44 protein-coding genes, 1 pseudogene and 1 riboswitch (1 of these 46 running past the window's edge) are annotated in these 54,518 nt (G+C 71.8%); of the genes and pseudogenes, 11 read left to right on the top strand and 34 right to left on the bottom strand.

Annotated elements, in window-relative coordinates; genetic code table 11:
* Both ACH4NX_RS18890 and ACH4NX_RS18885 read right to left on the bottom strand, forming a co-directional pair.
* A partial coding sequence (locus tag ACH4NX_RS18890) for a type I polyketide synthase (protein WP_398128098.1) occupies window positions 1-1,667 on the bottom strand: 1,667 nt, incomplete at its 3' end.
* Between the two features lie 41 nt (window positions 1,668-1,708).
* Window positions 1,709-6,580, bottom strand: a complete 4,872-nt coding sequence (locus ACH4NX_RS18885; RefSeq protein WP_398128097.1) for a type I polyketide synthase — start codon at window positions 6,578-6,580, stop codon at window positions 1,709-1,711.
* Window positions 6,581-6,920: 340 nt separating this feature from the next.
* Between ACH4NX_RS18885 and ACH4NX_RS18880 the strand changes: the two genes are divergently transcribed.
* Window positions 6,921-7,685, top strand: coding sequence for a thioesterase II family protein (locus ACH4NX_RS18880; protein ID WP_398128096.1), 765 nt, complete (start codon window positions 6,921-6,923; stop codon window positions 7,683-7,685).
* A 1,007-nt stretch (window positions 7,686-8,692) separates the two neighbouring features.
* Here the strand turns inward: ACH4NX_RS18880 and ACH4NX_RS18875 are convergent.
* Window positions 8,693-9,886 carry an MBL fold metallo-hydrolase gene (locus ACH4NX_RS18875; protein WP_398128095.1) on the bottom strand — a complete coding sequence of 398 codons (1,194 nt, stop codon included), beginning with the start codon at window positions 9,884-9,886 and terminating at the stop codon, window positions 8,693-8,695.
* Between the two features lie 168 nt (window positions 9,887-10,054).
* Between ACH4NX_RS18875 and ACH4NX_RS18870 the strand changes: the two genes are divergently transcribed.
* The gene (locus tag ACH4NX_RS18870) at window positions 10,055-10,639 is read left to right on the top strand and encodes a carboxymuconolactone decarboxylase family protein (protein ID WP_398128094.1); all 585 of its coding nucleotides are present in this window, start codon (window positions 10,055-10,057) and stop codon (window positions 10,637-10,639) included.
* 60 nt (window positions 10,640-10,699) lie between these two features.
* Window positions 10,700-11,416, top strand: coding sequence for a TetR/AcrR family transcriptional regulator (locus ACH4NX_RS18865; RefSeq protein ID WP_351395414.1), 717 nt, complete (start codon window positions 10,700-10,702; stop codon window positions 11,414-11,416).
* On the opposite strand, the gene ACH4NX_RS18860 is transcribed toward ACH4NX_RS18865, so the two are convergent.
* Window positions 11,388-12,173 (bottom strand): SGNH/GDSL hydrolase family protein, encoded by a 786-nt coding sequence (locus ACH4NX_RS18860; protein WP_398128103.1) that lies wholly within the window; start codon window positions 12,171-12,173, stop codon window positions 11,388-11,390. The two genes, ACH4NX_RS18865 and ACH4NX_RS18860, sit on opposite strands and share 29 nt — an antisense overlap.
* A gap of 221 nt (window positions 12,174-12,394) precedes the next feature.
* The gene (locus ACH4NX_RS18855) at window positions 12,395-13,357 is read right to left on the bottom strand and encodes a LysM peptidoglycan-binding domain-containing M23 family metallopeptidase (RefSeq protein ID WP_351395417.1); all 963 of its coding nucleotides are present in this window, start codon (window positions 13,355-13,357) and stop codon (window positions 12,395-12,397) included.
* A 4-nt stretch (window positions 13,358-13,361) separates the two neighbouring features.
* A riboswitch (cyclic di-AMP (ydaO/yuaA leader) is annotated at window positions 13,362-13,519 on the bottom strand.
* A 423-nt stretch (window positions 13,520-13,942) separates the two neighbouring features.
* Here ACH4NX_RS18855 and ACH4NX_RS18850 point away from each other — a divergent pair.
* Window positions 13,943-14,740: a tyrosine-protein phosphatase gene (locus ACH4NX_RS18850; RefSeq protein WP_351395420.1), complete on the top strand. Its 798-nt coding sequence runs from the start codon at window positions 13,943-13,945 to the stop codon at window positions 14,738-14,740.
* A 57-nt stretch (window positions 14,741-14,797) separates the two neighbouring features.
* Here the strand turns inward: ACH4NX_RS18850 and ACH4NX_RS18845 are convergent, their stop codons facing one another.
* The 20 genes from ACH4NX_RS18845 to ACH4NX_RS18750 form a co-directional block, all read right to left on the bottom strand.
* Window positions 14,798-14,920 (bottom strand): DUF6126 family protein, encoded by a 123-nt coding sequence (locus ACH4NX_RS18845; protein ID WP_351395423.1) that lies wholly within the window; start codon window positions 14,918-14,920, stop codon window positions 14,798-14,800.
* A complete protein-coding gene (locus tag ACH4NX_RS18840; protein ID WP_398128093.1) occupies window positions 14,917-15,576 on the bottom strand; it encodes a helix-turn-helix domain-containing protein in 660 nt (219 codons plus the stop codon). The genes ACH4NX_RS18845 and ACH4NX_RS18840 overlap by 4 nt, the downstream gene beginning before the upstream one ends.
* An 86-nt stretch (window positions 15,577-15,662) precedes the next feature.
* On the bottom strand, window positions 15,663-17,048 hold the full coding sequence (locus ACH4NX_RS18835) for an aspartate aminotransferase family protein (RefSeq protein ID WP_398128092.1): 1,386 nt from the start codon (window positions 17,046-17,048) through the stop codon (window positions 15,663-15,665).
* The gene (dxs, locus tag ACH4NX_RS18830; protein WP_398128091.1) at window positions 17,045-18,991 is read right to left on the bottom strand and encodes a 1-deoxy-D-xylulose-5-phosphate synthase; all 1,947 of its coding nucleotides are present in this window, start codon (window positions 18,989-18,991) and stop codon (window positions 17,045-17,047) included. Before dxs ends, ACH4NX_RS18835 begins: the two co-directional genes overlap by 4 nt.
* Window positions 18,992-19,018: 27 nt before the next feature.
* Window positions 19,019-20,173, bottom strand: coding sequence for a flavodoxin-dependent (E)-4-hydroxy-3-methylbut-2-enyl-diphosphate synthase (ispG, locus tag ACH4NX_RS18825; RefSeq protein WP_398128090.1), 1,155 nt, complete (start codon window positions 20,171-20,173; stop codon window positions 19,019-19,021).
* 4 nt (window positions 20,174-20,177) lie between these two features.
* Window positions 20,178-21,200 (bottom strand): adenosyl-hopene transferase HpnH, encoded by a 1,023-nt coding sequence (hpnH, locus tag ACH4NX_RS18820; RefSeq protein WP_351395438.1) that lies wholly within the window; start codon window positions 21,198-21,200, stop codon window positions 20,178-20,180.
* A 6-nt stretch (window positions 21,201-21,206) separates the two neighbouring features.
* On the bottom strand, window positions 21,207-21,848 hold the full coding sequence (locus tag ACH4NX_RS18815; protein WP_351395441.1) for a 1-hydroxy-2-methyl-2-butenyl 4-diphosphate reductase: 642 nt from the start codon (window positions 21,846-21,848) through the stop codon (window positions 21,207-21,209).
* Window positions 21,848-23,923 (bottom strand): squalene--hopene cyclase, encoded by a 2,076-nt coding sequence (gene shc, locus ACH4NX_RS18810; protein WP_351395444.1) that lies wholly within the window; start codon window positions 23,921-23,923, stop codon window positions 21,848-21,850. Before shc ends, ACH4NX_RS18815 begins: the two co-directional genes overlap by 1 nt.
* Window positions 23,924-24,039: 116 nt before the next feature.
* Window positions 24,040-25,104, bottom strand: a complete 1,065-nt coding sequence (locus tag ACH4NX_RS18805; RefSeq protein ID WP_351395735.1) for a polyprenyl synthetase family protein — start codon at window positions 25,102-25,104, stop codon at window positions 24,040-24,042.
* Window positions 25,105-25,172: 68 nt separating this feature from the next.
* Window positions 25,173-26,609, bottom strand: coding sequence for a hydroxysqualene dehydroxylase HpnE (hpnE, locus tag ACH4NX_RS18800; protein WP_351395447.1), 1,437 nt, complete (start codon window positions 26,607-26,609; stop codon window positions 25,173-25,175).
* The gene (locus ACH4NX_RS18795) at window positions 26,606-26,764 is read right to left on the bottom strand and encodes a DUF6380 family protein (protein ID WP_398128089.1); all 159 of its coding nucleotides are present in this window, start codon (window positions 26,762-26,764) and stop codon (window positions 26,606-26,608) included. Before ACH4NX_RS18795 ends, hpnE begins: the two co-directional genes overlap by 4 nt.
* Window positions 26,764-27,714 (bottom strand): presqualene diphosphate synthase HpnD, encoded by a 951-nt coding sequence (hpnD, locus tag ACH4NX_RS18790; protein ID WP_398128088.1) that lies wholly within the window; start codon window positions 27,712-27,714, stop codon window positions 26,764-26,766. Before hpnD ends, ACH4NX_RS18795 begins: the two co-directional genes overlap by 1 nt.
* Window positions 27,711-28,613 carry a squalene synthase HpnC gene (gene hpnC, locus ACH4NX_RS18785; protein ID WP_398128087.1) on the bottom strand — a complete coding sequence of 301 codons (903 nt, stop codon included), beginning with the start codon at window positions 28,611-28,613 and terminating at the stop codon, window positions 27,711-27,713. The genes hpnD and hpnC overlap by 4 nt, the downstream gene beginning before the upstream one ends.
* A gap of 358 nt (window positions 28,614-28,971) precedes the next feature.
* Window positions 28,972-29,751, bottom strand: coding sequence for an ABC transporter ATP-binding protein (locus ACH4NX_RS18780; RefSeq protein ID WP_351395459.1), 780 nt, complete (start codon window positions 29,749-29,751; stop codon window positions 28,972-28,974).
* Window positions 29,744-30,673 carry an ABC transporter permease gene (locus tag ACH4NX_RS18775; RefSeq protein WP_351395461.1) on the bottom strand — a complete coding sequence of 310 codons (930 nt, stop codon included), beginning with the start codon at window positions 30,671-30,673 and terminating at the stop codon, window positions 29,744-29,746. The genes ACH4NX_RS18780 and ACH4NX_RS18775 overlap by 8 nt, the downstream gene beginning before the upstream one ends.
* A gap of 96 nt (window positions 30,674-30,769) precedes the next feature.
* Window positions 30,770-31,642 carry a glycosyltransferase gene (locus ACH4NX_RS18770; protein WP_351395464.1) on the bottom strand — a complete coding sequence of 291 codons (873 nt, stop codon included), beginning with the start codon at window positions 31,640-31,642 and terminating at the stop codon, window positions 30,770-30,772.
* A gap of 8 nt (window positions 31,643-31,650) precedes the next feature.
* Window positions 31,651-32,430 (bottom strand): CDP-alcohol phosphatidyltransferase family protein, encoded by a 780-nt coding sequence (locus ACH4NX_RS18765; protein ID WP_351395467.1) that lies wholly within the window; start codon window positions 32,428-32,430, stop codon window positions 31,651-31,653.
* A complete protein-coding gene (locus ACH4NX_RS18760; protein WP_351395470.1) occupies window positions 32,408-33,469 on the bottom strand; it encodes an iron-containing alcohol dehydrogenase family protein in 1,062 nt (353 codons plus the stop codon). Before ACH4NX_RS18760 ends, ACH4NX_RS18765 begins: the two co-directional genes overlap by 23 nt.
* Window positions 33,457-34,209: a phosphocholine cytidylyltransferase family protein gene (locus ACH4NX_RS18755; RefSeq protein ID WP_351395473.1), complete on the bottom strand. Its 753-nt coding sequence runs from the start codon at window positions 34,207-34,209 to the stop codon at window positions 33,457-33,459. Before ACH4NX_RS18755 ends, ACH4NX_RS18760 begins: the two co-directional genes overlap by 13 nt.
* Window positions 34,206-36,074, bottom strand: a complete 1,869-nt coding sequence (locus tag ACH4NX_RS18750; protein ID WP_351395476.1) for a DUF5941 domain-containing protein — start codon at window positions 36,072-36,074, stop codon at window positions 34,206-34,208. The genes ACH4NX_RS18755 and ACH4NX_RS18750 overlap by 4 nt, the downstream gene beginning before the upstream one ends.
* A 502-nt stretch (window positions 36,075-36,576) precedes the next feature.
* Between ACH4NX_RS18750 and ACH4NX_RS18745 the strand changes: the two genes are divergently transcribed.
* Complete coding sequence (locus ACH4NX_RS18745; protein WP_398128086.1) at window positions 36,577-37,515, top strand: cation diffusion facilitator family transporter; 939 nt, start codon at window positions 36,577-36,579, stop codon at window positions 37,513-37,515.
* Window positions 37,516-37,771: 256 nt separating this feature from the next.
* Complete coding sequence (gene idi, locus ACH4NX_RS18740) at window positions 37,772-38,365, top strand: isopentenyl-diphosphate Delta-isomerase (RefSeq protein ID WP_351395482.1); 594 nt, start codon at window positions 37,772-37,774, stop codon at window positions 38,363-38,365.
* Window positions 38,366-38,412: 47 nt separating this feature from the next.
* Here the strand turns inward: idi and ACH4NX_RS18735 are convergent, their stop codons facing one another.
* Entirely contained in the window at window positions 38,413-38,865 is a 453-nt protein-coding gene (locus tag ACH4NX_RS18735; protein WP_351395738.1) for an ATP-binding protein, read from the bottom strand.
* Between the two features lie 205 nt (window positions 38,866-39,070).
* Here ACH4NX_RS18735 and ACH4NX_RS18730 point away from each other — a divergent pair, with 205 nt between their 5' ends.
* Window positions 39,071-39,850, top strand: a complete 780-nt coding sequence (locus ACH4NX_RS18730; RefSeq protein WP_398128085.1) for an enoyl-CoA hydratase/isomerase family protein — start codon at window positions 39,071-39,073, stop codon at window positions 39,848-39,850.
* On the opposite strand, the gene ACH4NX_RS18725 is transcribed toward ACH4NX_RS18730, so the two are convergent.
* The gene (locus ACH4NX_RS18725) at window positions 39,837-40,472 is read right to left on the bottom strand and encodes a DJ-1/PfpI family protein (RefSeq protein WP_351395488.1); all 636 of its coding nucleotides are present in this window, start codon (window positions 40,470-40,472) and stop codon (window positions 39,837-39,839) included. The genes ACH4NX_RS18730 and ACH4NX_RS18725 overlap by 14 nt on opposite strands.
* Window positions 40,473-40,513: 41 nt before the next feature.
* Window positions 40,514-41,473 (bottom strand): GlxA family transcriptional regulator, encoded by a 960-nt coding sequence (locus tag ACH4NX_RS18720; protein ID WP_398128084.1) that lies wholly within the window; start codon window positions 41,471-41,473, stop codon window positions 40,514-40,516.
* Between the two features lie 166 nt (window positions 41,474-41,639).
* Between ACH4NX_RS18720 and ACH4NX_RS18715 the strand changes: the two genes are divergently transcribed.
* The 3 genes from ACH4NX_RS18715 to ACH4NX_RS18705 all read left to right on the top strand — a co-directional run bounded on the left by ACH4NX_RS18715 (window position 41,640) and on the right by ACH4NX_RS18705 (window position 45,232).
* Window positions 41,640-42,509, top strand: coding sequence for a hypothetical protein (locus ACH4NX_RS18715; RefSeq protein ID WP_351395494.1), 870 nt, complete (start codon window positions 41,640-41,642; stop codon window positions 42,507-42,509).
* A 94-nt stretch (window positions 42,510-42,603) separates the two neighbouring features.
* Window positions 42,604-42,735 (top strand): LPFR motif small protein, encoded by a 132-nt coding sequence (locus tag ACH4NX_RS18710; RefSeq protein WP_257027966.1) that lies wholly within the window; start codon window positions 42,604-42,606, stop codon window positions 42,733-42,735.
* A gap of 115 nt (window positions 42,736-42,850) precedes the next feature.
* Window positions 42,851-45,232: a Tex family protein gene (locus tag ACH4NX_RS18705; RefSeq protein WP_398128083.1), complete on the top strand. Its 2,382-nt coding sequence runs from the start codon at window positions 42,851-42,853 to the stop codon at window positions 45,230-45,232.
* Between the two features lie 134 nt (window positions 45,233-45,366).
* Here the strand turns inward: ACH4NX_RS18705 and ACH4NX_RS18700 are convergent, their stop codons facing one another.
* Both ACH4NX_RS18700 and ACH4NX_RS18695 read right to left on the bottom strand, forming a co-directional pair.
* On the bottom strand, window positions 45,367-47,010 hold the full coding sequence (locus tag ACH4NX_RS18700) for an ABC-F family ATP-binding cassette domain-containing protein (protein WP_398128082.1): 1,644 nt from the start codon (window positions 47,008-47,010) through the stop codon (window positions 45,367-45,369).
* Window positions 47,011-47,049: 39 nt separating this feature from the next.
* On the bottom strand, window positions 47,050-48,081 hold the full coding sequence (locus ACH4NX_RS18695) for an oxidoreductase (protein WP_398128081.1): 1,032 nt from the start codon (window positions 48,079-48,081) through the stop codon (window positions 47,050-47,052).
* 66 nt (window positions 48,082-48,147) lie between these two features.
* Here ACH4NX_RS18695 and ACH4NX_RS18690 point away from each other — a divergent pair, with 66 nt between their 5' ends.
* Window positions 48,148-49,101, top strand: a complete 954-nt coding sequence (locus tag ACH4NX_RS18690) for an FAD-dependent oxidoreductase (protein ID WP_398128080.1) — start codon at window positions 48,148-48,150, stop codon at window positions 49,099-49,101.
* A 162-nt stretch (window positions 49,102-49,263) separates the two neighbouring features.
* On the opposite strand, the gene ACH4NX_RS18685 is transcribed toward ACH4NX_RS18690, so the two are convergent.
* The 4 genes and pseudogenes from ACH4NX_RS18685 to ACH4NX_RS18670 form a co-directional block, all read right to left on the bottom strand.
* Window positions 49,264-50,994 carry a BCCT family transporter gene (locus ACH4NX_RS18685; protein ID WP_398128079.1) on the bottom strand — a complete coding sequence of 577 codons (1,731 nt, stop codon included), beginning with the start codon at window positions 50,992-50,994 and terminating at the stop codon, window positions 49,264-49,266.
* Between the two features lie 80 nt (window positions 50,995-51,074).
* A pseudogene (locus ACH4NX_RS18680) lies at window positions 51,075-52,352 on the bottom strand (M14 family zinc carboxypeptidase).
* Window positions 52,349-54,310, bottom strand: a complete 1,962-nt coding sequence (locus ACH4NX_RS18675; RefSeq protein ID WP_398128078.1) for a Xaa-Pro dipeptidyl-peptidase — start codon at window positions 54,308-54,310, stop codon at window positions 52,349-52,351. Before ACH4NX_RS18675 ends, ACH4NX_RS18680 begins: the two are co-directional and overlap by 4 nt.
* 186 nt (window positions 54,311-54,496) lie before the next feature.
* Window positions 54,497-54,518: the final stretch of a macro domain-containing protein gene (locus ACH4NX_RS18670; RefSeq protein ID WP_398128077.1), read on the bottom strand. 458 nt of this gene lie beyond the right edge of the window; only the last 22 of its 480 coding nucleotides appear in the window; its start codon lies off the right edge, out of view; it ends in the stop codon at window positions 54,497-54,499.

Here is a 54,518-nt window from a genome sequence, read left to right as displayed (position 1 = left end):
GCCTCCGCGAACACCGGAAACACCTCATACAACTCCCGGCCCATCCCCACACGCTGACTGCCCTGCCCAGCGAACAAGAACGCCAACTTGCCCTCCGCGACAGAACCGACCACGGTCTCCGACCCGACCACCACCGCCCGATGCTCGAAAGCCGCCCGACCCACGACAGCGGAAAACGCCACATCCAACTCGTCCCCCTCCACGGAGGCGAGCTGATCGATCCGAACCCGCAACGCCTCACGCGACCTGGCCGACACCACCATGGGCACAGCCGGCAACTCACGCCGCCGCACAGGCACCACCTCCACCAAGGGCGCCTCCTCCACGATCACATGAGCATTCGTCCCGCTGGCCCCGAACGAGGACACGGCGGCGCGGCGCGGCCCTTCGCCCCCCGGCCAGGAACGGGCCTCGGTGAGCAGTCGGACGTTCCCCGCCTCCCAGTCCACCTGCGGAGTCGGCTCGTCCACATGCAGCGTCTTCGGCATCACACCGTGCCGCATCGCCTGGACCATCTTGATGATGCCCGCGACACCCGCGGCCGCCTGCGTGTGGCCGATGTTCGACTTCACCGATCCCAGCCACAACGGGCGGTCCTCGGGGCGGTCCCGGCCGTACGTGGCCAGCAGCGCCTGCGCCTCGATCGGGTCACCCAGCGTCGTTCCCGTGCCGTGGGCCTCCACGACGTCCACGTCGGATGCCGACAGGCCGGCGTTCGCCAGTGCCTGGTGGATCACACGGCGCTGGGACGGTCCGTTCGGAGCGGTGATGCCGTTGCTCGCGCCGTCCTGGTTGGTGGCCGTGCCCCGCACCACCGCCAGCACACGGTGGCCATTGCGCCGGGCTTCCGACAGGCGTTCCAGCACCAGTACGCCCACACCCTCGCCCCAGCCGGTGCCGTCGGCCGCCGCGGCGAACGCCTTGCACCGCCCGTCCACCGACAGGCCCCGCTGCCTGCTGAACTCCACGAACGTGACCGGTGACGACATGACTGTCACCCCGCCGGCGAGTGCGAGGGAGCATTCGCCCGACCGCAGCGCCTTGACTGCCAGGTCCAGTGCGACGAGCGAGGACGAGCAGGCGGTGTCGACCGTCACCGCGGGCCCCTCAAGGCCCAGGGTGTAGGCAACCCGGCCGGAGACCAGCGCTCCGGTCACCGTGCTGCTCGGATAGTCGTGGTAGACGAGTCCGGCGTACACGCCCGTCGCGCTGCCCTTCAGAGTCGCCGGGTCGATACCCGCACGCTCCACCGCCTCCCAGGAGGTCTCCAACAGCAGCCGCTGCTGCGGATCCATCACCGACGCCTCGATCGGGCTGATGCCGAAGAACTCCGGATCGAAGTCACCCGCGTCGTCCAGGAAGCTGCCCCGCCTGACGTAGCTGGTGTTCTCGCCGGCCCCGTCCGGGTCGTACAGCCCGTCCAGGTCCCAGCCCCGGTCGGTGGGGAACTCACCCACCGTGTCGCGGCCTTCGGCGACCAGGTCCCACAGGCCCTCCGGAGAGGTCGCGCCGCCAGGGAAACGGCATGCGATCCCCACGATCGCGATCGGCTCCCGCTCCCGGTCCTCCACCTCGCGCAGACGGCGCCGAGTCTGCTGCAACTCACCGGTGGCAAGCCGCAGATACTCGCGAAGCCGGTCGTCGTTGGAGTCCTTCGACATCGTCATCAACCCATCCGTGTAAGTCCACAAACAGAGGCGAGGGCCCGTCAGGACAGTCCCAGTTCCTTGTTCAGCACCTCGAACAGCTCGTCGTCCGAGTCGGGCACCAGGTCGGCGACCGGCTCGCCCGCCCCACTCCGGGCGTCCCTGGCCCGCCGCGACACTGCCTCGAGCCGGGCGGTGACCTTGGCGTGGGCCTCGTCGTCCGACGCGAGTTCGGCCACGGCGGTCTCCAGCCGGTTCAGTTCGGCCAGCAGCGGTGCCGCCGGATCGGTCTCGCCCGGCCGCAGCCCCTCGTACAGGAGCTCGGCGACAGCGAGACAGGTCGGGTGGTCGTAGGCCAGGGTCGGGGGCAGTGACAGCCCGCTGTCCGCGTTGAGGGCGTTGCGCAGTTCCACCGCTCCCAGCGAGGTGAGGCCGAGCTCGTTCAGCGCGCGGTGCGGTTCCACCTCGTCGGCACCGCCGTGTCCGAGGACTTGGGCGACGTGGCCGCGTACCAGCTCCAGCAGGAACTTCTTGCGTTCCGCCTCGTCCAGTCCGGCCAGCCGCTCCCACGACGCCCTGCCTGACGAGGGCCTGCGGGCCTGAATGCGTACCAGCCCGCCGAACACGGCGGAAAGCGTTCCTGTCTCCGCCTGCCCACGCATCGTCGCCAGGTCGAACCGGACCGGAAGCATCACCGGAGGTCGCCCGGGCAGCAGCGCGGCGTCCAGCAGCGCCAGTCCGTCGTCCGGGGACAGCGGCGGCATTCCCGAGCGACGCAACCGCTGCAGCTCGGCGTCGTCCAGCCGGTCGGCCATGCCGCCGACCTCGGTCCAGGGCCCCCAGCCCAGGGTCAGCGCGGGCAGCCCCCGCGCGGCGCGATGCCGGGCGAGGGCGTCCAGCCAGGCGTTCGCCGCGGCGTAGTTGCCCTGTCCGGCGCCGCCGAGTGTGCCCGCCACGGACGAGAAGACCACGAACGCCGAGAGACCGTGGTCGCGGGTGAGTTCGTGCAGATGCCAGGCGGCGTCCACCTTCGGCCGCATGACCGCGTCCAGCCGCTCGGGCGTCAGTGCCCCGATCAGCGCGTCGTCCAGCACACCGGCCGAGTGCACGACGGCCGCCAGTGGGCGGTCGCGCAACAGCGCCGCCAGGGCGTCCCGGTCGGTGACGTCGCAGGCGGCCACCTCCACCTCGGCTCCCGACCCGGTCAGTTCCGCCACCAGTTCGACGGCGCCCGGGGTGTCCATGCCGCGTCGGCTGGTCAGCAGGAGGCTCTTCACGCCGTGCACGGCGGCAAGGTGGCGAGCGGTCAGGGCACCGAGTCCGTTCAGTCCGCCGGTGACGAGGACGGTGCCGTGCGAGCCCCACTGCGCGGTTCCGCCTCCCTCCGCCGGGACGCGGGCCAGCCGTGCGACACGGATCTCGCCGTCGCGGACGGCGATCTCGGGCTCGTCGAGGCGCAGCGCCTCCTCGGGCAGTTCCGCGTCGGCGTCCAGATCCACCAGGACGAACCGGCCGGGGTGCTCCGATTCAGCCGCACGCACCAGGCCCCACACGGCCGCGTGCCCGAGGTCGCTGCCGTCGACCGCGCCGCGCGTGACGACCACAAGCCTGGAGGACGCGGACTGCTCGTCGGTCAACCACTGCTGGACGACCGAGAGCACCCGGCCGGCGAGCGCACGGAAGCCCTCCGGCGTGGCCTCGTCCGGGGGCGGGGGCTCGTAGAGCACATGGGTACCCGTCCGGGCGACGGCGGGTGCCGGGGCGGTGACCCATTCGAGGTGGAAGAGCGACTCACGGCCGCCGGTGTGCGACCGCACCTCGTCCGTGGAGATCGCGCGTGTCTCGACCGACTCCACCGACAGGACCGGGCGTCCTTCCCCGTCGAGGTGTACCGACGCTCCGCGCCACGCGTGGGCCAGTGTCCGCCCGCCGTCGGAGGAGAGGCCGGCGGCCCGGGTGGCGGCATCGAGCACCGCGGCGTACGTCTCGTCGTCGCGCGGCCAGGGGGCTTCGTCCGTCTCGGCGGCCAGCGTGCCGGTGGCGTGCTTCACCCAGGGCGCGTGGTCGTCGCGGCGCGCGTACACGCCGATGCCCCCTGTCTCGTCGGCCAGCACGCGCAGCGTCACGATGTCCTCCGTGTCCGCCATGACCAGCGGCGCGTGGACGTCGAGTTCCTCGACCCGGCCGCGTCCCGTCTGCCCGGCGGCGAACAGGGCCAGTTCCAGGAACACCTCTCCGGCCACCACCACCGCGCCGAGGGCGTCGTGGCCCGCGAGCCAGGGCTGGGAGGCCATGGACAGCCGTCCGGTGAAGACCACTCCGCCGTCGTCCGGCAGAGTGACTCCCGCGCCCAACAGCGGATGCTCGACGGACTCCAGTCCGGCGGAGACGAGGCTCCTCTGCGTCGTGCGCCAGTAGCGCTTGTGCTGGAAGGGATAGGTCGGCAGGTCGACCCGCCGTGCTCCGCGTCCGTCGAACACGGCGTTCCAGTCGACCGTGACTCCGGCGGTGAACAGCCTTCCGACTCCGGTGAACAGGCTTTCCGTACTGGGCCGGTCTCGGCGCAGCGTTGCCGCCAGCGTGCCGTCGACGGTCTGCCCCGCCATCGCCGTCAGCACACTGTCCGGCCCGATCTCCAGGAACCGCGTGACCCCTTGGTCCTGGAGGCTTCGGACGTCGTCGGCGAACCGCACGGTGTCCCGCACGTGCCGAACCCAGTGCTCCGCCGATCCCACATCCTTGGTCAGGTGGATGGCCGGCTCGTGGTACGTGACGCTCTCGGCGACCTTCCGGAAGTCCTCCAGCATCGGGTCCATCATGGGCGAGTGGAACGCGTGCGAGACCTTGAGCCGACTCGTCCTGCGCCCGGTGAACAGTTCGACGACCGCGGACACCGCCTCCTCCGCGCCCGAGATGACCACGGAGTCGGGCGTGTTGACGGCCGCGATACCCACGCGTTCGTCGAGGTGCGGTGCGACCTCCTCCTCCGCCGCCTGTACCGCCACCATCGCCCCGCCCGGCGGCAGTTCCTGCATCAGCCGTCCCCGCGCCGTGACCAGCCGTGCCGCGTCCTCCAGGCTGAGCACGCCGCCGACGTGCGCGGCCGCCAGTTCTCCGATGGAGTGCCCTGCCAGCAGGTCCGGCCTGATGCCCCACGACTCCACGAGCCGGAACAGGGCCACCTCGAGAGCGAAGACCGCGGGCTGGGTGAACTCCGTGCGGGCGAGTGCCTCCTCGTCGTGCCACATCACCTCACGCACGTCGAGCAGGGCACAGACCTCGTCGAAGGCGTCCGCGAACACCGGGAACGTCTCGTACAGTTCCCTGCCCATCCCGGCCCATTGACTGCCCTGGCCGGTGAACAGAAAGGCCAGCTTGCCCTCGGTGACCGAACCGATCACGGTCTCGGACCCGACCAGTACCGCGCGGTGTTCGAACGCGGCACGGCCCGTCGCCGCCGAGTACGCCACGTCCAGCGCGTCCTCGTCGACGGAGGACATCCGGTCGAGCTGGGCCTGCAGCGCCGCGGGCGTCCTGGCGGACACCACCAGCGGAACGGCCGGCAGCTCCCGGCGTTCCACCGGTTCGTCCTCGACCACTGGCGCCTCCTCGACGATGACGTGGGCGTTGGTGCCGCTGATCCCGAAGGACGACACACCCGCACGACGCGGACGCTCACCGCGCGGCCACTCCCGCGCCTCGGTCAGCAGCCGGACATCGCCCGCATGCCAGTCCACCTGGGGCGTCGGCTCGTCCACGTGCAGCGTCCTGGGCATCGTGTCGTGCCGCATCGCCTGCACCATCTTGATGATTCCCGCCACGCCGGCCGCAGCCTGCGTGTGACCCATGTTCGACTTGATCGACCCCAGCCACAACGACTCCGCACGGCCCTGCCCGTACGTCGCCAGCAGTGCCTGCGCCTCGATCGGGTCACCCAGCGTCGTTCCCGTGCCGTGTGCCTCGACCACGTCCACCTCGGCCGCCGAAAGGCCCGCGTTGGTCAGGGCCTGACGGATCACCCGCTGCTGGGCGGGACCGTTGGGAGCGGTGAGTCCGTTGCTCGCACCGTCCTGATTGACCGCCGTGCCACGCACCACCGCCAGGACGGGGTGACCGTTGCGACGCGCGTCGGACAGCCTCTCCAGCATCAGTACTCCGACGCCTTCGGAGCAGCCGATCCCATTGGCGGACGCGCCGAAGGACTTGCAGCGGCCGTCCGTCGCCATGCCGCGTTGTTCGCTGAAGTAGACGAACATCTCCGGGGTCGACATCACTGTCACCCCGCCGGCGAGCGCGAGCGCGCAGTCTCCCGAACGCAGCGACTGGATCGCCATGTGCACGGCGACCAACGACGAGGAGCAGGCGGTGTCCAGGGTCACCGCGGGGCCCTCCAGGCCCAGAGTGTAGGCGACACGACCCGATACGAGGCTTCCGCCGTTACTGCCTCCCGCGTAGTCGTGATACATGACCCCGGCGAACACGCCGGTCGGGCTGCCCTTCAGCGTGGTCGGGTCGATCCCCGCACGCTCCACCACCTCCCACGACACCTCGAGCAGCAACCGCTGCTGGGCGTCGAGTTCGATGGCCTCCCGCGGGCTGATCCCGAAGAGCTCGGCGTCGAAGTCGCCCGCGTCGTAGAGGAATCCACCCTCGCGTGCCGTTGTCTTCCCGGGTTTGCCGGGTTCCGGGTCGTAGATGTCCTCGACATCCCAGCCGCGGTCGGCCGGGAACTCCGACACCGCGTCGACGCCCCCGTCGACCAGGCTCCACAGGCCCTCGGGCGAGGTCACGCCGCCCGGATATCGGCACGCCATCGCGACGACGGCGATGGGTTCCCGGTCACGGTGCTCGATCTCCGCGATGCGTCTGCGGGCCGCGCGCAAGTCCGTGGTCGCGCGCTTGAGGTAGTCAAGAAGCTTTTCCTGGTCACCCACGAAGCCACCCCGGGTCGAAAGGCGTCGATCACCTCGACGCGCGCTTGCCGGGAACGCTACGGAGGGTGATGAGGGACCCCAACCCCTGATCGCCCCTAACGTGTACGGCCGATTCACCCGACCCGACCCCCGGTTTCCACACCGTGCCGACCACCCGCTCGCCGGCATCGCGACTCTCTCGGCGGACTCCGTCGATCGTTCGGCGGTGCGGGTGCGATGGACCCCCGGAGGGCCGACACATAGGGGCGGTTAAGGGCTTGCCTCAGTGTCCGCAGGCACGTGAACGTTGGACACAGGCCTGAGGCGGAGGCTTCAGTCGGACCGATCCAAGGATTGATTGATGTCTGTCACTTCCCCTTACAGCGCCTCGAACTGGCTTCGCGATTTCCACCCGGCGGACCGGGCGGTCCCGAGGATGATCTGCTTCCCGCACGCGGGCGGTGCGGCGAGCTACTACTTCCCCGTCTCGCGGGCGCTCTCCGGGAAGGCCGAAGTCCTCGCCATCCAGTATCCGGGGCGCCAGGACCGTCACACGGAACGGCCCCTCACCGACATCCACGCCCTCGCCGCGCGCGTCTTCGGCGAGCTCCCGCAGGACGGTCTCGACCGGACCTGGCTCTTCGGTCACAGCATGGGGGCCGCGATCGCCTTCGAGGTGGCCAGGCTGATGGAGGGGGAACTGGGCCGGTCCCCCGCCGGGATCATCGTCTCCGGCCGGCGCGCACCGTCCCGGTTCCGCGGCGAGACGGTCCACCGCCAGGACGACGAAGCACTCATCGCCTCCGTCAAGGCGCTCAGCGGCACCGACCCGGCCGTCTTCGCCGATGCCGAGACACGACGCCTGGTCCTGCCGACCCTACGCGCCGACTACCAGGCCATCGAGACCTACCGGCCGGCCGGTACTCCGCGCATCGCGTGCCCGATCCACGCCTTCGTGGGAGACGCCGACCCCTTGACCACGGTGGAAGAGGCCGACGACTGGCGCGCCCACACCGAAGGCACGTTCGCTCTGCGCGTCTTCCAGGGCAACCACTTCTATCTGACGCCGCGCGCCGGCGAGGTCATCGCCGAGATCTCCCGGTTGATCCTGCCCACCGGGATGTGAGCGCACGTCCGGCAGCTCCGTGAGGGGAGGCCCGCCCGCCGCGACCGTGCGACAGGACCACCAGGGGCTCTTCGGCAGGAGCACCGGCCGGCAGCCGCCCACCCCGGGCGTGGAAGGCGATCCGCCCGGAGCGCGGGGGTCGCCCGGCAGGAACACGGCCGTGCACCCCCTCAGGTCCTCCCACCACAACGGGTCGAACGCGACGGTTCCTGGAACGGGCGACACCCGCTCCGGCTCCGGCTCCGGAGTGACGGGCGGATCCACAGACTGCCGTCGCGGGGAAGGGACACGCCCTCCGGTCAGGTGGGGATCATCGATCTCCCGACCGTCCACATCGAAGTACCGAGCGCTCGCTCCCGGCCTTCGTCGTTCATGGTCACCACGCGGCAGACCGTGGCCATCGTCCGGTTCCTCTGCCGACGTCCCCCGGCCGCACCTGCCGCCGGTTCTCCTCCGGATCGCCCCAGCCGCGAGTCCACCGACCGGATCGCCTCAACGCCACCGGAGCGGACAACCTCGTAGTGAAGCTCTGCGCGCTCGTGGACGCCGCGTCGTGTGGCGCGGCCCACCGGCCGGGACTCGATCGGCGGTACGAGGCACTTGAGGAGACAGCGCGCCCTCCTCAGGCGCCTGCCGGACGTGAAGGTTGAAGCTCGACGACGCGGACTCCCGCGTCGGCAACGGCACGAAGTGCTGCTCCACTGGTGGCTCGCGCTCACAGTGGCGGCCGTCGGCCGCGTCCAGGACGCGTGCGCCTTCCTCAGGTGCGAGGACCGACACGCGCCGCACCCGGGCTCCGCCACCGACACCGGCCGAGCAGTGCGGCCGAGCGCTGCATGGCAACCCGAGCCGGACCTTCCAGGGATGGCAACGTTCGAATCACCGAGCTGGAGCTTGACGCTTCTCCCCAGTCGTCCCGTCCAAGACCCGGACGGCACCGTCACGCGCTTCAGCCAGGAGACGCTCCGGCATCCGGACCATCACCCCGAGCTCGTCTCCGACCGACGTCACCGCTCACCGGCACGGTCGAGATCAACCTTGCTCGTCTCGACCACACCCTCAGCGATCCGCGGACGCCGCCAGGAGCGCGCGACCGGACCGGACACCGCCCGCCACCACGCCTCCCCCGGCAGCTCCCCCGCCGGCTCGAACGGCTCGCCCGGCCGCGGGAACGCCACCGCCTGCCCGGCCTCCTCGGCCGCGTCCTTCGTCCACTCCCCCGGCTCCGCCCACGGATGCGGAGCCAGGTTGAAGGTGCCCCAGTGGATCGGCAGCAGGGCACCGCCCGGGCTGCCTCCCTGGAGGTCGAGGTGGGCGCGTACGCCCTCCTCGGGAGTCATGTGGATGTCCGGCCAGAACTCGGCGTACGCCCCGAGCTGGATCATCGTGGCGTCGAACGGGCCGTGGGCGGCGCCGATGTCCCGGAAGCCGTCGAAGTAGCCGGTGTCGCCGCTGTGGAAGACGCGGTGCTCCTCACCGGCGACGACCCAGGACGCCCAGAGCGTGTGCTGGGTGCTGCGCAGTCCGCGCCCGCAGAAGTGCCGGGCCGGGGTGGCCGTGAGGGTGAGGCCGCCGACGCGCGTCGACTCGTGCCAGTCCAGTTCGCGCAGCCGGTCGGTGCCGACGCCCCAGCGTTCGAGGTGGGCGCCGACCCCGAGGGGCACGGCGAACAGGGTGTCCGTGCCGGCCAGCGCCACGATCGTGGACATGTCCAGGTGGTCGTAGTGGTCGTGGGAGATGACGACGACGTCGACCGGGCCCAGGGCGGCCAGGGGCACCGGGGCCGGATGCAGCCGCTTGGGGCCGGCGAAGGGGAACGGGGAGCAGCGCTCGCCCCACACGGGGTCGAAGAGCACCCGCTGTCCGTCGATCTCGGCGAGCACGCTGGAGTGGCCCATCCAGGTGACCCGCAGTCCGGTGGCGGGCGGGCGGGCGAGGTCGGCGAGGGTGGTGGCGTGCACGGGGACCGTGCCCCGCGGCGCACGGCGCAGCTTCGCCTCCCGGTCGAAGTAGATCTTGGCGAAGTCGCGGGCCGATCCGGAGGGCCGGGTCCGGGCGGGGCCCCCGGGGTTCTGGAAGACACCGTCACCGAAGTGCGGCGATCTGCGGATACGCGCCATGCGCTCACCGCTCGGGTCCGCGCCGAAGGCCGCGGGCCGCGGCACGCCCGGCCCGGGACTCGGGAAACGGAAACCGGCCACGGTACCTCCAGGTGGAGTAGGTCAGGCTCTCATTGTCGTCTCGTCCGACGTCACTCGAACGCCCGATGTCACATCCGAGTTCCCGCGGCCCGTCGTACCGGTGAGGGCGCCCCCGGCCGGAGCGCCCGGCACGCAACGGCACGACCGACGGACAGGAAGGTGGCCCTCATGGCCCGCGTATCCCTCACCCCGCCCCGGACGCTCCTCCTCCGCGTCATGGAGTGGTACTCCCGGCGCACCTACGGCAAGGTCCTCGACCCCGGCAAGGCGCTCGCCCACAACCCGCGCGTGCTCTGGGGCGACCTGCGGTTCGAGCAGTCCGTGGCCAAATGGAACAGGCTGGACTCCGACCTGAAGGCACTCGCCGTGATGGCCTCGGCGGCCTCGATCGGCTGCTCCTGGTGCATGGACTTCGGCTACTGGGAGAACGCCGAGCGCGGCATGGACCGGCGCAAGCTCCATGACGTGCCGGTGTGGCGGGAGAGCGAGGTCTACACGCCGCTGGAGAGGGACGTCATGGAGTACGCGGAGGCGGTGACGGCGACCCCGCCCACCGTCGGCGACGACCTCGCCGAGCGGCTGCGGACCCGGCTCGGAGAGCCCGCGTTCGTGGAGCTGACGGCCATGATCGCCGTCGAGAACCTGCGGTCCCGTATGAACGCGGCGCTCGACCTCACCAGCCAGAGCTTCAAGGACTCCTGCGACCTGTCCGACGCCGGGCGCACGGGCGCGGTCACCGCCACGACGGACTGAGCCGGCGGGGCCGCAAGCGGCCGTCGCCGCACGTCGGGGCGCCTGTATAGGGTGACGCGCGTGGGGAGAGTCCGGTTGAGTGTGGCGGAGCGCCGCGAGGAGCTGCTGCGCGCGACCGTCGAGCAGATATCGGCGCGGGGCGTGGCGGCGCTGCGGATCGCCGACGTGGCCGCCGCGCTCGGTGTCAGCAACGCACTGGTGCTCTACCACTTCTCCACGAAGGAGAGGCTGGTCGCCGCCGCGTTCACCTACGCCGCCGAGGACGACCTCGCCCGTCTGCGCAAGCTGCTCGGCCGCCGCACCTCGGCGCTGCGCCGGCTGCGGTCGGCCGTGCGGTGGTACGCCCCGACCGGGCAGGCCAAGGGGTGGCGGCTGTGGATCGAGGGCTGGGCGGTGGCGCTGCGCGAGCCCGCGCTGCGGGAGGTCACCCGGGAACTGGACCGCCAGTGGAAGGCGGCGATCGCCGAGGTCATCGCCGAGGGCGTGGCCGCCGGGGAGTTCCGGTGCCCGGAGCCCGACGGCGCCGCCCTGCGTCTGACGGCGCTGCTCGACGGTCTTGCCGTACAACTGACGTCGTACGGCGGCGCGGTCTCGCGGGCCCGGGCGCAGGAGTGGACGGACGAGGCACTCGCCCGGGAACTGGGCCTGGAGCGGGAGGCGTTGACGACGCCGCGCCACTGGACCGCGCCGCCCGAGGCCGACACCGCTCCCACCGCCTCCACCGGCGCCCCGTACCCGCGCCCCGCCGTCAGGCCACCGCCGAGATCCGCGTCTTGATGTCGTCCGGCGACAGGGTCCCCTTGGCCGTCACGTGGTCCCCCGACGACTGACCGCGCAGCCGGCGTCCGATCCACGGCACCAGGTACTCGCGTGCCCAGTGCACGTCGTCCCGCCGGACGTCCAGGGTGCCGCGGGGCGGCAGCAGCGGCCAGGGCTGGTCCGGGTCGGCCGGGACCCGCAGGCCGAGTACCTGGCCCGCGCGCAGCGCCACCCGCGTGTGCCCCTCGGGCGACAGGTGCAGCCGGTCGGCGTCCCACGCCCTGCGGTCCTGGACGCTCCGGAGCGACCACAGGTCGAGCACGGGGCAGCCGTAGCGGTCGGCGATGGCACGGACGTGCCCGTTGTACGTGGCGATCTTGCCGCGCAGATGCTTGAGGACAGGCACCCCGCGGGTGTCGAAGCCGGTCGTCACCAGGACGGTGCCGGCCGCCGCGCTCAGCGCCGCCACCGCTCGCTCGAACCGCTCCGCCACCTCGTCGGGATCGGTGCCGGGCCGGATGATGTCGTTGCCGCCCGCCGCGAAGGAGACCAGGTCCGGCGCGAGTCCGGCGACTCGCGGGATCTGCTCCGCCACGATCTGGTCGAGCAGCCTGCCGCGCACGGCGAGGTTCGTGTACGCGAAGTCGCCCTCGGGGCGCCGGTCCGCGAGCAGGACGGCGAACCGGTCCGCCCAGCCGACGAACGCCCCGTCGGGGCCGGGGTCGCCGACGCCCTCGGTGAAGCTGTCCCCCACAGCCACGTACGACCCGATCACTTCTCTGCTGTCACTCTTCGAATCGTCTGCCACGTCGGCCCATGATTCACCTTGGATTGTGACCTACGCGACCGTAGAAAGGGTTGACGGGCGGTGAGAAAGACCACGCCTAAAGTGTTCACCAATTCAGGAATACACCGAAGGCCGGACCCGGGGATCGGGGTCCGGCCTTCGGAGGCGCGGAGGCTGCGCCTAAAGCGCCGTCGGAGAGATCGGAGGGATCAGAGAGAGACGCCGTGCGAGCGCAGGTACGAGATCGGGTCGACGTCCGAACCGTAGTCCGGCGTGGTGCGGATCTCGAAGTGCAGGTGCGGACCGGTCACGTTGCCGGTCGCACCCGAGAGACCGACCTGCTGACCCGCCGTCACCGACTGGCCGGCGGAGACGGAGAGCGAGGACAGGTGGGCGTACTGGGCGTAGTGGCCGTCGGCGAGCTGGATGACGACCTGGTTGCCGTAGGCACCGCCCCAGCCGGCGGAGACGACCGTGCCCGCGCCGACGGCCTTGAGCGAGGTGCCGGTCGGGACGACGAAGTCGGTGCCGGTGTGGTAGCCGCTGGACCACATGCTGCCGGTCTGGTGGTACGGGGTGCCGACGCTGCCGCCGGGCACGGGCGAGGTGAAGCCGCTGGTGGTCCCGGCGGACTGGGCGCTGGTGTCGGAGGAGTCCGAGGAGGTCTTCGCGGCGTCCGACGACTTCTCGGCCGACTCGGACTTCTCGGAGGACGGCTTCTGCGGCGCGGCGGGCTTCTCGGCCGCCGGCTTCTCGGACCCGGTGGAGGAGGACGGGGCGGACGACTTGGCGGCCCGCTCGCCGACCGAGAGCTTCAGGCCGGGGTGGATCATCGACGGGTCCGCGCCGACGGCCTCGCGGTTGTCCGAGTACAGCTTCTTCCAGCCACCGTCGACGTCCTGCTCGTCGGCGATCTTCGAGAGGTAGTCACCGCTCTTCACGGTGTACGTCCGCGAGTCCGAGTTCTTCTCGGCGCCGCTGCCGGCGGCCTGCTTCGCGGCCGTCGGTATGGACCGCACGGCCTGCTCGGAAACGGACTGCGCGGGAGCGGCCTGGGCGGTGGCGGCGCCCATCAGCGGGAGCGCGAGCGCCGCGCCACCGGTTCCGGCGACGGCGATGGTGCGGGTCAGGCGCATGGCCCTGGTACGGCGGTGCTTACCCTTCGCGGGCATGTCGTTTTCCTCTCCGGCGCCTGCGAGGTGAGCTGTCGGGTGCGAGCTGGAGATGCCCGGCCGCGCCGAGGCGCGGCTTAACCCCAAGCCGTTCCGGGAACCGGAACAGGCAGTTGTACCTGTGGGTCCCCCGCTCCTGCCGTGTACGGGTGGTGGATGAGTGCGGGCTCCGGGCGGCGGCAGGATTAGGCGTCCGTCCGGATCGGTGGTGAACGTAAGGGACCAGGACGCGCGGGGACAAGCGAGGGGTTCCATCGCCAGGTGTTCCGATTGATCCTTTACGGGAATTACCGGTCACCCTCCGTCGATTACCGGAGTGCCCTTTCGCGTAAAGAGCCTTGAAAACCGGCTGAATTGCATGCACATGACGGGCAACGCACCGTCACGGATATGACGCTGCTCACCCGCCACCCCTTCATCCTCTTCCATTCCAGCGCCAGTTGGGACTAAGGGACCAATTCGTACGGAACGCCCAGATGTGGCGTAGTCGGACGACCGGGACTCCGGCATCCCGGGGCGGTGCCGTATCGTCGAGTGGTGCCCGTCGGCGAGCAGCGTCGGCGGGGCTTGGTGGGAGGAGCCCCCGTGACGCAGCAGGTCCCGTCGACCGAACCCGAGCTGACCGGTGTGCGCAACTTCCGGGACGTGGGCGGACTGCCGACCGTGGACGGGCGGCGGGTGCGGCAGGGGGTGCTGTTCCGCAGCGGCCACCTCGCGCACGCCACCGGAGAGGACGCCGCGCTGCTGGCCTCGCTGGGCCTGCACACGATCTTCGACTTCCGCAACGCGGCCGACCAGAAGCTCGACGGCCCGGACGTCGAGCTTCCCGGCGTGCGGAACGTGAACCTGCCGCTGAGCGATCCTGCCGACGGTGCCGAGTTCTGGAAGATGGTCCGCGACGGCGACCTCGACCAGCTCCGCGAGATCCTGGCGGACGGCAGGGGTGCGAACCGGATGATCGACTCCTACCGCGCGATCATCAAGGACCGCACGGCCGAGCACTCCCGGGTGCTGCACGCGCTCGCCCAGGACAGCGTCCCCGCCCTGATGCACTGCGCCGCCGGCAAGGACCGCGCGGGCCTGTCGATCGCGATCACCCTGCTCGCCCTGGGCGTCGAGCGTGAGGCCGTCGTCGAGGACTACCTGAAGTCCAACGCCACGCACCGCCGGTACAAGGTGCGCCGCAGCAGCACCGCCGCCTCGGCCTACTCCCCCGAGGTCATGGAGCTGCTCAGCCCCCTCTTCGACGCGCGCGCCGAGTATCTGGCGGCGGCCTTCGAGACCGTCGAGGAGACCTGGGGCGGGGTCGACACCTACCTGGAGAAGGGCCTGCGGATCACTCCCGAGACCCGGGAGCGGCTGCGCGAGCGGATGCTGGACTGAGCCGTCGGCCCACTGAGGCACCGGCTCACTGACTCACCGGCCCGCTGACGCACCGGCTCACTGGCTGTTGGCGCCCACCTCGAAGAGCAGGTAGATGAAGGCCGCGAGGACGTGCCCCACGACGAGGTAGATGAAGAGCCGTACCCACAGGGCACGCGGGAACTTCTCCTGAAGGTTCATGGCGTCTCTCCAAGGGTGGGGTGGACCGGTCCGGGCATGGGGTGGACCGGCGTGGCCGCCGGTCCCAGGCACAGTGCCGCCGTCGGGCTCTGCAACAGGGTGTGGACGAAGAGGAGCTCGACACCGTCGGCGTCCTGGGCGGCGATCCGGTGCGGGGTCAGCGAGTCGAAGTGCGCGCTGTCGCCCGGGCCGAGCCGGTGCACCGTGTCCCCGAGACGCAGCCGCAGCCGGCCCCGCAGGACGTGCAGCCACTCCTCGCCGGGGTGCACCCGCACGATGTCGCCCTGTGAGCCGTGCGGCACATGGACGCGCAGGGCCTGCATGGCACGGCCGGCCCCGCCGGCCTGCCAGTAGGTCCAGCCGCCCGCGAACGTCGGCTCCATGGCGTCGGCGCGTACTACGGCATCCCGCTCCGCGGCCGTCTCGCCGAGCAGCTCCGAGACGGTCGTACCGTAGACACGGGCGAGGGAGAGCAGCATCGGCAGCGAGGGCTGGCGCTGCCCGGTCTCCAGACGGGAGAGGTGGGCGGGCGACAGCCCGGCGGCACGGGCCGCCGCCTCCAGGGTGAGGGCGGCCCTGCGCCGCAGGGCACGCAGCCGCGGTGCCACGACGGACACCGCGTCCGGCGGAGGCGGTTCGGGCTCGGGGGTGGTCATGCCTCTCATTCAGCCCGAAAATTGCCCGACAGGCAATTTCTTTGCCTCTGAGGCAAACATCGGAGCGAGGGCGCCCTCGCTGATCGTCAGCGGTTGGCCACCGCCTGCCTGACCAGGGTCTTGCCGAAGTCCCACATCAGGCCGCCGCCGTCATGGGCGTCGTCCATCACCTCGGTGAAGGCGTCGACGAACCGGTCCGCGTCCCCCGCGTCGATGATCAGCGGCGGGATCAGTTTGATCACCTCCAGGTGGTCGCCGGACACCTGTGTCAGGATCCGGTGCCGTTGCAGCAGTGGCACCACCACCATCTGCGCGAACAGCCCCTTCCGCGCGGCCTGCAGCATCGTCCAGCGGCTGCGCAGCTTCAGCGATCTCGGCCGCCCGAACTCGATGCCGATCATCAGCCCTCGCCCCCGGACCTCGGCGAGCAGCTCGTAGCGGTCCACCAGCTCCGTCAGCCGGGACTTCAGCCGCTCACCCACCGCGGCCGCGTTCGCCACGATCTCCTCGTTCTCCATCACCGAGAGCACCGCGAGCCCGGCCGCCATGGCCTGCGCGTTGGACCCGAAGCTCGCCGAGTGGACCTGCACCCGGTCCATCGAGGAGAACACCTTCCTGAAGATCCACTCCTTGCCCAGCGTGGCCCCCACCGGCACATAGCCGCCGGACAGCGCCTTGGCCACGCACACCAGGTCGGGCTCGACGCCCTCCTCGTGCTGGAAGGCGTAGAACTTCCCGGTCCGGCCGAGACCCGTCTGCACCTCGTCGGCGATCAGCAGTGCCTTGTGCCGGCGCAGCAGTTCCTGCGCGCCGCGCAGATAGCCGGGCGGGGGCTCGTGCACGCCCTTGCCCTGGACCGGCTCCACGATCAGCGCGGCCACGTCGCCCCGCTTCAGCTCCCGCGCCAGGGCTGCCAGATCGCCGAGCGGGACGGCGGTGTCGGGCAGCAGCGGGGCGAAGCCGTCGCGGAAACCGTCCTCGCCGTTGACGGACAGCGAGCCGGTGGTCAGCCCGTGGAAGGCGTGCGCGCAGTACAGGATCCTCGGCCTGCCGGTCGCGTACCGGGCGAACTTCAGCGCTGTCTCGACCGCCTCCGTGCCGCTGTTGCCGAAGAAGACCCGGTCCAGGTGCGGACTGTAGGAGAGCAGCTTCTCGGCCAGCAGCCCGGGCAGCGGCGGACAGTCGAAGCGGGTGAGGTCGGCCAGCGAGGCGTCGAGGACGTCGTGCAGTGCCTTGCGTACGACGGGGTGGTGGCGCCCCAGGCCCATCACCGCGAACCCGGCGAGCATGTCCAGGTAGTCGTTGCCGTCCGCGTCCCAGAAGTGCGCGCCCTCGGCCCGCTCGTAGACCTTGTCGAAGCCGATGGTGCGCAGCATGCGCGGCAACTGGTGGTTGAGGTGCCTGGCGTGCAGCTCGTACCGCTCGGCTCCGCGCTCGGCCAAGAGGGCGGCGAGGTCGAACTCCTTGGTCATTCAGCTCTCTCCTTGCACTGGCGTGACGGGCCGTCGTCCGTGCCTGTCTGCTCTCCGGCCTGTGCTGCGGCCTGTGCTCCGACGGCCAGGCTCGCGCTGATCCGGCCGGCGATCTCGACGGGGGTGAGTCCGATGTCGGCGAGCACCTCGGCGCGCTTGGCGTGCGCGAGGAACTGCTCGGGAATGCCGAACCGGCGTACGGGTACGTCGACCTCGGCGTCGCCCAGCGCCAGTGCCACCGCCGAACCGACGCCGGCCGCACGGATGTTGTCCTCCACGACGGCCACCAGGCGATGCCGCGCGGCCAGCGGCGCGAGCGCCGGGTCGACGGGTTTGACCCAGCGCGGGTCGACGACGGTGCATGCGGTGCCGCGGGCCTCGAGCAGCTCGGCGGCGCGGAGGCAGACGGGCGCCATCACGCCGACGGCCACGAGCAGCACCTCGGGCCGGCCGGCGGCGTGCAGGACGTCCATGCCGCCGATCCGGTCCACGGCCGGTACGGCCGGCCCGACGGACTCCTTCGGGAAGCGCACCAGCGTCGGCGCGTCGTCGACGGCGACCGCCTCGCGCAGCTGGGCGCGCAACTGGCCGGCGTCGCGCGGCGCGGCGATGCGCAGACCCGGGACGACCTGGAGGACGGACATGTCCCACATGCCGTTGTGCGAGGGCCCGTCGGCGCCGGTGACGCCTGCCCGGTCCAGCACGAAGGTGACCCCGCAACGGTGCAGGGCCACGTCCATCAGGAGCTGGTCGAAGGCACGGTTGAGGAAGGTGGCGTAGACGGCGACGACCGGGTGGAGGCCGCCGGTGGCGAGACCGGCCGCGGACACCGCGGCGTGCTGCTCGGCGATGCCGACGTCCCAGACCCGGCCGGGGAACCGCTCGGCGAAGGCGCCGAGCCCGACCGGGTGCAGCATGGCCGCGGTGATCGCCACGACGTCGTCGCGCTCCTCGCCGATCCGGACGATCTCCTCGCCGAACACGGAGGTCCACGACGGCGCGCTGGACGGACTGAGCGGCGCGCAGGTGAGCGGGTCCATCGCGCCGACCGTGTGGAAGTGGTCCGCCTCGTCCCGCAGGGCCGGTTCGTAGCCGCGGCCCTTCTCCGTGAGGCAGTGCACCAGTACGGGGCCGTGGAAGCGTTTCGCACGCCGCAGCGCCGACTCGACGGCCCCGATGTCGTGCCCGTCGATCGGGCCTACGTACTTCAGCCCCAGGTCCTCGAAGAGTCCCTGCGGGGCGAAGGCGTCCTTGAAGCCCTTCTTCGCGCCGTGCAGGGCCTCGTACAGGGTGTCGCCGACCACGGGTGTGCGCTGGAGCACGTCCTTGCCCCAGGCCAGCATCCGCTCGTAGGCGTCGGTCGTACGGAGGGTCGCGAGGTGGTTGGCGAGGCCGCCGATGGTCGGCGCGTACGAGCGTTCGTTGTCGTTGACGACGATGATCAGCGGCCGGTCGCTGGCCGCCGCGATGTTGTTCAGGGCCTCCCAGGCCATGCCGCCGGTGAGCGCGCCGTCGCCGATGACGGCCACGACGTGGCCCCGCTCCCCCCGCACCCGACGGGCCTTGGCGAGACCGTCGGCCCAGCCGAGCACGGTGGAGGCGTGGCTGTTCTCGATGACGTCGTGCTCGGACTCCTCGCGCGACGGGTAGCCGGACAGCCCGCCCTTGCCGCGCAGCTTGGAGAAGTCCTGACGTCCGGTCAGCAGCTTGTGCACGTAGCTCTGATGGCCGGTGTCCCACAGGATGCGGTCGGCCGGTGACTCGAAGACCCGGTGCAGGGCGACGGTCAGTTCCACCACGCCCAGGTTGGGTCCCAGGTGTCCGCCGGTACGGGCGACCGCGTGCACCAGGAAGTCACGTATCTCGCCGGACAGTTCGCCGAGTTCCGCCTCGGACAGCGCCTTCAGGTCGCGTGGTCCCCGGATGCTCTCCAGAATCGTCACGCTCGGGCCCCCTTCGGTCCGTGCTGTTCAGCTCACGGTGACGGCCGGCTCCCCCGACGCGCCGTCCTTCTCCATCTGCTCGGCGATCTTCATCGCCTCTTCGATCAGCGTCTCGACGATCTTCGACTCGGGGACGGTCCTGACGACCTCGCCCTTGACGAAGATCTGGCCCTTGCCGTTGCCCGAGGCGACGCCGAGGTCGGCCTCGCGGGCCTCGCCGGGGCCATTGACCACACAGCCCATGACGGCGACGCGCAACGGCACCTCCATACCCTCCAGACCTGCCGTGACCTCGTCGGCCAGCTTGTAGACGTCGACCTGGGCGCGGCCGCAGGACGGGCAGGAGACGATCTCCAGCCGGCGTTCCCTGAGCCCCAGCGACTGGAGGATCTGGGTACCGACCTTGATCTCCTCGACCGGCGGGGCCGACAGGGAGACGCGGATGGTGTCGCCGATGCCCTGGGAGAGCAGCGCGCCGAAGGCGACGGCCGACTTGATGGTGCCCTGGAAGGCGGGGCCGGCCTCGGTGACGCCGAGGTGCAGCGGGTAGTCGCACTGGGCGGCGAGCTGGCGGTAGGCCTCGACCATGACGACCGGGTCGTTGTGCTTGACGGAGATCTTGATGTCCCGGAAGTCGTGCTCCTCGAAGAGGGACGCCTCCCACAGAGCGGACTCCGCCAGCGCCTCGGGGGTCGCCCTGCCGTACTTCCGCAGCAGGCGGCGGTCCAGCGAGCCGGCGTTGACGCCGATGCGGATCGGGGTGCCGTGGTCGCGGGCCGCCTTGGCGATCTCCTTGACCTTGTCGTCGAACTGCTTGATGTTGCCCGGGTTGACGCGGACCGCCGCGCAGCCCGCCTCGATCGCGGCGAAGACGTACTTCGGCTGGAAGTGGATGTCGGCGATCACCGGGATCTGCGACTTCTTCGCGATCACGGCCAGCGCGTCCGCGTCGTCCTGGGTGGGACAGGCCACCCGGACGATCTGACAGCCCGACGCCGTCAGCTCGGCGATCTGCTGGAGCGTCGCACCGATGTCCGACGTACGGGTCGTGGTCATGGACTGCACCGACACGGGGGCCCCGCCCCCGACGGCCACCGGCCCGACCTGGATCCGCCGCGACGCGCGCCGCTCGGCGATCGGCCGGACCGGTACCTCGGGAACGCCCAGGGAGATGGCGGTCATGCCGTCAGTCCCGGTTCCCGGAGACCGTCTCCCGCATGGCACGCAGGGACTCCTTGAGCGAGCCCATGGTGGCCAGGACCGCGGTGGGCTCGTAACCGCAGTGCGCCATGCAGTTGGCGCAGCGCGGATCCTTGCCGCGGCCGTACTTGTCCCAGTCGGTGTCCTCGATCAGCTCCCGGTACGTCGGGACGTACCCGTCGCTCATCAGGTAGCAGGGGCGCTGCCAGCCGAAGAGGGAGTAGTTCGGGATCGCCCACGCGGTGCACGGGAAGTCGACCTTGCCCTCGAGGAAGTCGAGGAACAGCGGGGAGTGGTTGAGCCGCCAGCGGGCCCGGTTGCCGCCCGAGAAGGCCTTCTTGAACAGCTCTCGGGTCTGCTCCACGCCCAGGAAGTGCTCCTGGTCGGGCGCCTTCTCGTAGGCGTAGGCGGGCGAGATCATCATCTCGTCGACCTTGAGGTCGTCGTTGAGGAAGTTGAGGACCTCGACGATGGTCTGCGGGGTGTCGGTGTTGAAGAAGGTCGAGTTGGTGGTCACCCGGAAACCGCGCCGCTTGGCCTCCTTGATGGCCTCCACGGCCTCGTCGAACACGCCCTCCTTCGCCACGGACTCGTCGTGCCGCTCCCGCAGCCCGTCGATGTGCACCGCGAACGCGAAGTAGGGGGAGGGCGTGAACTTGTCCATCTTCTTGCGCATGAGCAGGGCGTTGGTGCACAGGAAGACGTACTTCCGCTTGGCCACCAACTGGCGGGTGATCTCGTCGATCTGCGGGTGCATCAGCGGCTCGCCGCCGGCGATGGAGACCATCGGCGCTCCCGATTCGAGCACCGCGCCCACCGCCTGCGCGACCGGCATGCGCTGCTTGAGCACCCCGGCCGGGTGCTGGATCTTGCCGCACCCCTCGCACGCCAGGTTGCAGGCGAAGAGCGGCTCCAGCTCCACGATGAGGGGGAACTTGTCCCGTCGGCGGATCTTCTGTTCGGCCAGGTATGTAGCGACCTTGATGGACTGGCGCAGCGGCATGGCCATCTGGGCTCACCTCCGGGGGAGCGGCAAAGAACGGTGCCATTCGAAGAATGCGGGAAGAACGGATCGAAGGACGCGGAATGCCGATATTCCACCGCGCACCGTGCCGATCCGGACCAGCTCGTGCTCTGGAGCGTCCACGACCACCCGCACGGCCGCAACCGGGCGCGCGCCCGTCCGGACGGCGCTCAGGAGCGTGGCCGCGGACTCCATGTCGACGGCGATCGCGCCGGTCGCCAGCAGATCGGCGCGTTCGGGACCGCGGACGACGTGGTCCGAGCCGGTCAGCGGCCCGGTGTGGACGGTGCGCCCGGGGGCGGCTCGCGCGAGTTCCTTGACGAGCCGGTCCGTCCCGACGCAGCTGACGGTGGAGCGCGGGTCCCGGGTCTCCTCGGCGACGACCAGGTCGCCGGGGTGCATGCCTGGGGCGAGTCCCGCGCAGAAGCCCGTGGCCAGCACGGCGGCCTCGCCGAGCGCCGGGTCGGCCAGGACCCGGCTGACCGAGCGCTCGGCCGCCTTCGGGCCCATGCCCGTACGCAGGACGGTGACCGGCCCGCCTGCGCAGCCGCGGTCGCCGGTGCGCAGGGCGAGGTGCTCGATGCCGAGCGCGCAGGCGATCAGCAGCGGGGACGGGCCGGGCTGTCGGGTCATCAGCTGCCCTTCACCTCGGCCGTGGACGCGTCGGCCGGCGACGGCTCGGCGAGGGCGGTGCCGGTGGCGGTGGCCTGCCCCGCGCGCGGCTTCTTGGCGAAGGGCTCTCCGTGGACGTACCTCCCGAGCGCGGTGAGCGGGAAGACCTGCCGGTAGAGGTGGTAGTTGATGGAGAAGTCCCAGGGGAAGCCGGTGCCGGTGAAGTAGGGCTCGTCCCAGGAGCCGTCCTCCCGCTGGGTGGCGGCGAGCCACGCGACGCCGCGTTCGACGGCCTTGGACTCCCGCTCCCCCGCCGCCAGCAGGGCCATCAGCGCCCAGGCGGTCTGCGAGGCGGTCGAGGCGCCCCGGCCGCTCCACGTCCTGGCGTCGTCGTAGGACCGCAGGTCCTCGCCCCAGCCGCCGTCGTCGTTCTGGACGGACTCCAGCCAGGTCACCGCGCGGCGGACGGCCGGGTGCGAGGTGGGGAGTCCGGCGGTGGTCAGGGCGGGTACGACGGATCCGGTGCCGTAGACGTAGTTGACGCCCCAGCGGCCGAACCAGGAGCCGTCCGGCTCCTGTTGGGCGAGCAGCCACTGGATGCCGCGCCGGGTGCGGGGGTCGTGGGTGAGGCCCTCGACGGCGAGGCTCTCGACGACGTGCGCGGTGACGTCCGCCGACGGCGGGTCGATGACCTCACCGAAGTCGCAGAAGGGCAGCCGGTTGGGGAAGGGGCTGGTGTTGTCGACGTCGAACGCGCCCCAGGCACCGTTCTTCGACTGCATGCCGAGGTTCCAGCGCACGCCGCGGCCGATCGCCTTCTCCACCCGTTCCGGGTCGTGGTGTCTGACCCGGCGCAGGGCCAGGACCACCTCGGCGGTGTCGTCGATGTCGGGGTAGTTGTCGTTGTGGAACTCGAACGCCCAGCCGCCGGGCGGGAGTCCGGGCCGCTTCACCGACCAGTCGCCGGGGCGCACGATCTGCTCACCGAGCATCCAGTCCGCGGCCTTCACCAGCTGCGGATGGTCCTCGGGCACCCCGGCGTCGGCCAGCGCGATGGTGGCCAGGCAGGTGTCCCACACCGGGGACTGGCAGGCCTCGATCATCCGGGCGCCGTCCTCGCGCCACACGGCGAACCGGTCCAGCGACTCCAGGCCCGCGCGCATCACGGGGTGTTCGAGGTCGTAGCCGAGCAGGTACAGCGCGATGACGGAGTACACGGCCGGCGGCTGGATGCCGCCCCAGCAGCCGTCGTTCTCCTGCCGTTCGATGATCCAGCGGGCGGCGGTGTTCATCGCGGCCCGCCGCAGCCGGCGCGGGGCGACCCTGCGGTAGGCGTGCAGTGCCTTGTCGAGGCGCTGGAAGGTCCCGTCCCAGCTCGCCGCCGGTGCCAGGGGCCGCGCGGGGTTGGGGAGGGCTGGATCGGTGTGCAGTTCGTCGAGCGGGAAGGGCGCGGGGCGTACCGGCCGCTTCGCGGAGACGATGGTCAGGGGGACGATGGTCTGCCGGGCCCAGCAGCCGAAGTCGTAGATGTTGAGCGGCACCCAGGTGGGGAAGTAGATGAGCTCCGGCGGGAGTTCGGGCAGGTCGTCCCACTTCCACCAGCCGAACAGGGCGAGCCAGATCCGGGTGAAGACCCGCGCCGCGGCGATGCCGCCCCGGGCCCGGATCCATTCCGACGCCCTGGCCATGTGCGGGGCGTGGGGCTCGTCGCCGGCCAGGCGGAGGGCGACGTAGGCCTCGATGGTGGCGGACAGGTCGCCGGGGCCGCCGTAGAAGGTGGCCCAGGTGCCGTCCTCGCGCTGCTCGCCGCGGATGAACAGGGCGGCGGCCCGCGTGGTCTCGTCGTCACCGATGCCCAGGAACTGGCGGAGGAGCAGGTCCTCGGCGTCCATCGTGACGTTCGTCTCGAGGTCGCCCTTCCACCAGCCCTGGGCGTCCTGCCGGGAGAGCAGGAAGTCCGTGGCGCGCCGGGTGGCGCGTGCGGCGGCTTCTGGTACCCCGGCCGCCGTCGCGGGGATCGTGATGTCGGTTTCGCTGGCCGCGGCTGCGAGGGGCTTCAGGGTGGCCCCGGTGCTTCCGTCGGTCGTCGCTGTCATGGCTTCCCCTTCGTGCAGTAACAGTGGTGCTTCTGCTGTGGGTCCGCCGTCGGCCGGTGCTCGTCTTCCCGCGACACCGGCCGGCGACTACGCGAGGGCTATTCGACCGATAGTGATCATCTCTTTCGTACGACGACGAAGTCCGCGAGCGCCGTGAAACGGTCCCGCACCCGGTCGGGCATGTCGACGGTGTCGAGGGCTTCGATGGCGATGGTGTGCTGACGGCGCGCCTCGTCGGCCGTCCACTCCCGGCCGCCCGCCTCTTCGATGAGGGCGGCGCGGGCCGCGAACTCCTCCTCGGAGAAGTTCGCGAAGTCGCTGGTCCTGGCGTCGGCGGCGAGGATCTCGCCGAGCCGCTCGGAGGCGGGACCGCCCGCCGCGAGGGCGGCCACGACCGGGAGGGACTTCTTGCGCTGGCGCAGGTCGCTCCAGGTCTGCTTGCCGGTGGAGTCCGGGTCGCCCCAGATGCCGAGGAGGTCGTCGACGGCCTGGAAGGCCAGGCCCAGGTGGTAGCCGTACTTCTCCAGCGAGTCGGCGGTCCGCTCGTCGGCGCCGCCGAGCACGGCCCCGATGGAGCTGGCGGTGGCGATCAGGGCGCCGGTCTTGTTGCCCTCCATCTCCAGGCACTCCTCGACGCTGACGCGGTCGCGGTGCTCGTAGGAGATGTCCTGCGCCTGACCGTCGATCAGGGACCGGCTGGCCTTGGTCAGCCGACGGGTGGCGCGGCCGGCCTCGACGGTGCCCAGCTCCAGCAGTATCTCGTTGGCCAGGGCGAACAGGGCGTCGCCGACCAGGATGGCCTGGGCGGGGCCGTGCACCTTCCAGACGGTGTCGCGGTGGCGGCGCTGCTCGTCGCCGTCCATCAGGTCGTCGTGCAGGAGGGAGAAGTTGTGCACCAGTTCCACGGCCACCGCGCCGGGTACGCCGACCTCGGGCGCGGCACCGGTGACCTCGGCGGAGAGCACCGCGAGCGCGGGACGGACGGCCTTGCCGCCGTCGCCGTCGGCGGGCCTGCCCTGGGCGTCGATCCAGCCGAAGTGGTACGCGGCGACGGTGTCCATGGGAGGTGCCAGGCGGTCGACGGCCGCCCGCAGGACCGGCGTGGCCAGGGTCCGGCCGCGCTCCAGAAGCGCGGTCACGTCCACCGTGGTCCTCGGAGCGGCCTTCGGGGCCGGGGGCACAGTGGGCACAGTCATTCCTCCAGTTGCGGTGCCGGGAGTGCGGGCGTCGGTCCCTCGCGGGGCGGCCTTCACGCGGCCTCCTCCAGGAAATCGGGGAGGAGGCCGCGGGACAGGCCCAGGGTGCCGAGGGCGGCGCCCGCCGCCGAGACACCGCTGCGAACCGCACTCTCCATGGTCGCGGGCCACCCGGTGGCGGTCCACGCTCCGGCCAGACAGAGGCCGGGTGCCTTGGTGCGGGCGCCGGGCCGGAGCCGTCCGACGCCGGGGGCGGGAGCGAACGTCGCGGTGCGCTCCCTGGTCACGAAGAAGTCCTTCACCTCGGCGTCCCGGGTGCGCGGCAGCAGCCGCTCCAGTTCGGGCAGGTACCGCTCGCGCAAGGTGGCCACGGGCTCGTCGATCTCGTTCTGCGCGGTCGACTGCGACAGTGCCAGGTACTGTCCCTCCTTCAGTCCGGAGGCCTCGGTACGGTCGAACACCCACTGCACCGGAGTGCCGAGAGCCGTCAGGAACGGCGTGGCGAGCACCTTGCGGTCGTAGATCACGTGGACGTTGAGGATCGGCGCGGTGTCGATCTCCAGGAGGTTCTCGGGGGCGTCGAGGGCGCCCGCGGGCAGCAGGTCGTGCGTCTCGCGCTGCGGTACGGCGAGGACGACCGCGTCCGCGTCGAGCGTCTCACCGGGGACCTGGACGCTCCAGCCGCCGTTCCCGTCCGCGCGGACGGAGGTGACGCGGGTACGGACCTCGGTGCGGACGCCCGCGGCGTCGAGCGCCTTGCGGGCCAGCCGGTCGTGCAGTTCCCCCAGTGGGACGCGGGCCCAGCCGATGTCGGCCGCGCCGGGCTCGGAGAGCAGGCCGGTCTTGAACACCATCGCGGCGAGCCCCAGGGAGGCGTCGCCCGCGACCGCGTTGAGGGTGGCGACCCCGACCAGGTCCCACAGGGCCTCGATGGCGCGTGCCGACTGACCGTGCGCCGCCAGCCAGCTGCCGAAGTCCTGGGTGTCCAGAGCCGGGTCGGCGGGGTCCAGCCCCTTGAGGGCGAGCGCGGCACGCCCGACACTCGCGCGCTCGGCGAGCGAGAGATGCGGGTACGTGGCCAGGCTCCGCCCCAGATGCAGGGGCACGGGCAGCGCGTCGCGCCGCAGCCTGCCGAGCCTTCGTCCCTCGGGCCGGGCCAGATCGACGACGGGAACGTCGAGACGTTCCTGCACCGGGGCGAGCGCCGCTCCCCCGATCCGGTCGAGGAACCAGCGGTAGGCGGTGCAGCAGCGCAGGTACACGTGCTGGCCGTTGTCGACGGTGAGGTCGCCGCGCTGGAAGGAGAAGGCGAGCCCGCCCAGACGCGGACGTCCTTCGAGCAGGGTGACACGCACCCCGGCGTCGGCGAGCGCGAGCGCGGCGGTGACACCGGCGAGTCCGCCGCCGACCACGACGGCGTGTCCGCCGGGGCGGAGGGCGGAGACGTCCGCGAGCTGCCCGCCGTCACGCGTGCCGTTGCCGTCCGTCATGGTGCGCCTTTCCCTGTCCGGTCGCCGCGGTGCTTGAACGGCGTACGGCCGACCGTCTCAGTCAGGGACGCCGACCGCCACCGGAGGGTTGCCCGCCGTTCGTGGCCACAGGCTTCGCCTGGTACCGGAGTGTCGAGTGTGCCGGGTGTGTCCATCAGACGCGCCTCCTGACGGCCCGCCGGGTGACATGCCGGGCGTCGAGCCCGGACAGTCCGCGCACGGCGACGTACGCCTTCTCGCGTCCGGGGAGGGAGACCCGGCCGCGCAGCACGGCCTCGGGGTCGCGCTCGATGCGGTCCAGAAGGCGGCGGTAGATGCCGGCCATGGCGGCCACGCAGGCGCCGCTGCGCCGGTCGAGCAGGGGCAGCAGCCGGTAGCCCTCGGCGAAAAGGGCGCGGGCCCTGCGCACTTCGAAGTGCACGAGGCCCGCGAAGTCGGAGCCCTCGGGTGGTGTCGGCCCGCTGAACCCGGCCGAGCAGCCGAACTTGGCGAGGTCGTCGGCGGGCAGATAGGTCCGCCCGCCCTCGGCGTCCTCACGGACGTCGCGCAGGATGTTGGTGAGCTGGAGTGCGAGCCCGAGCGTGTCGGCGTACTCGGGCGCGCGCTCGGCGCCGCGCGCCCCCGGCTCCGTACCGAACACGCCGAGCGAGAGGCGTCCGATGGCGCCCGCCACACAACGGCAGTAGACCTTGAGGTCGTCCCAGGTCTCGTAGGTCTCGCCGCGCAGGTCCATCTGGACGCCGTCGATCAGTTCGTCGAGGCCGCCGAGCGGGATCGGGAACCGCCGGGCGGCATGGGCGAGGGCGACGGCGACCGGGTCGGTGTCGTCCTCGTCGACCGCGCCCTCGTGGATACGGGCGAGCACCGCCCGGGTCTCCTCGAGCCTGGTGACCTTGACGTCGTCGGCCAGCGCCCCGTCGCCGATGTCGTCGACCCGGCGCGAGAACGCGTACAGCGCCGACATCGCCCGGCGCTTGGGCGTCGGCAGGAGCCGGATGCCGTAGGCGAAGTTGCGGGCCTGCTGTCCGGTCACGGCCTCGCAGTAGCTGTAGGCGGCGAGTACCGGTGCCGACGCGTGCTCTGACGGCTCCACGGTCCCGATCACCCCTCTCCTCGCAGGGTCACGCCCACCTCGCGCAGCAACTGGGCCTTGCTGGGCTTGGGCGGGCCGGGAAGTACGTCGTGATCGGCGGCGGCGATCGCCCGGACGGCCGCCCTGCCGCCCGCCACGAACCCCGCGAGCAGCAGACGCAGCCTGCCGTGGACGCTACCCACCAGGGGTGCGCCCTCACTCATCAGGTCGCGGGCGCGCCCGGCCTCGTAGGCGATCAGGGCGCGCACCGAGGCGTTCGCGGTGGGCGCGGCGAGGTCCGTCTCCTGGACGTGGAAGCGTTTCATGTCCTCGGCGGGCAGGTAGATGCGGTCCCGGCTCAGGTCCTCGGCGACGTCCTGGAGGTGCTCGACGATCTGCAGCGCGGTGCAGATGGCGTCGGAGCGGCGGATCCGCTCGGGCGTCGAGGTGCCGGTGACGGCGAGGACGAGCCGGCCGACCGGGTTGGCGGACAGCTCGCAGTAGGCGAGGAGGTCGTCGTAGGTCTCGTACCGCGCGACCAGCTGGTCCTGTCGGTTGGCGGCGATCAGGCCGAGGAAGGGCCCGGGGGTGAGCGAGCGGCGGCGCACGGTCGGCGCCAGGCGGCGCAGCAGCGGGTGGCGGGGGGTGCCGTCGAAGACCCTGCGCAGGTCCTCCTCGAAGGCGTCCAGCATCAGCACCCGGTCGTCGGCCCGGTCGGCGGGGACGCCGAGGAGGCGGGCGTCGGCACCGCCGGGGGCCAGGTCGCCGTCGCCGATGTCGTCGACGAGGCGGGCGAAGCCGTAGACGGCCATGAGGTCGGTGCGCCAGGCGCGGGGGAGGAAGAAGGGGGCGACGGGGAAGTTCTCGTCCGCGGCCTTGGCGAGGGTGGCGCGCTCCGGGTCGACGGCGTGCGCCGTGCCGCTCACCGTCATCGCGGGCTGCCCTGGGCGGGGACGGCGCACGCTTCGCGGAGGTGGGGAGTTTCCGTAGCCATTGCCGTCACATCTCCCGTTCTACACTGCCGACCCAATACACACTATTTCGGACACGCCGCCCGACCGCCCACGCGGCAGGCCCGCCCGTGGGTGTCGGGGATTATCGCCCCAAGTGCCGCGTTTCGGGACCGGTACAGCTTACGTTGTACGACTCCCGGAGGTTCGCCGGGGTCCTCCGCGCCTCACGACAACACATCGATCGGCTTCAAGATTCCCGCGGACGACGGGAGTTGACGTCTTCTTCGCAGACGCGGAGCCGCACCGGAACAGTTCCGGCGCGGTCCGGCGTGTCGGGCTACTTGCCCGTGAACTTCTCGTACTCCTTGAGCACCTCGTCGGTCGGCCCGTCCATGCGCAGTTCGCCGCGCTCCAGCCACAGGACGCGGTTGCAGGTGTCGCGGATGGACTTGTTGTTGTGGCTGACCAGGAAGACGGTGCCGGCCTCCTTGCGCAGTTCCCGGATGCGCCGCTCGGAGCGTGTCTGGAACTTGCGGTCGCCGGTGGCCAGCGCCTCGTCGATCATCAGGACGTCGTGGTCCTTCGCGGCGGCGATGGAGAACCGCAGGCGGGCGGCCATGCCGGAGGAGTAGGTGCGCATCGGCAGGGTGATGAAGTCGCCCTTCTCGTTGATGCCGGAGAAGTCGACGATGTCCTGGTAGCGCTCCTTGATCTGCTCGCGGGTCATGCCCATGGCCAGTCCGCCGAGGATGATGTTCCGCTCGCCGGTCAGGTCGTTCATCAGGGCCGCGTTCACCCCGAGCAGGGAGGGCTGGCCGTCGGTGTAGACCTTGCCCTTCTCGGCGGGGAGCAGGCCCGCGATGGCCCGCAGCAGGGTCGACTTGCCGGACCCGTTGGAACCGATCAGGCCGATGGCCTCGCCCCGGTAGGCGGTGAAGGAGACGCCCCGCACGGCGTGCACCTTGCGCACGCCCCGCTGCTCGCCCTTTTTGATCATCCGGCTCAGGGCCGCGGTCGCGCTCCCCTTGCCGGTCTTGGCGCCGTTGACGCGGTAGACGATGTGCAGTTCGTCCGCGATGACCGTCGGCACCCGCTCGCCCTGCTGCTGATCAGCCACGGCCGTACCTCTCCTCCGCCTTCCAGAAGTACACGAAGCCGCCCACCGCGAGGAGCACGGACCAGCCGAGCGCGACCGCCCACACGTGCGGCGGCAGGTTCTCGGAGCCGTACCCGTCGATCAGCGCGAAGCGGATCAGGTCCATGAAGACGGCGGCCGGGTTCCACTGGAGCACGTCGGCGAGCCAGGCCGGCTTGTCCTCCAGCATGATCGGGATGGAGAACATGACGCCCGACGCGTACATCCAGGTCCGCATGATGAACGGCATCAGCTGGGCCAGGTCCGGGGTCTTCGCCCCCATCCGGGCCACGATCAGCGCCAGTCCCATGTTGAAGAGGAACTGCAGGACCAGCGCCGGGATCACCAGCAGCCAGGACATCCGGGGGTAGCTGCCGAAGCCCACCACCACCGCGAACAGGACGATCATCGAGGCCAGCAGCTGCTGGAGCTGTTGCAGCGCGAACGAGATCGGGAGCGAGGCGCGCGGGAAGTGCAGCGCCCGCACCAGGCCGAGGTTGCCGGCGATGGCCCGCACGCCCGCCATCGCCGAGGACTGGGTGAAGGTGAAGACGAACACGCCCGTCACCAGGAACGGGATGTAGACGTCCTTCGGCATGCCGCGGCCCGCGTTCAGGATCAGGCCGAAGATCAGGAAGTAGACGAGCGCGTTCAGCAGCGGCGTGGCCACCTGCCACAGCTGACCGAGCTTGGCCTGGCTGTACTGGGCGGTCAGCTTCGCCTGGGAGAAGGCGAGGATGAAGTGCCGCCGCCCCCAGAGCTGACGGACGTACTCCATGAGGGACGGCCGGGCACCGCTCACGGACAGCCCGTGCTTGGCGGCGAGCCGGGCCGGTGTGAGGCCCTCGTCGGGCGACACGGGCTTGGTCATGGCGACCGTGCCGTCGTGCGTTGTCTCACTCACTGGTGGAAACTTTCGTCTTCGGAATGCTCGGCCGCGCGGGCCTGGCATGGACCTGTTGACCCGGGCAGGGCCGGGAGGCTCTCGGACACGAGCTTGTCAGATCACGGGAGGCCGGCCCAGCCGGGTCAGCCGCCACACCGTACGCCACCTCATGGGCCGGCGAGGTCCGCAGGGGGTGGCCCAGCCCTCGCGGAAGCCGCCGAACCAGGCCTTCAGGGCCGACCGGGAGGGGCGGCGCAGCAGTGTGAGCAGCATCCACACCCCGAGGTAGACCGGGACGAGGAGGAGGGGGAGGTTGCGCCGGGCCAGCCAGACCCGGTTGCGCGCGACCATGCGGTGGTAGACCGCGTGCCGCGAGGGCGCGGTCGTGGGGTGGTTCAGCACCATGTCCGACCGGTAGTCGATCATCCAGCCCGCGTCCAGCGCCCGCCACGCCAGGTCGGTTTCCTCGTGGGCGTAGAAGAACGCGTCCGGCAGGCCGCCGACCTGCGTGAGGACGCGGGTGCGCACGGCGTTGGCACCGCCGAGGAAGGTGGTCACCCGGGAGGAGCGCATCGGGTCCGAGGCGCGCAGGCGCGGGACGTGCCGGCGCTGGGTCTCGCCGGTGTCCGGGTCGGCGATGCGGAAGCTGATGATGCCCAGCTCGTCGTCGGCCGCGAAGGCCTCGCGGCACAGCTCGGCGGTGTCGGTGCGGGCGAGCAGGCCGTCGTCGTCGAGGAAGAGCAGGATGTCGACGTCCCGCCCGCCCGGGCCGAAGGCCTCGATGCCGACGTTGCGGCCGCCGGGGATGCCCAGGTTCTCGGGCAGCTCGACGGTGCGCACGCCGTCGGGCACCTCCGGGACGGGCGAGCCGTTGCCGACCACGACCACCTCGACCGGGTCGCCGTCCTGCTTGGCCACCGAGTCGAGCAGGGCGCGCAGTTCCTCGGGGCGGTTGCCCATCGTGATGACGACGGCGCCGACCTTCATGGCGCCACTCACTTGAGCCTGCTGGAGGCGAGGATGGACACCAGGTGGAGCAGGGTCTGCAGCAGCGCGATGCCCGCGAGTACGGCGGTGCCGAGGCGGGTGAAGAACAGGTCTCCCCGGCTCGCGTCGACGATCGCGAGGACGAGGATCAGCAGGGACGCCTCGATGCCGAGGATCAGCCGGTGGAACTTGAGCGCACCGGCGGCCCGGCGGGCCAGTGCCATGCCGGAGGAACGCGGCTCGGACGCGGACTCCTGGACCGGCTCCTTCCCGGTCTGGTGCCGGGCGACGCCCACCAGGTCGGTCTCGGCCTTGATCAGGATGGCGCCGAGGGCGGCCAGGGTGCCGAGGAAGGCCCACAGCCAGTCGATCCGTCCGGTGCCCCAGACGTCGGCGGCGCGCAGGCCGAGGCCGACCAGGACCGCGGCGTCGGTCAGGTAGGCGCCGACCCGGTCGAGGTAGACGCCGCCGAGCGAGTACTGCTTCTTCCAGCGGGCGACCTCACCGTCGACGCAGTCCAGCAGCAGGTACAGCTGGACCGCCACCACGCCGAGCACGGCGCCCGTGATCCCCGGCACCAGCAGGGCCGGGGCCGCGAGCACGCCGCAGACGGTCATCAGGTACGTGAGCTGGTTGGGCGTGACCCTGGTGTTCACCAGGTAGCGGTCGATCCGCAGCGAGACCTCACGCATGTAGAGGCGTCCCGCCCAGTGCTCACCGCTGCGCCGGTCCTTGACCCCCGCGGGATGGACGACCGGACGTAGTTCAGCTACCGATGGCCTTGACATAGTCGGCGTACATGTCCTTGATCTGGTCGGATTCGAGGTCGAGGTGTTCGAGGATCGTGTAGCGGCCGGGCCGGGTCTGCGGCGCGAACTCCACGGCCCGGACGAACTCGTCCGGGGTGAAGCCGATCTCCTCCGGCAGCACCGGCAGACCGTGCCGGCGCAGCACCCCGGCCATGTGGACGGATTCCTCGTGCGCCCCGCGCAGATACATCGCGAAGGCCGCACCCAGGCCGCACTGCTCGCCGTGGGAGGCCGCGCGGGTGGGGAAGAGCAGGTCGAAGGCGTGGTTGATCTCGTGGCAGGCTCCGGAGGCGGGCCGCGAGTCACCGGAGACCGACATGGCGATGCCGGTCAGGACCAGGCCCTCGGCGAGCACCTGGAGGAAGTCGTTGTCGCCGACGCCGCCCGGGTGCCGGAGCACGGCCTCGCCGGCCTGGCGGGCCATCGCGGCGGCCAGGCCGTCGATCCGCTCGCCCTTGACCCGGTTGGCCAGCTCCCAGTCCGCGATCGCGGAGATGTTGGAGACGGCGTCGCCGATGCCGGCGCGCACGAACCGCACCGGGGCGTCGCGGATGACGTCCAGGTCGATCACGACGGCGATCGGGTTCGGGACGCCGTAGGAGCCGCGGCCCGCGTCGTTGTCCAGGGTGGCGACCGGCGAGCACAGCCCGTCGTGCGCGAGGTTCGTGGGCACGGCGACCAGCGGCAGGCCGATGCGCGCCGCGGCGAACTTGGCACAGTCGATGATCTTGCCGCCGCCGAGGCCGACGACCGCGTCGTAGTGGCCGCCCTTCATGGCACCGGCCAGCTTGATCGCGTCGTCCAGGGTGCCGCCGCCGACCTCGAACCAGTCGGCGCCGGGCAGCGACGGGGCGACGCGCTCGCGCAGCCGGGCGCCCGAGCCGCCGCTGACGGCGACGGCGAGCTTGCCCGAGTGGGAGATGCGCTCGTCGGCGAGCACACACCCCAGATCGTCGAGGGCACCCGCGCGGATGTCCACGACGACCGGTGACGGGATGAGCCTCGTCAGTACAGGCACGCGATCTCCCGGCCCTTGGCGAGGTCGTCGTGGTTGTCGATCTCGACCCACTTGACGTCGCCGATCGGTGCCACGTCGATCCTGAAGCCGCGGTTGACCAGCTCCTGGTAGCCGTCCTCGTAGTACAGCTGCGGGTCGCGCTCGAAGGTGGTCCTCAGCGCGTCGGCCAGCTCCACGGCGGCCTCGCCCTCGATGAGGGTGACGCCGATGTACTCGCCGGTCGCCTCGGCCGGGTCCATCAGCTTGGTGATGCGCTGGACGCCCTTGTCGGGGTCGACGACGACCTTCATCTCCTCCTCGGCGAGGCTCTTCACCGTGTCGAGCGCGAGGATGATCTTCTTGCCGTCGCCGCGGGCGGCGAGCAGGGTCTTCTCGACGGAGACCGGGTGCACGGTGTCGCCGTTGGCGAGGATCACGCCGTCCTTGAGGGCGTCACGGCCGCACCACAGGGAGTAGGCGTTGTTCCACTCCTCGGCCTTGTCGTTGTCGATGAGGGTGAGCTTGACGCCGTACTTGCGCTCCAGCTCCTCCTTGCGGTCGTACACGGCTTCCTTGCGGTAGCCGACGATGATCCCGACCTCGGTCAGGCCGACCTCGGCGAAGTTGGCCAGCGTCAGGTCCAGCACGGTGATGCTGTCCTCCGCGCCCTCGGGGCCGACCGGGACCAGTGCCTTGGGCAGGGTGTCGGTGTAGGGGCGCAGACGGCGTCCGGCGCCGGCCGCCAGCACGAGGCCGATCATGCGGGTTCTCCTTCGTCGTGTACGGCGGGTGCGCCGCCCTGGTGGGCGGCGACCCAGAAGCGGATGCTCTCCACGAGCACCACGAGAGCCACGGCCACGGCGAGGACCGTGAGCGCGACCTTGAACTGTGTGGCGGTGAGCAGCACGGCCAGCACGGTGATCACCAGCGTGCGGCCCTCGTGCCCCCCGACCGTCCGCACCAGCCACTGCGGCGGCGCGCCCGCGCCGCCGCGGATGCGGTAGACCGTGTCGTAGTGATGGTAGGCGACCGCGGCCACCAGCCCGAAAGCCGCCGGAAGCGCCCCGTTCACGTCGGCTTTCGCCGCCAGCACCAGGACGGTGCCGTATTCGGCGGCGCGCAGGAACGGCGGGACCAGCCAGTCGAGGGCGCCCTTGAGCGGGCGGGCGACCGCGAGCGCGGACGTCAGTACGTAGGCGAGGGCGGCGACGGCCGGCCAGGGGCCGCCGAAGTCGGTGAACGCGGCCGTCAGGGCGACGGCGAGGCCGCCGAGGAGGGCGACGGCGGGGGCGGTGAAGCCGGGCAGCCGGCGGGCGGGCCTGCGCAGGAACCTGGCGACGGCCTCGGCGAGCGGGCCGGAGTCCGCCAGGTCGGCCAGCGCCCCGGCGGCCCGGTCGGTCCGCGTGGCCCTGCGCGTCAGCGAGCGCAGGACACGGCCCGCGGTGGTGTACGTCGCGGCGAACGCGCAGCCGATCAGCAGCGCGTAGAGGGTGATCCGGGGCGTGGTGACGGCGGTCAGGACGGCGATCATGGCCCAGCGTTCGCCGATGGGCAGGACGATCATCCGGCGGGCCCAGACCGTCCAGCCGACGCTGTCGAGCCTGTCGGAGAGGGCGGCGGTGGGGCTGGCCAGCGACGATTTACCGAGCGCGGCGGCGTCGTGGTTGGCCTCGTTGAACGAGAAGTCGACGACGTGCCGGCAGGTCTGCAGGACCATCGCGCCGAGCGCCAGGGCCCATACGTCGTCGCCGCCGCGGGCGGCTCCGAGGGCGAGGCCCGCGTAGTAGGCGTACTCCTTGGCGCGGTCGAAGGTGGCGTCCAGCCAGGCGCCGAGCGTGGAGTACTGCAGGGAGTAGCGGGCGAGCTGTCCGTCGGTGCAGTCGAGGACGAAGGAGGCGATGAGCAGGACGCCGGCGGCGACGAACCCGCCGCGCGTGCCGGTGGCCGCGCAGCCCGCCGCTATCAGCGCGGTGATGAGCGAGGCGGTGGTGACCTGGTTGGGGGTCAGCCCGCGCCGCGCGCACCAGCGGGCGATGTAGCGGGAGTAGGGGCTGATGAAGTACGTGGTGACGAAGCCGTCGCGGGCCTTGACCGCCGACTTCAGGCGTACGGCCTCGTCGTCGACGTCGGCGACGGCCTGCCGTGCCTCGTTGCGGGCCTGGGGGTCGGCGGGGACGGCGGCGACCAGGCTGCCGAGCTCCGGCCGGTGCACGTCGGCGCCGTCGGCGTCGAGGGCGGCGGTGATCCGGTCGGCGAGGCTGTCGAGGTCCCTCACCGTCGGCTTCACTCGCGCGGGGGCGCCTTCGTCCACGGTGCCGCCGCCCGCGGAGTTCTCGCGGGCCATCGCACGGGTCAGGGCCTGGCGGGCCTCGGGCCGGGCGGTCACGGCGCCCGGGATCGCGGCGAGCGGGAAGCGCGGGTCGGTGAGGCCCAGGCGCAGGGCGTGCGGGTGACCGACGAAGCGGGCGTCGACCACGGCGACCCGTTCACCGCCCGGTACCCGGGCCAGCAGCGTCTCGGTGTCGGCGGCGTCGGAGGCGAGACGCACGTCGAAGCCGAGGGACCGCAGCTCGCTCTCGATCGACGAACCGGGGACCGGCTGACCGGTGAGGATGGCGGTCGACAACCGAACTCACTCCCTGGGTACCGACGCCTGGGCGCCGGGCCTGCGCATGGTGGGACGCCCGTGCCTGCGGCACCCGGGCGGCATGTCGGCAGAGGTTATCGGATACCCGGAACACCGTGTTCACCGCCCGTTTCTCGGTCGGTCGGCGCCGCTTGCACCCGTCTTTGCCGCGATCATCATCGTGGATGCGGGGCCCGCCCCACAAACCGCGCTCGCAGACCGGGCATCGCGGACATCGCACAGTGTCGGCAGGCGTTCGCAGACGGTCAGGACGGCCGCCTCCCGGCCCTTCGCCGGCCTTGCCGCAGCTCCGCCTCCGCACCCTTGCGGCGCTCTGACCTGCGTAACGTTTCCGCAGGTCAGAGCACATGACAACGGTGTTCAGTGCCGCGTTGCCGGATACCCCCTACCCGTAGTTGACTGTGACCCGAGCACCGCACAGCGCGCTCCGGACGCCGGACGCACGGGACGTCGACCGCACAGAACAGAGAGGCTGCTTCCCATGGGGGCTGGGCACGATCACGGGCATGCGCACGGAGCGCACGCCGGCGGGACGGCGACCGCCGCGTACCGCGGCAGGCTTCGGGTCGCACTGGCGATCACGCTCTTCGTCATGGTCGTCCAGATCGTCGGTGGCGTGCTCGCCGACTCGCTCGCGCTGGTCGCCGACGCGGCGCACATGGCGACCGACGCGCTGGGACTCGGCATGGCGCTGCTGGCCATCCACTTCGCGAACCTGCCGCCGAGCGACCGGCGCACCTTCGGCTACGCCAGGGCCGAGATCCTCGCGGCCCTGGCCAACTGCCTGCTCCTGCTCGGCGTCGGCGGGTACGTCCTGTACGAGGCGATCGAGCGATTCGTCACGCCCGCCGAGACCAAGGGCGGGCTGGCCGTCGTCTTCGGCGTGATCGGCCTGGTGGCGAACATGGTGTCGCTGACGCTGCTGATGCGGGGGCAGAAGGAGAGCCTCAACGTGCGGGGCGCCTTCCTGGAGGTGGCGGCCGACGCGCTGGGCTCGCTGACGGTGATCGTGTCGGCGCTGGTGATCCTGGGCACCGGCTGGCAGGCGGCCGACCCGATCGCCTCACTGGTCATCGGCCTGATGATCGTGCCACGCACGTGGCGGCTGCTGCGCGAGACCCTGGACGTGCTGCTGGAGGCCGCGCCCAAGGGCGTGGACATCGCCGAGGTGCGCGCCCACATACTGGCGCTGAACGGGGTCGAGGACGTCCACGACCTGCACGCCTGGACGATCACCTCGGGTATGCCGGTGCTGTCGGCGCACGTGGTGGTGAGCGGGGAGGCGCTGAGCGCGATCGGCCACGAGAAGATGCTGCACGAGTTGCAGGGCTGCCTCGGCGACCACTTCGACGTGGAGCACTGCACCTTCCAGCTGGAGCCCAGCGGCCACGCGGAGCACGAGGCGCGGCTGTGCCACTGAGAGACGGTGGCGCCGGCGAACGGCTTCCGCACGGCCACGTCTCCCTCCCGGCCACGTCTCCCTCCCGTCCACGCCGCGGACGGTTCCCGGTGTGCGGGGCCGGGCACGATGATCACTTGGGCCCCTCCTCGGCGCCCGACCGGTGACGACCGCCGCCCGCGCCCTCGCGCGAAACATGCGGGAGTGCCGGGAAGTGCCGAGAGCGCCGGATTCGTACGGCACACTTGGGGCGCGAGGACCGATGTGAAGGATGGGTATGCCGATCACTCCTGCCACCGCGACGCACAGTTCGTCGAACGGCACCGCAGACGCGATTTTGCTGGAACTGGTCGACGAGAACGGCGTGACGCTCGGCACCGCGGAGAAGCTCTCCGCGCACCAGCCTCCGGGGCAGCTGCACCGCGCCTTCTCCGTGTTCCTCTTCGACGAGCGGGGCCGGCTGCTGCTCCAGCAGCGGGCGCTGGGCAAGTACCACTCCCCCGGTGTGTGGTCCAACACCTGCTGCGGTCACCCCTACCCGGGGGAGGCGCCCTTCGCGGCGGCGGCCCGGCGGACGTACGAGGAGCTGGGCGTCTCCCCGTCGCTGCTCGCCGAGGCGGGCACGGTGCGCTACAACCACCCGGACCCGGCCTCGGGACTGGTCGAGCAGGAGTACAACCACCTGTTCGTCGGCCTGGTACAGGCATCGCCGCGGCCGGACCCGGAGGAAGTGGCCGAGACGGCGTTCGTGTCCGCGGCCGAACTGACCGAGCGGCACGAGCGGGACACCTTCTCGGCGTGGTTCATGACGGTGCTGGACGCGGCGCGGCCCGCCGTCCGCGAGCTGACGGGCCCGTCCGCCGGCTGGTGAGCGTGTCCGCCGGCCGGTGAGCCCCGACACCGGCCGGCGATCGCGCCCTACGGAAGGGCCTGTTTGAGCGGCAGGGCGGCCCAGATCACCTTGCCGCCGCTCGCCGTGTGGGCCACGTCGCACGCCCCACCCGCCTCCAGGGTGATCTCCCGCACCAGGAGCAGCCCACGCCCGCCCGTCCGGCCGTGGTCGGCCTCCAGGGCGGTCGGGCGGTAGGGGTGGCTGTCCTCCACGGACACCCGCACCCACTCGGGCCCGACGGCGACCTCCACGGCGAGCACCGGTGACAGCACCGCCGCGTGCCGGACGGCGTTCGTGACCAGCTCGGAGACGATCAGGAGCAGGCCCTCGGCCACGTCGTCGGAGACCGGCACGCCCTGGCGCACCAGCAGGTCCCGCACGGCGTGCCGCGCCTGCGGGACCGACGCGTCCACGGCGGGGGCGGTGAACCGCCAGACACCTTCGTACGGCAGCGGCCCGGCGGGCCCGGTCTCGTCCATCGTCCGGTCGCCACCCCTGGGCTCGATTGTCACCACACCCCTGAGTGTTGGTAACGCGTCGCTCCACTTCGGAGAACTGAACACAAGTCAGCAGATATCGAACACTTCTGATCGTTGGCGTATGACACGGTCAGTTGTGGGACCGTTCCTGTCCCGCTCGCCCCGGCCGCCGGAACCCGACGGACCGACGGATAGCATCCGGGCCATGGAGCCGCAGCTGCTGCACCGGGTCGCCGACTCGGTCGCCACCGTCGTCGTCCACCACCCGGCCAAGCGCAACGCCATGACGGCCGCGATGTGGCGGGCGCTGCCCGAGCTGCTCGACGCCCTCGCGGGCGATCCGGCGGTACGGGCCCTGGTGCTCACCGGCGAGGGAAGGACGTTCTGCGCCGGGGCCGACATCTCGACCCTGCGGGAGTCCGCCCAGGAGGCGCAAGGTCTCGCCGTACGAGCGGAGGAGGCACTCGCGGCCTTTCCCAAGCCGACGCTGGCGGCGATCCGCGGTCACTGTGTGGGCGGCGGGGCGCAGTTGGCGGCCGCCTGCGACCTGCGGTTCGCCGAGGAGTCGGCGCTGTTCGGAGTGACCCCGGCCAAACTGGGGGTCGTGTATCCGGCGTCCTCGACCCGGCGGCTGGTGGCGCTGACGGGCCCGGCCACCGCGAAGTACCTGCTGTTCTCCGGAGAGCTGATCGACGCCGGGCGGGCGCTGCGCACCGGCCTGGTCGACGAGGTGCTGCCGGAGGGCGAACTCGGCGAGCGGGTCGTCACGTTCACCCGGGTCCTGGCGTCGCGCTCGCGGCTGACGCAGGCCGCGGCGAAGGAGTTCGCGAACGGGCGCACGGACCGGGACGCGTACTGGAGCGCCCAGGCACGCGACAGCGGCGACACCGCGGAGGGGGTCGCCGCCTTCCTTGAGCGCAGGCAGCCGCGTTTCGGCTGGAGTGTGCCGGGGAGCGCGCCGGAAAGCGCGTCTACTTCGGGATGAACCGGTTCCGGGTGCGGAACTCCTCGACGAGATGTGCGGGCGCCTTCTGCGGGGAACCGGCGTCGTAGGGCGGCCGCGGGTCGTACTCCAGCAGCAGCTGGACCGCCTGCGCGTGCTCGTCGCCGGCGATCCGGCCGACCAGCGTGAGGCCCATGTCGAGACCGGAGGAGACGCCGGCCGCGGTGACGTACTTGCCGTCGGTGACCACCCGCTCCCCGGTCGGCTCGGCGTCGAACCGCTTCAGGAGCTCCAGGGCCAGCCAGTGCGAGGTGGCGCGGCGGCCGGCCAGCAGCCCCGCGGCCGCCAGCAGCAGGGAGCCGGAGCAGACCGAGGTGGTCCAGGTGCTGGTGGCGTCGGCGGAGCGCAGCCAGTCCAGCAGGGTCTCGTTGTCCATCTGCGCGTCCTGACCGGGGCCGCCCGGCACCACGACGACGTCCGGGCTCGGCACGTCCGCCAGGGTCCGGTCGGCGGTCAGCGTCAGGCTCCCCGAATCGTTGCGGACGGGGCCGGTCCGTTCGGCGACGAAGACGGTCTCCGCGTCCGGTATGCGGCTCAGGGTCTCGTACGGGCCCACGGCGTCGAGGGCGGTGAAGCGGTCGAAGAGCACGACGGCGATCTGCACGTGTTTCCTTCCGGGGTCGCTCGGTGATCGGGGACGCGCCCTCAGTGGACGGGCGCGGGACGGAACCGGCGGCGGTACTCGGCCGGTGAGGCCGCGAGGGCCTTGACGAAGGCGCGGCGCATGGCCTCCGGCGTGCCGTAGCCGCTGACGCGTGACACCTCCTCGACGCCGTCGCCGGTGTCCTCCAGCAGCCGGCGGGCGTGTTCCAGACGGACCCGGTCGACGTACCGGCCGGGTGTCGTGCCGGTCTCCGCCTGGAAGGCGCGGGCGAAGTGGCGCGGCGAGAGGCGGGCCCGGGCTGCCAGCGACTCCACACTCAGGTCCGCGCCCGGGTGCTCGGTGATCCACTGCTGGAGCTCGCGCAGGGGCTCGCGCCGTGCGGTCTGGGCGGCCAGCTGGACGCTGAACTGGGCCTGGTTCCCGGGTCGTCGCAGGAACACCACCAGGTGACGGGCGACGGTCAGGGCGGCGTCCCGGTCCAGGTCCTCCTCCACCAGGGCGAGGGCGAGATCGATGCCGGAGGTGACGCCGGCGGACGTGGCGACATGGCCGTCGCGGATGTAGATCGGGTCGGGGTCGACGTCCACGGCCGGGTGGTCGCGGGCGAGCCGGTCGGAGTGGGCCCAGTGGGTGGTGGCCCGGCGGCCGTCCAGGAGACCCGCCCCGGCGAGCAGGATCGCCCCGGTGCAGACGGAGACCAGGCGCCGGGCGCGCGGTCCGTTCGCGCGCAGCCAGTCGATCAGGCGCGGGTCGGGATTCCGGCTGCCCCGGCCGCCGGGGACGATCAGGGTGTCCGGGCGGGACGCGTCGGTGAGCGCCTGGTCCGGTACGACGGTCAGACCGCTGGATGTGCGCACCGGGGCACCGTCCAGCGAGGCCGTGCGGATGCGGTACGAACCCGGTGTGTGCGTCTCGGCGCCCGCGAAGACCTCCACGGGGCCGGTGACGTCGAGGCTCTGGACGTCGTCGAAGAGGACGACGAGGACGGTTCGCTGCGCCATGCCGACGATTCTTCGCCCGGGCGCCGGCGACCGCAATGACGAGTTCCCCACCTTTCCTGCCATGCGTCACTCACACCCGGCGAACGGCACGGAGGGCGGCACGGCACGGAGGGAGGCTCGGCAGGCGGCCTGGAGGACGTACTGAGCGGTTGGTAACGTGCGCGGCATGACCACTGCCGCCCTCGACGCCCGTGCCGGCCGTCGCTGCCACAACGCGCTCAACTCACTGCACTCGACGCACTACTTCTCGCCCGACCTGGGCCGGGAACTGGGCGCCCTCGGGGTCACCGACCCCCGGGCCGTCAACTTCGCCGTGCGCGCCGCCGCGCTGGGGCCGGTCGGCGCCGGCGCCGTGACGGCGACGTTCTACAACTACAAGCACGACCTCGTCGCCCGCCACGTACCCGCGGTGTGGGAGACCGTCACGCCCGGACAGGTGCTGGCGGCACGCGCGCGAGCCGTCGACGCGACCCTGCGCCGCCTGCTCGGCGAGGAGGTCCTGGCGTCCGCGGAGATGTCCGAGGCGGCCGGTCTGGCGCTGCGCGCCGCCGACGGCTGCTCCCGCAGCGCCCGCCCGCTGTACTCCGCCCACGCGGACCTGCCCGTGCCCGACGCGCCGCACCTGGCTCTCTGGCACGCGGCGACCCTGCTGCGCGAGCACCGGGGCGACGGCCACCTCGCCGCGCTGACGGCCGCGGGGCTCGACGGTCTGGAGGCGCTGGTGACGCACACCGCCACCGGCAAGGGCATGGCCCCGAAGTGGATCTTCAGCACCCGTGGCTGGAGTCAGGCGGAGTGGGACGCGGCGACGGACCGGCTGCGCGAGCGCGAGCTGATCGACGGCGCCGGAGAGCTGACCGAGCGGGGGGTCGCGCTGCGCGACGGGATCGAACGGGAGACGGACCGGCTGGACACCGCCCCCTACGCACACCTCGGGGCCAAGGACGTGGCTCGTCTGACCGAACTCGCAACGGCCTTCGCGCGCACGGCACTCGGCGCGGGCGCCTTCCCGGCGGACCTGCTCGGCAAGCGCTGAGCGGGCCCGGGCCCGCCGACGGGCATGTCCGGCCGATCCGGAGGTACCCGTAGGGCTCCCGGCCGCAGGGGCCGGGAGAGGAAAGGGGCTTCTCGTGTTCCGTGCCATCGCAGACGTACTGCGCCAGATCGGTGGCGCCATCGCCACCGTCGTGACGCTTCCCTTCCGGGCACTGGCCCGGCTTTTCGGCGGAGCCTCGTCCTCCACCCGTGGCCGCAGGGCCTGATCCCGGCCCCCGGCGCCGGCGGTCCCGACCGGCCCGGGTGGCGCCCTGATCCCCGATTGTCGGCGCCACCTGCCACAATTGCCGCGCAACCTCTGTGAGAAGGCGGTACGGGATCGTGACGACATCCGGGCCCAGCGCGTCCATCGACGTGAGGTCCATCGAAGGCAGGATCGCCGAGGAACTCGGCGTGCGGGAGCGGCAGGTGAAGGCCGCGGTGGAGCTGCTCGACGGCGGCTCGACGGTGCCCTTCATCGCCCGCTACCGCAAGGAAGCGACCGAGATGCTCGACGACGCGCAGCTGCGCACGCTCGAGGAGCGGCTGCGCTATCTGCGGGAGCTGGAGGAGCGGCGTACGGCGGTCCTCGAGTCGGTGCGCGAGCAGGGCAAGCTCACCGAGGAGCTCGAAGCGCGCATCCGGACGGCACAGACCAAGGCGCGCCTGGAGGACATCTACCTGCCGTACAAGCCCAAGCGGCGTACGAAGGCGCAGATCGCGCGTGAGGCGGGTCTGGAGCCGCTGGCCGAGGGACTGCTCGCCGACGCGTCCGTGGACCCGCTCGCCGCGGCCGCGGCGTTCGTCGACGCCGACAAGGGTGTCGCGGACCCGCAGGCGGCCCTGGACGGGGCGCGGTCGATCCTCACGGAGAGGTTCTCGGAGGACGCCGACCTGATCGGCGAGCTTCGCGAGCGGATGTGGGGGCGCGGACGGCTCGCCGCCAAGGTGAAGGACGGCAAGGAGGAGGCCGGCGCCAAGTTCGCCGACTACTTCGACTTCGCCGAGCCGTTCACCGACCTCCCCTCGCACCGGGTCCTCGCACTGCTGCGCGGCGAGAAGGAGGACGTGCTCGACCTCGTCCTGGAGCCCGAGGAGGCCACCGACGGCCCGTCGTCGTACGAGGGGATCGTCGCGAGCCGGTTCGGGATCGCCGACCGCGGCCGGGCCGCCGACAAGTGGCTGAAGGACACGGTCCGCTGGGCCTGGCGCACCCGCATCCTGGTGCATCTCGGCATCGACCTCAGGCTGCGGCTGCGCACCGCCGCCGAGGACGAGGCGGTGAACGTCTTCGCCGCCAACCTGCGCGACCTGCTGCTGGCCGCCCCGGCGGGCACACGCGCGACGCTCGGTCTGGACCCGGGATTCCGTACGGGCGTGAAGGTCGCCGTGGTCGACGCGACCGGCAAGGTCGTGGCCACGGACGTGATCCACCCGCACGTCCCGGCCAACCGCTGGGACGAGGCGATCGCCAAGCTGGCGCGGCTCGCCGAGGAGCACGCGGTCGACCTGATCGCGATCGGCAACGGCACGGCGTCCCGGGAGACCGACAAGCTCGCCGGGGAACTGATCGCCAAGCACCCGGAGCTGAAGCTGACGAAGGTGATGGTGTCCGAGGCGGGCGCCTCCGTGTACTCCGCCTCCGCCTTCGCCTCCCAGGAACTGCCGGACATGGACGTCTCGCTGCGCGGCGCGGTGTCGATCGCGCGCCGGCTCCAGGACCCGCTGGCCGAACTGGTGAAGATCGACCCGAAGTCGATCGGCGTCGGCCAGTACCAGCACGACCTGTCCGAGGTGAAGCTGTCGCGCTCGCTGGACGCGGTGGTCGAGGACTGTGTGAACGGCGTGGGCGTGGACGTCAACACGGCGTCGGCCCCGCTGCTCGCCCGCGTGTCCGGCGTCACCTCCGGACTCGCCGAGAACATCGTCGCGCACCGCGACGCCAACGGGCCGTTCACGTCACGCACCGACCTCAAGAAGGTGTCGCGGCTCGGCCCCAAGGCGTACGAGCAGTGCGCGGGCTTCCTGCGGATCCGGGGCGGCAGCGACCCCCTGGACGCGTCGAGCGTGCACCCCGAGGCCTACCCGGTGGTGCGCCGGATGGTGAAGACCTCCGGGCAGGAGGTGGGCGGCCTGATCGGCAACACCGCGGTGCTGCGGTCACTGAGGCCGGCGGAGTTCGTGAACGAGACGTTCGGTCTGCCGACGGTCAGCGACATCCTGAAGGAGCTGGAGAAGCCCGGGCGCGACCCCCGGCCCGCCTTCGCAACGGCCACCTTCAAGGAGGGCGTGGAGAAGATCTCCGACCTGACGCCCGGGATGGTCCTGGAGGGTGTCGTCACGAACGTCGCGGCCTTCGGGGCGTTCGTGGACGTCGGGGTGCATCAGGACGGGCTGGTGCATGTGTCCGCGATGTCGAAGACGTTCGTGAAGGATCCGCGGGATGTGGTGAAGCCCGGGGACATCGTGAAGGTGAAGGTGATGGACGTCGACATTCCGCGGAAGCGGATCTCGTTGACGCTGCGGCTGGACGACGAGGCCGCCGCCTCTCAGGGCGCGCAGGGGGACCCGGCGCAGAAGCGGGAGCGTGGGGGGAAGCCGCCCAGGCAGCGGCAGCAGCGGCAGGCCTCCGGCGGTGGTGGCGGCGGCAAGGGGCGGTCGTCGGCGCCTGCTCCGTCCAACGACGCGATGGCTGACGCGTTGCGGCGGGCCGGGTTGGCGTAGGCGCCCGACGGGAGGTGGCGGGGGGTGGGTGCGCGGGCCGGCGCTTGCCGGGTGCCGCTGCGCCCACCCGTGCCGCCCCTGGGGGTACCTCCCAGGGGCGGCACAGGCACTGGGGGAGGCACGACTGCGCGCGGCTACGTGCGTTCGACTACCTTGCCGTCCGTGACCTCCAGGCGGCGGGTCACGCGTACCGCGTCCAGCATGCGGCGGTCGTGGGTGATCAGGAGAAGCGTGCCCTCGTACGTGTCCAGGGCCGATTCCAGCTGTTCGATCGCCGGCAGGTCGAGATGGTTGGTCGGCTCGTCCAGGATCAGGAGGTTGACGCCTCTGCCCTGGAGGAGTGCCAGGGCGGCCCTCGTGCGCTCGCCCGGGGAGAGGGTCGACGCCGGTCGCACGACGTGGTCCGCCTTGAGGCCGAACTTGGCCAGGAGGGTGCGGATCTCGGCCGGTTCGATGTCGGGGGTCGCCGTGCGGAAGGCGTCCAGCAGCGACTCGGGGCCGTAGAACAGCTTGCGGGCCTGGTCCACCTCGCCGAGCAGGACGCCGGAGCCGAGCGACGTGTGGCCCGCGTCGAGCGGGACGCGGCCCAGGAGTGAGGCGAGCAGCGTGGACTTGCCCGCGCCGTTCGCTCCCGTCACCGCCACCCGGTCCGCCCAGTCGATCTGGAGGGAGACCGGGCCGAGGACGAAGTCACCGCGCCGGACCTCGGCGGCGCGCAGGGTGGCGACCACCGCGCCCGAGCGCGGCGCCGACGCGATCTCCATGCGCAGGTCCCACTCCTTGCGCGGTTCCTCGACGACGTCCAGACGTTCGATCATGCGCTGCGTCTGGCGGGCCTTCGCGGCCTGCTTCTCACTGGCCTCGCTGCGGAACTTGCGGCCGATCTTGTCGTTGTCGCTGCCCGCCTTGCGCCGGGCGTTCTTGACGCCCTTGTCCATCCAGGAACGCTGCGTCTGGGCCCGGTCCTGGAGGGAGGCCCGCTTGTCGGCGTACTCCTCGAACTCGTCGCGGGCGTGCCGGCGAGCCACCTCGCGCTCCTCCAAGTAGGCCTCGTAGCCGCCGCCGTAGAGGTTGATCTGCCGCTGGGCGAGGTCGAGTTCCAGGACCTTGGTGACGGTGCGGGTGAGGAACTCCCGGTCGTGGCTCACGACCACGGTGCCGGCGCGCAGGCCGGTCACGAAGCGTTCGAGGCGTTCCAGACCGTCCAGGTCCAGGTCGTTGGTCGGCTCGTCGAGGAGGAAGACGTCGTAGCGGGAGAGGAGGAGGGAGGCGAGGCCGGCCCGTGCCGCCTGACCGCCGGACAGGGACGTCATCGGCTGGTCCAGGTCGACGGTCAGGCCCAGGGCGTCGGCCGTCTCCGCGGCGCGGTCGTCGAGGTCGGCACCACCCAGTGAGAGCCAGCGCTCCAGGCTGGTCGCGTAGGCGTCGTCGGCACCGGGGGCCCCGTCGACCAGGGCCTGGGTGGCCTCGTCCATGACGCGCTGGGCCTCGGTGACGCCGGTACGGCGGGCCAGGAAGGCCCGGACGGTCTCGCCGGGGCGGCGCTCCGGCTCCTGCGGCAGGTGGCCGACGGTGGCGCCGGGCGGGGACAGGCGCAGCTCGCCCTGTTCCGGGGTGGTCAGCCCGGCGAGCATCCGCAGGAGCGTGGACTTGCCCGCGCCGTTGGCTCCGACGAGTCCGATCACGTCGCCGGGCGCGACGACGAGGTCGAGCCCGGTGAACAGGGAGCGGTCGCCGTGGCCGGCGGCGAGGTTCTTGGCGACGAGGGTGGCAGTCATCAGACCGTCGATCCTAGCCAGCCGCGATCCGGCGCACGCTCAGCCGGGTGCCTCCCGCGTCACCGCCGCCGCCAGCACACTTCCCGGCGTCCGCGCCACCACGTAGGACTCCCCCTTCACCGTCCTGGTGTCCAGGGCGATGCGGTGGCCGCCCGGCCCGAGCACACCGTCGAAGACCTCGTGGGTGTGGGTGCGGTGCAGGCGGTCGATGCGGTACGCGGTGAGCCGGACCCGGCAGGGCGAGGTGACCTCGACGTCCGCGCCGGCGCCGGTCGCCGTCAGACGGGTCAGCCGGCGCCGCCCGGCCGGGCCGCGGTCCAGGGCGTGTTCGATCTGGGCGACGAGCAGCGGGACGATCGGGGCGAGGCCGTCGACGTGGGCCACGTCCACCCCGGCGTCCGCGAAGGCCCGGCGTGCGGCGGTCCGCGTCTCCTCGGTGACCGCGCGGCCGAAGGCGACGGCACCGTAGGCCCTCAGTTCGCCGGCCGGCACCCCGGCCGCGTCGTGGGTGATGTCGGCGCCGATGCCGATGGTGCGCAGCGATGCGGCGAGCTTGGCGAGCAGGGCGACGCGGGCGCCGATGAGCAGGACCCGGCGGCGGGTGTGCGCGGCGCCGTCGAGCAGGGCGGCGAGGGCCGTGCGGTACTCGGCGCCGGGGAAGCGGTACGGGCCGATGCCGTGGTAGCCGTTGAACTCCAGGTCTGCCTGTTCGCCGGTCTGCCAGGCGAAGTCCCGCCAGACGAAGTCCTCGCCGTCCCGCAGAATCACGGCGGTCACCGCGCCGCAGGCCAGGTCCTCGCACTCGGGGCAGCCGTAGATGACGTACCGGCCGCCGGGCAGGGGCGGGTCGGTCTCCAGGAGCAGGCTGCGGACCTGCGCGGTGAAGATCGCGGGCGGCACGTCGGAGGCGAGCGGGGAGACGGCGTCGAGGTCACTGAGGCGGAACAGCAGGGGACGCCCGTCGACGATGAAGTCCATGAAGTCGCGGTGGACCTGGAAGTCGCCGTCGGCGAGGACACCCCCGGCGCGCGTCGCCGGGGCCAGACCGAAGGTCGCGTACTCGGCAGCCATGCGGTGAGTATTCCCGGGCCGGCACCACTCCGAGCACGGCATGGGGCATTCCGCTACCGTCCTCGGATGGAATCCGAACTGGATGGCGAAGTCGTCGTGGTCGGCGGCGGGGTGGTCGGGCTGACGACGGCCGTCGAGCTCGCCGAGCGCGGCAGGCGGGTGCGGCTGTGGACCCGGGAGCCCGCCGAGCGGACGACCTCGGTGGTCGCCGGTGGGCTGTGGTGGCCGTACCGCATCGAGCCGGTGGCGCTGGCGCAGGCGTGGGCGCTGCGTTCCCTGGAGGTGTACGAGGACCTGGCCGCGCGGCCCGAGGAGACCGGCGTACGCATGGTCGAAGGAGTGCTCGGCGAGACCGGCCTGGACGAGGTCGGCTCGTGGGCGGCCACACGGCTGCCGGGCCTGCGTGCGGCGAGCGCCGCCGAGTACGCCGGGTCGGGGCTGTGGGCGCGGCTGCCGCTCATCGACATGTCGGCCCATCTGCCGTGGCTGCGGGAGCGGCTGGTGGCGGCGGGCGGCACGGTGGAGACGCGGGCGGTGGCCGATCTGGCCGAGGCCGACGCTCCGGTCGTGGTCAACTGCACGGGTCTGGGCGCCCGGGACCTGGTGCCGGACGCGGCCGTGCGTCCGGTGCGCGGGCAACTGGTCGTCGTGGAGAACCCCGGTGTCCGGACCTGGCTGGTCTCCACCGATCCCGTCTCCGGTGAGGTGACCTACTTCCTTCCGCAGCCCGGACGGCTTCTCCTGGGCGGGACGGCCGAGGAGGACGCCTGGTCGGCGGAGCCGGATCCGGCGGTCGCGGAGGCGATCGTGCGGCGGTGCGCGGCGCTGCGGCCCGAGATCGCCGGGGCGCGGGTGCTCGGGCACCTGGTGGGGCTGCGGCCGGCGCGGGACGCGGTACGGCTGGAGCGCGAGACGCTGCCGGACGGACGGCCGCTGGTGCACAACTACGGCCACGGCGGCGCGGGGGTCACCGTCGCCTGGGGCTGCGCGCGGGAGGCTGCCGAGCTCGCCTCCCGCTGAGCACCGCCCCGGCGGGGCGGGCGCCGACGGCGCGGGCGGGGAGGGCTGTCGGCGCGCCGTCCCCGGCGGGGAGGGAGGCACGCCGCCCTCGGGCGCCGGCCGGCCTCCCCTGTCCCCCCGCCTCTCGCATCCGGGCCCCGCGCCGGCCGGCCGCCGCGTCGGTCAGTGGTGCTTGCCGATCGGGTCGCCCTCCACGTCCGTGCCGGGGCCCGGGCCGATGCGGATCTCGAAGTCGCCCTCGTACTGCTTGTGGCCCTCGATGACGGCCAGCTCGACGGCTTCGGAGGCCATCTCACCGCGCACCATGAGCGGGTCGCGGCGCAGGTCGCGCATGAGGGCGACGCACATGCCGATCATCACGACGACGAAGGGTGCCGCCGCGAGGATCGTGAGGTTCTGCAGACCGGCCAGCGCGTCTCCCTCACCGCTGCCGACCAGGAGCATGATGGCGGCGACCGCTCCGGTCACCACGCCCCAGAACACCACCACCCAGCGGCTGGGTTCCAGCGCGCCCTTCTGCGAGAGCGTGCCCATCACGATGGAGGCCGCGTCGGCGCCCGAGACGAAGAAGATGCCGACGAGGACCATCACCAGCAGGCTGGTGACGGTGGCGATGGGGTACTCCTGGAGCACGGCGAAGAGCCGGCCCTCGGGGGTCGTCTCGTCGCCGAGCCGGTTCTGCTCCTGGAGCCGCATCGCCGAGCCGCCGAAGATCGCGAACCAGACCAGGCTGACCGTGCTGGGGACCAGGATGACGCCGCCGATGAACTGGCGGATGGTCCGGCCCCGGCTGATGCGGGCGATGAACATGCCGACGAAGGGCGTCCAGGAGATCCACCACGCCCAGTAGAAGACGGTCCAGCTGCCCAGCCAGTCGGCGACGCCCTCGCCGCCGCTGATCTCGGTGCGGCCGGCCATTTCGGGCAGGTCGCCGAGGTAGGTGAAGACCGAGGTCGGCAGCAGGTCGAGGATGAGGATGGTCGGGCCCGCGACGAACACGAACACGACGAGGAGCAGGGCCAGCACCATGTTGGTGTTGGACAGCCACTGGATGCCCTTCTCGACACCGGAGACCGCGGACGCGACGAACGCCACGGTCAGCACCGCGATGATGCCGACCAGCAGCCCGGTGCTGACCTTGTCCATCCAGTCGAGCTTCTCGACGCCGGAGCCGATCTGCAGCGCGCCGAGGCCGAGGGAGGCCGCGGAGCCGAAGACGGTCGCGATGATGGCCAGGATGTCGATGACCCGGCCGCTGACGCCGTTGGCGTGCTTCTCACCGATGAGCGGGGTGAACACGGCGCTGATGGTCTGCCGGCGGCGCCTGCGGAAGGTGCTGTAGGCGATGCCGAGGCCGACCACCGCGTAGATCGCCCACGGGTGGAGGGTCCAGTGGAACAGGGTGGTGGCCATGGCCGTCGCCATGCTGTCGCCGGTGTCGGCGGGGCTGGTGCCGGGCGGGGCGGTCTCGAAGTGCGCCAGCGGCTCGCTCACGCCCCAGAACATCAGACCGATGCCCATGCCCGCGCTGAACATCATGGCGACCCAGGACACCGTGCGGAACTCGGGCTTCTCGCCCTCGGAGCCGAGGTGGATGCGGCCGTAGCGGCTGGCCGCGAGCCAGAGGGCGAAGACGACGAACCCGGAGGCGGCCAGCACGAACGCCCATCCGCCGTTGTGCATCAGGCCGCTGAGCATGCTGCCGGAGGCGTCCTCCAGCGAGTCGGTGCCGGCCACGCCCCAGATGACGAACGCCAGGGTCAGACCCGCGGTGACGCCGAAGACGATGCGGTCCGTCCGGGGCTTGTGCTCCTGCCCCGGCAGGCCCGCTTCCGAACCCGGCAGTGCGCCTCTCTCGTGGTGATCCTTGTCGCTTGGTCGGTCCTGCGTCACAGGCGGCACCTTTCAAGTCGGTGAGGCTGAAAATAGTCCTCTGTTACGCCCTTACCACGTGTGACGCGGAACTCACCTTCTCAGCAGCGGGTGTCGGGTTCACCCACCGTCAAGTGGTACGTCGCGCGCTCGTCCAGGAGCAGCGGCACGAGGGCGCGCAGCGGCTGGCGCAGCGGTACGTAGGCGCCCTTCTCCCCGGCCGGACGCACATGTACACCGTGCAGAGACAGTTCGTCCCTCAGGTCCGCGTACTGGCCGGGGGTGAGCCGGTAGCCGCAGGGCGGGTCCTCGATCACCTCGGTGGGCTCGGCCGGGTCGTTGTCCGCGCCGCCGAGGTACACGGGCCCTCGGTCGGCCCGGCCGGCCTGCCGGGCGGCGCCGGTGGCCGCCTCGACGTGTCCGCGCCGCCGGTCCGTGTGGTGGAACGTGGTTTAGCTCGTTCGTGTGATGGTCCGCTCGCGGGCTTGCGGTGGCCTGAGCCAACTGGAGTAACGTGATCAGCGCGATCTGGGACGCCGGTTGCGGCGCCAGGATGCGGGGCCCCCGCTCCACCGGAGTGATGGTTCGGGGCCTCCCCGTCGCCTCTGGCCGTAGCCACATGGCCAGGTCGCACAGGGAACTGGCCTCCCAGGACCGGACCACGTACAGGATGCGTGTCGCCGCCCCGGGGTCGAGTACGCCGGGGACCAGTGCGCTCAAGACCGTTCGGGGCGTGCGGCTGAGCCGACTCACTGCTGCTCAGTCCCGAGGAACGGTGTGGCGCCGTACTCGTGCAGGTCGTAGAGGACGTCGGGGCGCCGGTCGCGGACGACGGCGGCCAGGGCGCGGGCCTCGGCCGTCTTCAGGGCGAGGTGGTCGCGGTTGATGTCCACACCGTCGCCGTTGCCGCGGGTGTCGGCGGCTCGGCCGTCGGGGTCGGCGGTGGGCAGGACCAGCACGGTGGTGCGGTCCAGGAAGTTCCGGGTCCGCCGGTCCGTGGCGTAGGCGAGGTCGCGGACGGTGGACAGGCAGGCCTCCCGGCCGGAGGGCTCGTCGCCGTGCTGGCTGCACACGAGGAGTACCTTGTTCGGGGCGGTGGGCCTGCCGATCGTCACCAGCTGGAGCGGGCGGTCCTGCTTCGTGGTGCCGATGCGGTCGACGGTGACGCGGCCACTCGCCCGGTCGGCGGCGGCCAGCAGCGCCTGTTCCTCGGGCTGGGTGGTCCAGCGGGCACCGTGCGTCTTCTCGAAGCCGGTGCGCGGTGGGTGGTGTGCGGTGTCGGCGGGGTCGGCGGCCTGGGCCGGCACGGCGAGGAGCGACGCGGCGAGGGCCGCGGTGGCTGCCGCGGTGGTCACGGTGAGGGTGCGCAGGCGATTCATCGGGCTCCCTTCGGGACGCGGTGGGTCGTGTGCGGCGGGGTCACGCCGTCGAGCGGCGCGGGCGCGGCAGTGTCGGTCGTCGTACCGGCGGTGGCCCGGGCGAACGCGGCGGTGCCGCCGACGAACGGTACGCGTGCCGAGGTGCGGGAGAGGTCCACGGTGAGTGTCGGCGTGTCGGCGGGAGGGTCGATGAGGTCCTTGTCGGTGCCCGCGACGATGAGCGCGAGGCGGTGGCCGGCCGGCACGACGTGGTCGGTGGCCGCCAGGTCGAGGGTGACGGTGTAGGCCTTGCCGGGAGTGAGCGGGCGGCCCCGCCACTTGGACGCGTGGTTGCCGAGGTCGGCCCAACCGCGGCTGACGACCGTGTAGTCCACGTCGGTGGTCTTCGTCGCCGTCTCCAGGTAGCAGGAGCTGTCCCCCGGGGTGCTCGGGCCCCAGCAGGTGCGGTCGGTGCGGGTGGTGATGCCCTCCCCCCGGTCGGCGTAGTCGCGGATGGTGTCGGGGCCGAGGTCGACGAGTACGGCGGAGAGGTGGGCCGTCGGGGTGCTGGACCGCGCGGTGACGGTGACCTCGGAGGCACCGGACAGACGCAGGTCGCGGGTGAGCGGGCCGGTGACGAAGCCGGCCTTGCCCGGGGTGGGCTCGTCGATGCGCGCGGCCCAGTCCGTCTCGTTCAGCGCGGGGTCGTCGGTGAAGGTCTCGGTGCCGCGGTCCCGGCGCAGGCCGAGGGTGCCGACGCCGGGTCGCGTGCCGTCGGCGGGGCGCAGGGTCGTGGTGGCGGTGGAGCGCGGCGGCCAGGTCCTCGACGTCTCCCACTGGTCGGGCCGGCGTTCGATGTCGGCCATCGGCTCGCGGTCGACGCCGTTGTCGTAGCCGAGGAGTTCGTGGTCGAACCAGCGGTGCAGGGTGTCGACCCACTCGGCTCGGCGGAAGTCGAACGGGTCGACGTGGCCGGTCTGGGAGAGCCAGATCTTGCGGTCGACGCCGTTCTTCGCGAGGGCGTCCCACCACGGGCCGACGTGCTGCATGCGGACGTTGAGGTCCTGCATGCCGTGGACGAGGAAGACGCTCGCCTTCACCTTGCTCGCGGCCTCGGTGTAGTCGCGTTCGCTCCACAGCCGTGTCCAGTCGCCGGTGCGCGGGGCTCCGTCGACGAGCTTCTGCTGGACGGCGTCGCAGTGGGCGCGGGCGTCGGGGCTGTTGACGTAGTCGGACAGCCAGTCGGGGCCGGAGCCGTAGAGCGGGGCGCCCTGGCTGAAGTAGTAGTCGTACCAGGAGGAGATGGCGGCGATCGGGACGATGGTCTCCAGGCCCTCGACGCCGGTGGCGGCGACGCCGTTGGCGACGGTGCCGTCCCAGCTCTTGCCGATCATGCCGGTCCTGCCGTTGGTCCAGCCCGCCTCGGCGCGCTCACCGCCGGTGCGGCTGGTGTACGCCTTCGCGCGGCCGTTCAGCCAGTCGACGACGGCCTTCGCGGACTGGATGTCGGAGCGTCCGCCGACGTCGACACAGCCGTCCGAGCGGTTGGTGCCGGCCAGGTCGACGCCGACGAAGGCGTAGCCGCGCGGCACGAAGTAGTTGTCGTAGTACAGCGGCATGCCGTCGACGTCGCCGTCGGCGTCGTACGTCTTCTTCTGGCTCTCGTTGCCGCGCCCGCAGCAGGAGTAGTACGGGCTGGCGTCCATGATGACGGGGATCTTGTGGCCCTGCCGCGCGGGTTCGCGGGGGCGGACGATGTCGACGGCGACGCGGTCGTCCTCGCCGTCACCGTCCCCGTCGTGTCCGGTGTCCACCCAGACTGCCTCGCGGATGGCGTCTTCGTAGGAGTGGACGGGTTCGCTCTGTCGCGGGGTCGCGGGGTGAGCCGTCGCGGCGGGCGTGAGAAGCGTTGCCATGAGAGCGGCCGTGGCCGCCGTCGCGAGCGGTCTCCAGATCGTGAAGCGCGTGCGTATCGGCATGCGCGGGACGGTACATCGGTCAACTCCCGTACAGAAGAGGGCAAGGAGCTCCTCATGACGGCCGAACGCCCGTCGTGTGACAGGGGTGGCCGGGGAATCGACCGGGCGCACAGGGACCGAACAGGCTTGGCGCGCCTACGGCTCGGGCCTTTCGGCTCGAGGCGGTTGTCCGGCGCCCCGGACTCGTCAGTCCCCGTGGTCGTACACC

The sequence above is a fragment of the Streptomyces sp. NPDC017225 genome, from assembly GCF_044331465.1.
GTDB lineage: Bacteria > Actinomycetota > Actinomycetes > Streptomycetales > Streptomycetaceae > Streptomyces.
Note: the sequence above shows the minus strand (reverse complement) of the source record. Positions and strands in the feature narration are given on the sequence as shown.

Bases quoted from the DNA above. Each gene is read 5' to 3' on its own strand.
- ACH4NX_RS18880 (WP_398128096.1), top strand. From the start codon at position 6,921: ATGTCTGTCACTTCCCCTTACAGCGCCTCGAACTGGCTTCGCGATTTC.
- ACH4NX_RS18870 (WP_398128094.1), top strand. From the start codon at position 10,055: ATGGCCCGCGTATCCCTCACCCCGCCCCGGACGCTCCTCCTCCGCGTC.
- ACH4NX_RS18855 (WP_351395417.1), bottom strand. From the start codon at position 13,357: ATGCCCGCGAAGGGTAAGCACCGCCGTACCAGGGCCATGCGCCTGACC.
- ACH4NX_RS18845 (WP_351395423.1), bottom strand. From the start codon at position 14,920: ATGAACCTTCAGGAGAAGTTCCCGCGTGCCCTGTGGGTACGGCTCTTC.
- ACH4NX_RS18840 (WP_398128093.1), bottom strand. From the start codon at position 15,576: ATGACCACCCCCGAGCCCGAACCGCCTCCGCCGGACGCGGTGTCCGTC.
- ACH4NX_RS18835 (WP_398128092.1), bottom strand. From the start codon at position 17,048: ATGACCAAGGAGTTCGACCTCGCCGCCCTCTTGGCCGAGCGCGGAGCC.
- ispG (WP_398128090.1), bottom strand. From the start codon at position 20,173: ATGACCGCCATCTCCCTGGGCGTTCCCGAGGTACCGGTCCGGCCGATC.
- hpnH (WP_351395438.1), bottom strand. From the start codon at position 21,200: ATGGCCATGCCGCTGCGCCAGTCCATCAAGGTCGCTACATACCTGGCC.
- ACH4NX_RS18815 (WP_351395441.1), bottom strand. From the start codon at position 21,848: ATGACCCGACAGCCCGGCCCGTCCCCGCTGCTGATCGCCTGCGCGCTC.
- shc (WP_351395444.1), bottom strand. From the start codon at position 23,923: ATGACAGCGACGACCGACGGAAGCACCGGGGCCACCCTGAAGCCCCTC.
- hpnE (WP_351395447.1), bottom strand. From the start codon at position 26,609: ATGACGGACGGCAACGGCACGCGTGACGGCGGGCAGCTCGCGGACGTC.
- ACH4NX_RS18795 (WP_398128089.1), bottom strand. From the start codon at position 26,764: ATGGACACACCCGGCACACTCGACACTCCGGTACCAGGCGAAGCCTGT.
- hpnC (WP_398128087.1), bottom strand. From the start codon at position 28,613: ATGACGGTGAGCGGCACGGCGCACGCCGTCGACCCGGAGCGCGCCACC.
- ACH4NX_RS18770 (WP_351395464.1), bottom strand. From the start codon at position 31,642: ATGAAGGTCGGCGCCGTCGTCATCACGATGGGCAACCGCCCCGAGGAA.
- ACH4NX_RS18765 (WP_351395467.1), bottom strand. From the start codon at position 32,430: ATGTCAAGGCCATCGGTAGCTGAACTACGTCCGGTCGTCCATCCCGCG.
- ACH4NX_RS18755 (WP_351395473.1), bottom strand. From the start codon at position 34,209: ATGATCGGCCTCGTGCTGGCGGCCGGCGCCGGACGCCGTCTGCGCCCC.
- ACH4NX_RS18745 (WP_398128086.1), top strand. From the start codon at position 36,577: ATGGGGGCTGGGCACGATCACGGGCATGCGCACGGAGCGCACGCCGGC.
- idi (WP_351395482.1), top strand. From the start codon at position 37,772: ATGCCGATCACTCCTGCCACCGCGACGCACAGTTCGTCGAACGGCACC.
- ACH4NX_RS18735 (WP_351395738.1), bottom strand. From the start codon at position 38,865: ATGGACGAGACCGGGCCCGCCGGGCCGCTGCCGTACGAAGGTGTCTGG.
- ACH4NX_RS18730 (WP_398128085.1), top strand. From the start codon at position 39,071: ATGGAGCCGCAGCTGCTGCACCGGGTCGCCGACTCGGTCGCCACCGTC.
- ACH4NX_RS18720 (WP_398128084.1), bottom strand. From the start codon at position 41,473: ATGGCGCAGCGAACCGTCCTCGTCGTCCTCTTCGACGACGTCCAGAGC.
- ACH4NX_RS18715 (WP_351395494.1), top strand. From the start codon at position 41,640: ATGACCACTGCCGCCCTCGACGCCCGTGCCGGCCGTCGCTGCCACAAC.
- ACH4NX_RS18700 (WP_398128082.1), bottom strand. From the start codon at position 47,010: ATGACTGCCACCCTCGTCGCCAAGAACCTCGCCGCCGGCCACGGCGAC.
- ACH4NX_RS18695 (WP_398128081.1), bottom strand. From the start codon at position 48,081: ATGGCTGCCGAGTACGCGACCTTCGGTCTGGCCCCGGCGACGCGCGCC.
- ACH4NX_RS18690 (WP_398128080.1), top strand. From the start codon at position 48,148: ATGGAATCCGAACTGGATGGCGAAGTCGTCGTGGTCGGCGGCGGGGTG.
- ACH4NX_RS18675 (WP_398128078.1), bottom strand. From the start codon at position 54,310: ATGCCGATACGCACGCGCTTCACGATCTGGAGACCGCTCGCGACGGCG.